The 55,895-nt window shown below is 63.4% G+C and carries 55 protein-coding genes (1 of these 55 only partly in view); 31 read left to right on the forward strand and 24 right to left on the reverse strand.

Annotated elements, in window-relative coordinates; genetic code table 11:
- Positions 1–278, reverse strand: the beginning of a protein-coding gene (locus AC2FLM_RS20250) for an SDR family oxidoreductase (protein WP_234138375.1). It extends 475 nt beyond the left edge of the window; 278 of the gene's 753 nt are visible here — the first part of the coding sequence; it begins with the start codon at positions 276–278; its stop codon lies off the left edge, out of view.
- A 131-nt stretch (positions 279–409) separates the two neighbouring features.
- Here AC2FLM_RS20250 and AC2FLM_RS20255 point away from each other — a divergent pair, with 131 nt between their 5' ends.
- The 5 genes from AC2FLM_RS20255 (at position 410) to lpxK (ending at position 6,584) form a co-directional block, all read left to right on the forward strand.
- Positions 410–1,936, forward strand: a complete 1,527-nt coding sequence (locus AC2FLM_RS20255; protein WP_496859693.1) for a DUF2125 domain-containing protein — start codon at positions 410–412, stop codon at positions 1,934–1,936.
- 129 nt (positions 1,937–2,065) lie between these two features.
- Entirely contained in the window at positions 2,066–3,412 is a 1,347-nt protein-coding gene (locus tag AC2FLM_RS20260) for a TldD/PmbA family protein (RefSeq protein WP_496859694.1), read from the forward strand.
- Entirely contained in the window at positions 3,399–4,202 is an 804-nt protein-coding gene (locus AC2FLM_RS20265) for a 3'(2'),5'-bisphosphate nucleotidase CysQ (protein ID WP_234144433.1), read from the forward strand. Before AC2FLM_RS20260 ends, AC2FLM_RS20265 begins: the two co-directional genes overlap by 14 nt.
- A gap of 164 nt (positions 4,203–4,366) precedes the next feature.
- On the forward strand, positions 4,367–5,596 hold the full coding sequence (locus AC2FLM_RS20270; RefSeq protein WP_496859695.1) for a 3-deoxy-D-manno-octulosonic acid transferase: 1,230 nt from the start codon (positions 4,367–4,369) through the stop codon (positions 5,594–5,596).
- Positions 5,583–6,584 (forward strand): tetraacyldisaccharide 4'-kinase, encoded by a 1,002-nt coding sequence (lpxK, locus tag AC2FLM_RS20275; RefSeq protein ID WP_496859696.1) that lies wholly within the window; start codon positions 5,583–5,585, stop codon positions 6,582–6,584. The genes AC2FLM_RS20270 and lpxK overlap by 14 nt, the downstream gene beginning before the upstream one ends.
- Positions 6,585–6,586: 2 nt before the next feature.
- On the opposite strand, the gene AC2FLM_RS20280 is transcribed toward lpxK, so the two are convergent.
- Positions 6,587–7,255, reverse strand: a complete 669-nt coding sequence (locus AC2FLM_RS20280; RefSeq protein ID WP_234138364.1) for a DsbA family protein — start codon at positions 7,253–7,255, stop codon at positions 6,587–6,589.
- Positions 7,256–7,269: 14 nt separating this feature from the next.
- Positions 7,270–7,776: a DciA family protein gene (locus AC2FLM_RS20285; RefSeq protein WP_234144436.1), complete on the reverse strand. Its 507-nt coding sequence runs from the start codon at positions 7,774–7,776 to the stop codon at positions 7,270–7,272.
- A gap of 81 nt (positions 7,777–7,857) precedes the next feature.
- Between AC2FLM_RS20285 and mutY the strand changes: the two genes are divergently transcribed.
- On the forward strand, positions 7,858–8,913 hold the full coding sequence (mutY, locus tag AC2FLM_RS20290) for an A/G-specific adenine glycosylase (protein WP_496859699.1): 1,056 nt from the start codon (positions 7,858–7,860) through the stop codon (positions 8,911–8,913).
- Positions 8,914–8,973: 60 nt separating this feature from the next.
- The gene (locus tag AC2FLM_RS20295; RefSeq protein ID WP_496859700.1) at positions 8,974–10,107 is read left to right on the forward strand and encodes an alkane 1-monooxygenase; all 1,134 of its coding nucleotides are present in this window, start codon (positions 8,974–8,976) and stop codon (positions 10,105–10,107) included.
- A gap of 6 nt (positions 10,108–10,113) precedes the next feature.
- Here the strand turns inward: AC2FLM_RS20295 and AC2FLM_RS20300 are convergent, their stop codons facing one another.
- The 4 genes from AC2FLM_RS20300 to AC2FLM_RS20315 all read right to left on the reverse strand — a co-directional run bounded on the left by AC2FLM_RS20300 (position 10,114) and on the right by AC2FLM_RS20315 (position 14,051).
- A complete protein-coding gene (locus AC2FLM_RS20300; RefSeq protein WP_496859701.1) occupies positions 10,114–11,490 on the reverse strand; it encodes an adenylate/guanylate cyclase domain-containing protein in 1,377 nt (458 codons plus the stop codon).
- A gap of 159 nt (positions 11,491–11,649) precedes the next feature.
- Complete coding sequence (locus AC2FLM_RS20305; RefSeq protein WP_496859703.1) at positions 11,650–12,753, reverse strand: site-specific DNA-methyltransferase; 1,104 nt, start codon at positions 12,751–12,753, stop codon at positions 11,650–11,652.
- A gap of 106 nt (positions 12,754–12,859) precedes the next feature.
- On the reverse strand, positions 12,860–13,477 hold the full coding sequence (gene rnhB, locus AC2FLM_RS20310) for a ribonuclease HII (RefSeq protein WP_234144440.1): 618 nt from the start codon (positions 13,475–13,477) through the stop codon (positions 12,860–12,862).
- A 97-nt stretch (positions 13,478–13,574) separates the two neighbouring features.
- Entirely contained in the window at positions 13,575–14,051 is a 477-nt protein-coding gene (locus tag AC2FLM_RS20315; protein WP_234138337.1) for a hypothetical protein, read from the reverse strand.
- A gap of 179 nt (positions 14,052–14,230) precedes the next feature.
- On the opposite strand from AC2FLM_RS20315, the gene AC2FLM_RS20320 reads away from it, so the two are divergent.
- The 3 genes from AC2FLM_RS20320 to AC2FLM_RS20330 all read left to right on the forward strand — a co-directional run bounded on the left by AC2FLM_RS20320 (position 14,231) and on the right by AC2FLM_RS20330 (position 17,145).
- Entirely contained in the window at positions 14,231–14,518 is a 288-nt protein-coding gene (locus AC2FLM_RS20320; protein WP_234138334.1) for a hypothetical protein, read from the forward strand.
- On the forward strand, positions 14,490–15,191 hold the full coding sequence (locus AC2FLM_RS20325) for a winged helix-turn-helix domain-containing protein (RefSeq protein WP_234138326.1): 702 nt from the start codon (positions 14,490–14,492) through the stop codon (positions 15,189–15,191). Before AC2FLM_RS20320 ends, AC2FLM_RS20325 begins: the two co-directional genes overlap by 29 nt.
- A gap of 376 nt (positions 15,192–15,567) precedes the next feature.
- Positions 15,568–17,145: a DUF427 domain-containing protein gene (locus AC2FLM_RS20330; protein ID WP_496859704.1), complete on the forward strand. Its 1,578-nt coding sequence runs from the start codon at positions 15,568–15,570 to the stop codon at positions 17,143–17,145.
- 12 nt (positions 17,146–17,157) lie between these two features.
- Here AC2FLM_RS20330 and AC2FLM_RS20335 read toward each other — a convergent pair whose 3' ends face one another.
- From AC2FLM_RS20335 to AC2FLM_RS20360, 6 genes are all read right to left on the reverse strand, one after another.
- Positions 17,158–17,955 carry a DUF1217 domain-containing protein gene (locus AC2FLM_RS20335; protein ID WP_496859705.1) on the reverse strand — a complete coding sequence of 266 codons (798 nt, stop codon included), beginning with the start codon at positions 17,953–17,955 and terminating at the stop codon, positions 17,158–17,160.
- Complete coding sequence (flbT, locus tag AC2FLM_RS20340) at positions 17,952–18,356, reverse strand: flagellar biosynthesis repressor FlbT (RefSeq protein ID WP_234138298.1); 405 nt, start codon at positions 18,354–18,356, stop codon at positions 17,952–17,954. Before flbT ends, AC2FLM_RS20335 begins: the two co-directional genes overlap by 4 nt.
- Positions 18,353–18,730: a flagellar biosynthesis regulator FlaF gene (gene flaF / locus AC2FLM_RS20345; RefSeq protein ID WP_234220265.1), complete on the reverse strand. Its 378-nt coding sequence runs from the start codon at positions 18,728–18,730 to the stop codon at positions 18,353–18,355. The genes flbT and flaF overlap by 4 nt, the downstream gene beginning before the upstream one ends.
- A 68-nt stretch (positions 18,731–18,798) precedes the next feature.
- The gene (locus AC2FLM_RS20350; protein WP_234144448.1) at positions 18,799–20,010 is read right to left on the reverse strand and encodes a flagellin; all 1,212 of its coding nucleotides are present in this window, start codon (positions 20,008–20,010) and stop codon (positions 18,799–18,801) included.
- Between the two features lie 210 nt (positions 20,011–20,220).
- Positions 20,221–20,580, reverse strand: a complete 360-nt coding sequence (flgN, locus tag AC2FLM_RS20355) for a flagellar export chaperone FlgN (protein ID WP_496859706.1) — start codon at positions 20,578–20,580, stop codon at positions 20,221–20,223.
- Positions 20,570–20,857, reverse strand: coding sequence for a rod-binding protein (locus AC2FLM_RS20360; protein ID WP_496859707.1), 288 nt, complete (start codon positions 20,855–20,857; stop codon positions 20,570–20,572). Before AC2FLM_RS20360 ends, flgN begins: the two co-directional genes overlap by 11 nt.
- 107 nt (positions 20,858–20,964) lie before the next feature.
- Between AC2FLM_RS20360 and AC2FLM_RS20365 the strand changes: the two genes are divergently transcribed.
- From AC2FLM_RS20365 to AC2FLM_RS20375, 3 genes are read left to right on the forward strand one after another with little or no spacing between them, the layout of a single operon-like run.
- Positions 20,965–23,247, forward strand: a complete 2,283-nt coding sequence (locus tag AC2FLM_RS20365) for a flagellar hook-length control protein FliK (protein ID WP_496859708.1) — start codon at positions 20,965–20,967, stop codon at positions 23,245–23,247.
- A 3-nt stretch (positions 23,248–23,250) separates the two neighbouring features.
- Positions 23,251–23,922, forward strand: a complete 672-nt coding sequence (locus AC2FLM_RS20370; protein WP_496859710.1) for a flagellar hook capping FlgD N-terminal domain-containing protein — start codon at positions 23,251–23,253, stop codon at positions 23,920–23,922.
- 35 nt (positions 23,923–23,957) lie between these two features.
- Positions 23,958–24,857, forward strand: coding sequence for a phosphotransferase family protein (locus tag AC2FLM_RS20375; protein WP_496859711.1), 900 nt, complete (start codon positions 23,958–23,960; stop codon positions 24,855–24,857).
- Positions 24,858–24,861: 4 nt separating this feature from the next.
- Here the strand turns inward: AC2FLM_RS20375 and AC2FLM_RS20380 are convergent, their stop codons facing one another.
- The 5 genes from AC2FLM_RS20380 to AC2FLM_RS20400 all read right to left on the reverse strand — a co-directional run bounded on the left by AC2FLM_RS20380 (position 24,862) and on the right by AC2FLM_RS20400 (position 30,152).
- On the reverse strand, positions 24,862–26,166 hold the full coding sequence (locus AC2FLM_RS20380) for an NAD(P)/FAD-dependent oxidoreductase (protein ID WP_496859713.1): 1,305 nt from the start codon (positions 26,164–26,166) through the stop codon (positions 24,862–24,864).
- On the reverse strand, positions 26,166–26,981 hold the full coding sequence (locus tag AC2FLM_RS20385) for an ABC transporter permease subunit (protein ID WP_496859714.1): 816 nt from the start codon (positions 26,979–26,981) through the stop codon (positions 26,166–26,168). Before AC2FLM_RS20385 ends, AC2FLM_RS20380 begins: the two co-directional genes overlap by 1 nt.
- Positions 26,978–27,859, reverse strand: a complete 882-nt coding sequence (locus AC2FLM_RS20390) for an ABC transporter permease subunit (protein ID WP_496859715.1) — start codon at positions 27,857–27,859, stop codon at positions 26,978–26,980. Before AC2FLM_RS20390 ends, AC2FLM_RS20385 begins: the two co-directional genes overlap by 4 nt.
- Positions 27,859–28,986: an ABC transporter ATP-binding protein gene (locus tag AC2FLM_RS20395; RefSeq protein WP_234138253.1), complete on the reverse strand. Its 1,128-nt coding sequence runs from the start codon at positions 28,984–28,986 to the stop codon at positions 27,859–27,861. The genes AC2FLM_RS20390 and AC2FLM_RS20395 overlap by 1 nt, the downstream gene beginning before the upstream one ends.
- A gap of 80 nt (positions 28,987–29,066) precedes the next feature.
- On the reverse strand, positions 29,067–30,152 hold the full coding sequence (locus AC2FLM_RS20400; RefSeq protein WP_234138252.1) for a polyamine ABC transporter substrate-binding protein: 1,086 nt from the start codon (positions 30,150–30,152) through the stop codon (positions 29,067–29,069).
- Positions 30,153–30,298: 146 nt separating this feature from the next.
- Between AC2FLM_RS20400 and AC2FLM_RS20405 the strand changes: the two genes are divergently transcribed.
- The 6 genes from AC2FLM_RS20405 (at position 30,299) to AC2FLM_RS20430 (ending at position 37,226) form a co-directional block, all read left to right on the forward strand.
- The gene (locus AC2FLM_RS20405) at positions 30,299–30,979 is read left to right on the forward strand and encodes a GntR family transcriptional regulator (RefSeq protein ID WP_234163178.1); all 681 of its coding nucleotides are present in this window, start codon (positions 30,299–30,301) and stop codon (positions 30,977–30,979) included.
- Positions 30,980–31,055: 76 nt separating this feature from the next.
- On the forward strand, positions 31,056–32,450 hold the full coding sequence (locus tag AC2FLM_RS20410) for an aspartate aminotransferase family protein (RefSeq protein WP_496859718.1): 1,395 nt from the start codon (positions 31,056–31,058) through the stop codon (positions 32,448–32,450).
- Positions 32,451–32,653: 203 nt separating this feature from the next.
- On the forward strand, positions 32,654–33,754 hold the full coding sequence (locus AC2FLM_RS20415) for an ABC transporter ATP-binding protein (protein ID WP_238904674.1): 1,101 nt from the start codon (positions 32,654–32,656) through the stop codon (positions 33,752–33,754).
- Positions 33,755–33,871: 117 nt separating this feature from the next.
- Entirely contained in the window at positions 33,872–34,945 is a 1,074-nt protein-coding gene (locus AC2FLM_RS20420; protein ID WP_496859720.1) for an ABC transporter substrate-binding protein, read from the forward strand.
- A 70-nt stretch (positions 34,946–35,015) separates the two neighbouring features.
- Positions 35,016–36,299: an ABC transporter permease gene (locus AC2FLM_RS20425; protein ID WP_234220349.1), complete on the forward strand. Its 1,284-nt coding sequence runs from the start codon at positions 35,016–35,018 to the stop codon at positions 36,297–36,299.
- 6 nt (positions 36,300–36,305) lie between these two features.
- Positions 36,306–37,226: an ABC transporter permease gene (locus AC2FLM_RS20430; protein ID WP_234138237.1), complete on the forward strand. Its 921-nt coding sequence runs from the start codon at positions 36,306–36,308 to the stop codon at positions 37,224–37,226.
- A 76-nt stretch (positions 37,227–37,302) separates the two neighbouring features.
- On the opposite strand, the gene AC2FLM_RS20435 is transcribed toward AC2FLM_RS20430, so the two are convergent.
- Positions 37,303–37,650 carry a hypothetical protein gene (locus AC2FLM_RS20435; RefSeq protein ID WP_496859722.1) on the reverse strand — a complete coding sequence of 116 codons (348 nt, stop codon included), beginning with the start codon at positions 37,648–37,650 and terminating at the stop codon, positions 37,303–37,305.
- Positions 37,651–37,685: 35 nt separating this feature from the next.
- On the reverse strand, positions 37,686–38,408 hold the full coding sequence (locus AC2FLM_RS20440) for a DUF599 domain-containing protein (RefSeq protein ID WP_496859724.1): 723 nt from the start codon (positions 38,406–38,408) through the stop codon (positions 37,686–37,688).
- Positions 38,409–38,489: 81 nt separating this feature from the next.
- On the opposite strand from AC2FLM_RS20440, the gene AC2FLM_RS20445 reads away from it, so the two are divergent.
- The 3 genes from AC2FLM_RS20445 to glcF all read left to right on the forward strand — a co-directional run bounded on the left by AC2FLM_RS20445 (position 38,490) and on the right by glcF (position 42,415).
- Positions 38,490–39,938, forward strand: coding sequence for an FAD-linked oxidase C-terminal domain-containing protein (locus AC2FLM_RS20445; RefSeq protein ID WP_496859726.1), 1,449 nt, complete (start codon positions 38,490–38,492; stop codon positions 39,936–39,938).
- A 65-nt stretch (positions 39,939–40,003) separates the two neighbouring features.
- Positions 40,004–41,089: an FAD-binding protein gene (locus AC2FLM_RS20450; RefSeq protein ID WP_496859728.1), complete on the forward strand. Its 1,086-nt coding sequence runs from the start codon at positions 40,004–40,006 to the stop codon at positions 41,087–41,089.
- Positions 41,090–41,092: 3 nt separating this feature from the next.
- A complete protein-coding gene (gene glcF, locus AC2FLM_RS20455; protein WP_496859730.1) occupies positions 41,093–42,415 on the forward strand; it encodes a glycolate oxidase subunit GlcF in 1,323 nt (440 codons plus the stop codon).
- A gap of 60 nt (positions 42,416–42,475) precedes the next feature.
- Here the strand turns inward: glcF and AC2FLM_RS20460 are convergent, their stop codons facing one another.
- A complete protein-coding gene (locus tag AC2FLM_RS20460; RefSeq protein ID WP_496859732.1) occupies positions 42,476–43,645 on the reverse strand; it encodes a YbfB/YjiJ family MFS transporter in 1,170 nt (389 codons plus the stop codon).
- 205 nt (positions 43,646–43,850) lie between these two features.
- Here AC2FLM_RS20460 and AC2FLM_RS20465 point away from each other — a divergent pair, with 205 nt between their 5' ends.
- The 3 genes from AC2FLM_RS20465 to AC2FLM_RS20475 all read left to right on the forward strand — a co-directional run bounded on the left by AC2FLM_RS20465 (position 43,851) and on the right by AC2FLM_RS20475 (position 46,074).
- Entirely contained in the window at positions 43,851–44,663 is an 813-nt protein-coding gene (locus AC2FLM_RS20465; RefSeq protein ID WP_496859734.1) for a trypsin-like serine peptidase, read from the forward strand.
- Positions 44,660–45,478, forward strand: a complete 819-nt coding sequence (locus tag AC2FLM_RS20470) for a trypsin-like serine peptidase (protein WP_496859736.1) — start codon at positions 44,660–44,662, stop codon at positions 45,476–45,478. The genes AC2FLM_RS20465 and AC2FLM_RS20470 overlap by 4 nt, the downstream gene beginning before the upstream one ends.
- A gap of 125 nt (positions 45,479–45,603) precedes the next feature.
- Positions 45,604–46,074, forward strand: coding sequence for an Hsp20 family protein (locus AC2FLM_RS20475; protein ID WP_234144465.1), 471 nt, complete (start codon positions 45,604–45,606; stop codon positions 46,072–46,074).
- A gap of 247 nt (positions 46,075–46,321) precedes the next feature.
- Here the strand turns inward: AC2FLM_RS20475 and AC2FLM_RS20480 are convergent, their stop codons facing one another.
- Positions 46,322–47,020 carry a glutathione S-transferase family protein gene (locus AC2FLM_RS20480; RefSeq protein ID WP_496859738.1) on the reverse strand — a complete coding sequence of 233 codons (699 nt, stop codon included), beginning with the start codon at positions 47,018–47,020 and terminating at the stop codon, positions 46,322–46,324.
- Positions 47,021–47,104: 84 nt separating this feature from the next.
- Between AC2FLM_RS20480 and AC2FLM_RS20485 the strand changes: the two genes are divergently transcribed.
- From AC2FLM_RS20485 to pheT, 3 genes are all read left to right on the forward strand, one after another.
- Positions 47,105–47,794: a helix-turn-helix transcriptional regulator gene (locus AC2FLM_RS20485; RefSeq protein ID WP_496859740.1), complete on the forward strand. Its 690-nt coding sequence runs from the start codon at positions 47,105–47,107 to the stop codon at positions 47,792–47,794.
- Positions 47,795–47,857: 63 nt separating this feature from the next.
- On the forward strand, positions 47,858–49,129 hold the full coding sequence (locus AC2FLM_RS20490; RefSeq protein ID WP_496859742.1) for a lytic murein transglycosylase: 1,272 nt from the start codon (positions 47,858–47,860) through the stop codon (positions 49,127–49,129).
- 134 nt (positions 49,130–49,263) lie between these two features.
- The gene (pheT, locus tag AC2FLM_RS20495) at positions 49,264–51,660 is read left to right on the forward strand and encodes a phenylalanine--tRNA ligase subunit beta (RefSeq protein WP_496859744.1); all 2,397 of its coding nucleotides are present in this window, start codon (positions 49,264–49,266) and stop codon (positions 51,658–51,660) included.
- A 55-nt stretch (positions 51,661–51,715) separates the two neighbouring features.
- On the opposite strand, the gene AC2FLM_RS20500 is transcribed toward pheT, so the two are convergent.
- Positions 51,716–52,600, reverse strand: coding sequence for a LysR family transcriptional regulator (locus AC2FLM_RS20500; protein WP_496859746.1), 885 nt, complete (start codon positions 52,598–52,600; stop codon positions 51,716–51,718).
- A gap of 84 nt (positions 52,601–52,684) precedes the next feature.
- Here AC2FLM_RS20500 and AC2FLM_RS20505 point away from each other — a divergent pair, with 84 nt between their 5' ends.
- The 3 genes from AC2FLM_RS20505 (at position 52,685) to AC2FLM_RS20515 (ending at position 55,065) form a co-directional block, all read left to right on the forward strand.
- A complete protein-coding gene (locus AC2FLM_RS20505; protein WP_496859748.1) occupies positions 52,685–53,317 on the forward strand; it encodes a class I SAM-dependent methyltransferase in 633 nt (210 codons plus the stop codon).
- Between the two features lie 67 nt (positions 53,318–53,384).
- The gene (locus AC2FLM_RS20510; RefSeq protein WP_496859750.1) at positions 53,385–53,834 is read left to right on the forward strand and encodes a YtoQ family protein; all 450 of its coding nucleotides are present in this window, start codon (positions 53,385–53,387) and stop codon (positions 53,832–53,834) included.
- A 73-nt stretch (positions 53,835–53,907) separates the two neighbouring features.
- The gene (locus AC2FLM_RS20515) at positions 53,908–55,065 is read left to right on the forward strand and encodes an MFS transporter (protein ID WP_496859752.1); all 1,158 of its coding nucleotides are present in this window, start codon (positions 53,908–53,910) and stop codon (positions 55,063–55,065) included.
- A gap of 6 nt (positions 55,066–55,071) precedes the next feature.
- On the opposite strand, the gene AC2FLM_RS20520 is transcribed toward AC2FLM_RS20515, so the two are convergent.
- Positions 55,072–55,773, reverse strand: a complete 702-nt coding sequence (locus AC2FLM_RS20520) for a glutathione S-transferase N-terminal domain-containing protein (RefSeq protein ID WP_496859754.1) — start codon at positions 55,771–55,773, stop codon at positions 55,072–55,074.
- Positions 55,774–55,895: the final 122 nt, after the last annotated feature.

Here is a 55,895-nt window from a genome sequence, read left to right on the forward strand (position 1 = left end):
GGCTCGATCACACCTGCGTTATTGATCAGCACGTCGAGCCCGCCGAACCGCGACACCGCCGCGTTCACCGCACCCGCCACCTGCGCCGCGTCGGCCACGTCGCAAGCCAGTGCCAGCGCGGTCTCGCCGATCTCGGATGCCTGCTCGGCCAGCGCCTCGGCGCTGCGTGCCAACAAGACGACATTGGCCCCGGCCGCGGCAAAGACGCGCCCGGCCTCGGCTCCGATCCCCCGGCTTGCGCCAGTGATCATAACGGTTTTTCCCTGCATTCCGGTCATCCACCTTCCTCCCGTGTCTGTTCTGCCAAGTCCTACGCCGTGACGCGGGAAGGGTCCAGTACCACCCCCCTTGACGCCCGTTGCCCACCGAAACACGATAGGGACGAAATTTATCCAGAGAGGTTCTTGTGATGCCCGTTTTCCTCCGCCGCACGTCCGGCGCCGTACTCGCCTATGCCATTGCAACCCAGGGCGCCTGGGCCGATCTGACCGCCGAACAGGTCTGGGCCGACTGGAGCGCCTATCTGGGCGGCATGGGCTATGACGTCGCAGGCACGGAAAGCCGATCGGGCGACACGCTGACGATCACCGATTTCAGCATGTCCATGGGCATTCCCGAGCAGGACAGCGCGATGTCGTTCTCGATGCCACAGATCACCATGACCGATCAGGGCGACGGATCGGTGCGGATCGGCCTGCCCGAAGAATTCCCGCTGACCTTCGTTTTCTCTGTCGAGGACGAGGCACCGGTAACCGGCACTCTCACCTATGCTAACCGCAACATGTCCATGGTCGCGACCGGCGACCCGGATGACATGACCTATGATTACAGCGCCGATCAGGTCAGCCTGCGACTCGCCTCGCTGGAGGCCGATGGCGAGACGATGCCCGCCGATGCGCTGAGTTTCCTGCTGGAGATGACCGCCATCGCCGGCACCTCGGAAATGAAACTGGGCGAGATGCGCGATCTGGTGCAAAGCTTCACCGCCTCCGGCCTGACATACGCGCTGTCTTTCGACGATCCCGACTCGGACGATGCGGGGAACTTCTCGGGCACGCTGTCGGATGTACGCTATTCCGGCACCGGCAGCCTGCCGACCAGTTTTGACGCGACCAACTTCTCGGACATGCTGAAATCGGGTTTCGCCTTTGACGCGCTGATGAGCTATGGCGCTGGCAGCGGCAATATGGCGGCCAAGGGTGATGGCGACGATTTTGCCATGACATCCTCGTCACAGGGTGGTGATTTCCGGATCGCCATGGATGCCAGCCATGTGGTCTACGATCTCAAGGGCCGCCAGTCGCAGATTTCGATGACAACGCAGGAACTCCCCTTTCCGATCGATCTGGCGATGGCGGAATCGGGGTTCAAGCTGGATATCCCCACCCAGGCAGGTGATGATCCGCAACCGTTTGGCTTTGGCATGAACCTGACCGGTTTCACCATGTCGGACATGATCTGGGGCATGTTCGACCCCGCCGGTGCACTGCCGCGCGATCCGGCAACCGTCGCACTTGATCTGTCGGGCATGGTGACAGTCCTGGTCGATTTTCTCGACCCGACCGTGGCCGAAACGCTCGAAGCGACCGGCGGTGCGCCGGGCGAGTTGAACGAGTTGACCATCAACCAGCTGCTGGTCTCGCTGGTGGGGGCCAAGCTGACCGGTACTGGTGCCTTCACCTTTGACAATTCCGACTACGAATCCTTCGACGGCATTCCGGCGCCTTCGGGCGTGGCCAACCTGACCCTGTCCGGGGCAAATGCGCTGCTCGACAAGCTGATCGCCATGGGTTTCGTGTCCGAGGATGACGCCATGGGCGCACGGATGATGATGGGCATGCTGGCCGTACCCGGCGATGCGCCCGACACTCTGAACTCGAAGATCGAGATCAACGAACAGGGCCATATCCTCGCAAACGGTCAGCGTATCAAGTAACGGCTCCAGCGGGGTGCGCGCATCAGTTGCGCGCCCCGCTGACACCTTGGTCACCCGAACCGCGCCCTGCGGGGCTTGCAGCGGGCGGCGGCGGGGGCTACCTCCCTGACAACAGCCAAAGGACAGCCCATGCCGCACATGGCCGAAGACCTCAGCCACGCCCTCTTGCACGCCGCCCGTCAGGCGGGCGCCGAAGCCGCCGATGCGCTGGTGGTCGAGGGAACCTCGGTCTCGGTCGAGGTGCGCGGCGGCGCGCTGGAACATGCCGAACGTTCCGAAGGGACCGATCTGGGCCTGCGGGTGTTTGTCGGCAAACGGCAGGCGATCGTGTCCAGTTCGGACAGCCGCCCCGAGGCGATGGCCGCGATGGCCGAACGCGCGGTGGCGATGGCGCGCGAAGCGCCCGAGGACCCTTACGCCGGGCTGGCCGACCCCGATCAGCTGGCGCGGAACTGGGACCTTGCCGCGCTTGATCTGCGCGACCCCGCCGCCGAACCGGAGCCCGAGACGCTTATGCAGGACGCGCTGGCCACCGAGGCCGCCGCCGCAGCGGTAACCGGTGTGACCCAGGTGTCGGACGCCGCCGCGTCTTATGGACAGCATCATGTGCATCTGGCCGCCAGCAACGGGTTTTCCGGCGGATATGGACGCAGCGTGCGCTCGCTTTCCTGTGTTGCCATATCGGGCAGCGGAACAGGGATGGAGCGTGACGCCGATGGCGACAGCCGCACATATCAATCCGACCTGCGCAGCCCCGAAGACATCGGCCGCAGCGCCGGCGAACGGGCGGTCGCCCTGCAAGGGGCGCGTAAACCGGCAACCGGCAGTTATCCGGTACTGTTCGATGAACGCATCTCCTCTTCGCTGATCGGACATCTTCTGGCAGCGGCAAATGGCGCTTCGGTCGCGCGCGGCTCATCCTGGCTCAAGGACCATCTGGGCGAACAGATCCTGCCTGCCACCTTGTCCCTGGTCGAGGATCCGCACCGCCCTCGCATCTCGGGCTCACGTCCCTTCGATGCCGAAGGACTGCCCACACGGGCCCGCGCCATTGTACAAGACGGAATACTGACCGGTTGGACGCTGGATCTGGCCAGCGCCCGCAAGCTGGGGTTGACTTCGACCGGCAATGCCACGCGCGGCGTATCGGGCCCGCCCTCGCCCAGCAACTGGAACCTGACGCTGACCCCCGGCACGGCGTCGCGTGACGATCTGATGCGCGATATGGGGACAGGGCTGCTGGTGACCTCGCTGATCGGGTCGACGATCAACCCAAACACGGGCGACTATTCGCGAGGGGCCTCTGGCTTCTGGATCGAAAACGGCCAGATCGCCTATCCGGTCAACGAATGCACCATCGCGGGCAATCTGCGCGACATGCTGCTGCGGATGATCCCGGCGAACGATGCCCGGCCCTGGCTTTCGCGGGTAGTACCGTCGATCCTGATCGAGGGGATGACGCTTGCCGGAAACTGACCTCGACCTGCTGATCCGCGCCGCACGTGAGGCCGGGCGCATCGCCACCCGCTACTCAGGCCGCGATGCCCAGCGCTGGGACAAGCCCGATGGCGCGGGCCCGGTGACAGAGGCCGATCTGGCGGTGAACGCGATGCTGGCCCAGATGCTGCCCGCGGCCCGCCCCGGCTATGGCTGGCTCAGCGAAGAGACCGAGGATACCGCCGCTCGGCTGGATCACGACCGTGTTTTCATCATCGACCCGATCGACGGCACCCGCAGCTTTGCCGAAGGGTCGCGCACCTGGGCGCATGCGCTGGCGGTCGCGGATCGGGGCGTGGTTACCGCCGCCGCCGTTTATCTGCCCCAGCGCGACCTGCTGTTCACCGCCGCGGCGGGCGGTGGTGCCTTTCTGAACGGCGAACCGATCCGGGTCTCGGCGCCCACCGACCTGGCGCAGGCGCATATTCTGGCCGCGCGACCAAATCTGCGCCCCGAACACTGGACCGGCGGTCAGGCACCCGCCTTCCATCGCGACTATCGCCCCTCGCTGGCCTATCGCCTTGCACTGGTGGCGCAGGGCCGGTTCGACGGGATGCTGACTCTGCGACCCAGCTGGGAATGGGATATCGCCGCTGGCGATCTGATCCTGCGCGAAGCGGGCGGGCGCTGTACCGACCGGACCGGCGCAGCGCTGAAGTTCAACAATCCCAGACCCCGGCTGGATGGGGTCATCGCAGGTGGCGACACCGTGCATCGCGGCCTGTTTGGTGCCCTTGATCCGGCAAGCGCGGGTATTCCGGCCCACTGACGAATGCGGGCCTCGCCCCCGATGCCTTGACCCGGCCTGCCAAACCCTTAGGGTGCCGCCGATTTCAACCCCTCCGTCAGGAGTGCCGCATGGCAGCCACTGTCCCCCTAGACCGGCGAACCGGCACCTCTGTTGGCATAGCGCTATCTGGGGTGGGCTGAGCCATGGTGCGGTCGCTCAGCCTTGCCGCGTACCGGGTCCTCAACTGGCGGGGGGTGAACCCGCCGGGCCGCGATATGCCGGACCGTCCAAAGGGCGAACTGATCTGGATACATGTCACCGATCGCGGCCGGTTTCCCGCGCTTTGCGATCTGTCGCAACGGCTGATCTCGCTGCGTCCCGAACTGAGTCTTCTGTTCACCATCCCGGCGGAAACCCGTGTCGATGACTGGATCGCGCCCTGTGGCCTGATCTCGGTGCTACCCGACGATCATCCCGCCCCGGCGCGCCGGTTTCTGGATCACTGGCGACCCGACCTGTGCCTTTGGTCTGGCGGTGCCCTGAAACCCAACCTGATCGACGAAACCGCTGGCAGCGGCATACCGATGCTGCTGATCGATATCACTGAACGTGAGTTGCAGGCCCGGCGCCACCGCTGGTTACCCGATCTTACCCGTACCATGCTGGATTGTTTTGACATGATCCTGACCGACGGCGAGGCGACCGCGCGCTATGTGCGCAGGGCCGGTGTCGCGCCAACCAAGGTGCGCGCATCGAGCCCGCTTCAGGTCAGCGCCAATCCCGCACCCTGGTCCGAAGAGGAACTGGTCGAAACCAATACTACCTTGGGCGGCAGGCCGGTCTGGTTGTCGGCCTGGACCCAGCCCAAGGAATTCATCTCGGTGCTGACCGCTCATCGCCATGCGCTGCGGCTGTTGCACCGGCTGTTGCTGATTGTGCATGTGGCCGATCCTGATGAGGCCGGTCCGCTGCGGACCCGGCTCGAGGCGATGGATCTGCGCTGTGCCGATTGGGATGCGGGCGACCGGATCGAGGATTCGACCCAGGTCGTGATCAGCGCCCTTGCCGAAGATCTGGGTCTGTGGTACCGGATCTCGCCACTGACCTTCATGGGCAGCTCTCTGGAATTCGGCACGGGCGGACGCGACCCGCTGACAGCGGTGGCACTGGGCTCGGCGCTGCTCTACGGTCCCAATGTGCGCAGTTTCATGGATACATATGTGCGGCTGGCCTCGGCCGGTGCCGCGCGCTCGGTGCGCGATGCCGAGGCGCTGGGGCGCGAGGTCGTCGACCTGCTGGCCCCGGACGCGGCGGCCCGCATGGCCCTTGCGGGCTGGCAGGTTGCCACGGAAACCGCCCATCTGACCGACGAATTGATCGATATGGTGCAGGACCGGCTGGACCGGCGAAAGGCGGTTCATGCGAGCACCTGAGTTCTGGCAGAACGATCCCGCGCATCCGGGCTGGCAGTCGCGGCTGCTGGCGCCGCTGGGCGCGCTCTATGCCCGGGCCACCGCACGGCGACTGGCGGGCGGTGATCCGATCAAGGTGCCTGTACCGGTGATCTGCATCGGCAACCTGAACGCGGGCGGCACCGGCAAGACCCCCAGCGCGATCTGGGTGGCCGAGCGGCTGCGCGATGCCGGGCACGAACCGCATGTGGTCACGCGTGGTTATGGCGGCACGCTCGAAGGCCCGGTGCAGGTCGATCCACGACGCCACCGCGCCGAGCAGGTGGGCGACGAGCCATTGCTGCTGGCTGCCTTTGCCGAGGTCTGGGTGGCCAAGGACCGCGCCGCAGGCGCCCGCTCGGCGGCGGCGGCGGGAGCCAGCGTGATCATCCTGGATGACGGGTTCCAGAATCCCGCCGTGGCCAAGGATCTCTCGCTCGTCGTTGTTGATGCGGCCCAGGGTTTTGGCAACGGGCGCTGCATTCCCGCCGGCCCATTGCGGGAACCGGTGGCAACAGGTCTTGCCCGTGCCGACCTTGTTCTGGCCCTGGGTGATGCGCCGGCACAGGACCAGTTTCGTCAAACCTGGGGCGCCGCGCTGACCGTGCCGCTGATCACTGCCGAGCTGAAGCCGCTGCGCACCGGGATGGACTGGACCGCGACCCCGGTGCTGGCCTTTGCCGGGATCGGCAACCCGGCCAAGTTCTTTCGCACGCTTCGGGCCGAGGGTGCCGATCTGCGCAGGGCCGAGGCGCTGGACGATCACCAGCTGCTGACACCGGCCCTGATGACCCGGCTGGAGAATGAAGCGCGGCTTTTGGGCGCCCAGATGGTGACAACCGAGAAGGATGCGGTGCGGCTACCACCCGCGTTCCGCTCCAAGGTCATCACCCTGCCAGTGCGGCTGGAGGTAGCGGACGAGGACAGATTGCGCGCCATCCTGCTGGCCGCCGCGCCGCCCCCGCCCTAAGGTCAGCTACCCAGTTCGGCCTCGATCAGGGCCTTGAACCCTTCATAAGCCTGGTTCTCGACCTTCTTGCCATTGATCATGAAGCTGGGGGTCGAGTTGATCTCGTCCCGGGTCGCGTGCTCCTGATACCAGGCCACCAGCGTCTGTGCCATGGTGGCATCGCCCAGACACGCCTCCAGCTTGTCATTCTCGATCCCGGCCAGGCGGCCGATCTTGCGAAGCTCCTCGGCGATCTCGGCCGGGCCACCGGCGCGCGACCATTCGGCTTGCCCCTTGTAGATCAGGTCGGAAATGCCAAAGAACTTCTCAGGGCCCGCACAGCGTGCCACCATCGAGGCCCAGAGACCGTAACGGTCGAAATACACCTCGCGATAGACAAAGCGCACCTTGCCGGTGTCGATGAAATCGGCCTTGAGTTGCTTGTAGGGGCCCTGGTGAAACGCCGCGCAATGCGGGCAGGTATACGAGGCATATTCGATGATTTCGACGGGCGCGTCCTCGGCCCCTTGCACCATCTCGACAATGGTCGAGGTATCGATTTCGGCCTGCTGCGCCTCGGCGCCGCCGATAAACGGGTTGGCGGGCAGGTTGCCCTGTGACGGCAGGGTCAGCCAGTAGGCCCCCGCCACGACAGCCACACCGGCAAACACCAAGGTTCCCAAACGGTTCATCTTTCTGCCCTTCCTCAAGATTTCTGTCTCGATAAAACGTTCTGCGCCAGCCTTTCAAGGGCCGCGCGCAAATCTTCATCTTTGGCGCCATCGGCCACCCGCGCCGCTTCGGCAACGATCTCGGGGCGCGGGACGCTGGTGGCGGTCTTGGGGCGGTGCTCGAATGTGGCCTGACCTTCGGCAAAGCCCACGGGCGCGGTCTGGGTGATGCGGACCCGGCTGATGGCGTTATAGCCATAGGCGGCGTTCACCCGTTCGCGCAGCTGTTCCTTCTGCATTTCCAGCATCGGCGCCTGGGCCCCGGTGGTCAGCACCGTCAGCGTCGCGCCAAAGCCACCCTTGCCATAGCCGATGTTGACCGGGCGGGCGATGGCGGCCAGATCCTGTCCGACGATCTCGGCCCAGTGGGTCAGCACCCGGCCCACGGCAAAGCCGCGTGTTTCGCCAGCGCGGCGAATCTGGTCACCCAGCACGCTGGCGGTGCGCTTGAAACCACGGGTCGAGGAACGTCTGCTTGCCATCTGGAATCCGACTCTGTTGCCGCTATTCTAAGGCCCACGCACTGCGGCACCAGTGAAACCGATAGAAGCAAGGGAATTTTCGTGCGCGACCTCCAACACTTTGACGTGAGCGGTGCGCTGCTCGACTGGTACGACCGCCACGCGCGCGAAATGCCGTGGCGGGTGGGGCCAGCTGCGCGCGCGGCAGGCACGCGCCCCGACCCCTATCGCGTCTGGCTGTCAGAAGTGATGCTGCAACAGACCACCGTGGCGGCAGTGCGCGACTATTTCCACCGCTTCACCACCCGCTGGCCAACGATTGCGGCACTGGCTGCCGCACCGGACGAGGCGGTGATGGGAGAATGGGCGGGCCTTGGCTATTACGCCCGCGCCCGCAATCTGCTGAAATGTGCGCGCGCGGTAAGTGAGGAGCACGGCGGCCAGTTCCCCGACAGCTACGAGGGGTTGATCGCCCTGCCCGGCATCGGCCCCTATACCGCCGCTGCCATCGCCGCCATCGCCTTTGACCGGTCCGAGACGGTGCTGGACGGTAATGTGGAACGGGTGATGGCGCGGCTACACGACGTGCAAGAGCCGCTTCCGGGCGTGAAGCCGGTGCTGAAGGAGCACGCCGCCGCGATAACCCCGGCCAAGCGGCCCGGCGATCACGCCCAGGCGGTGATGGATCTGGGCGCGACGATCTGCACCCCGCGCTCGCCCGCCTGCGGAATCTGTCCGCTGCGCCCCCCCTGCCTAGCCCGCCAGCGCGGCACCGCCGCCGACCTGCCCCGCAAAAGCCCCAAAAAGCCCAAGCCGATCCGCCATGGGCATGTCTATCTGGCGCAGCATTCCGACGGTGGCTGGCTGATGGAGCGTCGCCCGGACAAGGGTCTGTTGGGCGGCATGTTGGGTTGGCCCGGTTCGGACTGGTCCGAGGCCCCCGAACCCTCTCCCCCCTTCGAGGCCCAATGGCGCGAACTGCCCGCAGAGGTGCGCCACACCTTTACCCATTTCCACCTGATCCTGCGCATTCATACGGCACCGCTAGAGGTCGACACCGCGCCCGAGGGGCTGGTCATCATCGACAAACACGCCTTTCGCCCATCAGACCTGCCCACGGTGATGCGCAAGGCCTTCGACCTCTGGCGCGGCCAATAGCGTCATGGGCAGACCCCGAAAAAACAGTTATGTTTCAGGCATTCGGATGTGGAGCCTGCAATGATCCCCACGGAAACCCTGGCCCGTTGGCAAAGTGCCTTGCCGTTCTGGCTGTCCTTCCTTCTGATCCCGCTGGTCTGGATCGTGGCCAGCCAGGGCGGATGGTGGCTGTTGGCGGTGCCGCTTTCGACCTGGTGGGCGTTTGCGGTTTACGATCAGGTAACGGGCCTCAACGAGGAAAACGCCGACCCCCAGACCGGTGACGAGGCGTTGGGCTGGTACATCCTGCTGCCCAAGCTCTGGGTGCCGCTGCAATTCGTCACGCTTTACGGGCTGATCTGGTACGCCACGCGCGCCGAACACCTGTCGACCGGTGAAAAGATCGCGCTGTTCTTTGGGGTCGGGGTGATTACCGGGACCATCGGCATCAACTATTCCCACGAATTGATGCATCAGAAGAACCGGTTTGAGCGCTGGCTGGGCGATATCCTGCTGGCCATGGTGCTTTACTCGCATTTCCGGTCCGAGCACCTTCTGGTGCACCACCGCCATGTGGGCACCCCGCGCGACCCTGTCACCGCGCGTTACAACGAGGGGTTCCACAGGTTCTATCCGCGCGTCCTGGTGCAATGCCTACGCTCGGCCTTTCGCGCAGAACGCGAGATGCTGGCCCGCAAGGACCGGCGCTGGACCGATCCGGCCAATCCGTTCTGGCGCTATTGGGCCTTGCAGGGGTTGATGCTGGCGCTGGCCGGGCTGCTGGGCGGTTGGGCCGGGATCGGCCTGTTCCTGGTGCAGGCAGGCACCGCGATCTGGCAGTTGGAACTGGTGAACTATGTCGAGCATTACGGCCTGACCCGCAAATACCTGGGCGACGGCAAATACGAACATGTGATGCCGCGCCATTCCTGGAACGCGGCGCAAAAGGCCTCGAACTGGCTGCTGATCAACCTGCAACGCCATTCGGACCATCACTACAAGCCCGACCGGCGGTTTCCCCTGTTGCAAAACCATACCGAGGCGGATGCGCCGCAGTTGCCCTATGGCTATCCGGTGATGACGGTGGCGGCGATGATCCCACCGCTCTGGCGGCGAGTGATGAACCCGCGTGTGCGGGCTTGGCGGCACCGGTATTACCCCGAAATCACCGACTGGAAGCCCTATAACAAGGCGCTGAACCCGACCCCGCGTTGAGTACTGTTACAGAACCCAGACCGCCATCGGATCCGTCATGCCCGGGATCATCTCGTCCCGGCGTTCGTCGAACCCATCCATCAGGATCGCCCCACCCTCTACCTCCACCTGGCGGCGCAGATCGTCGCTGATCACAATGCCGGCGTCATAGACCCGCGACTGGGCTTCCAGCTTGGCGGCAACGTTCACCGTGTTTCCGATCACAGCGAATTCCAGCCGATTGGCACCGATATCACCCAGAACCGCAGGGCCGTAATGCACACCGATCCCGGCCCGGATCTCGGGCTCGCCCTGGCGGCGGCGCTCGCGGTTCCAATCACCGATCACCTTGGCCATGGCGCGGGCACAGGCCAGCGCGTTGCTGCCATCGGTCTCGCCGGCCACCGGGGTGCCGAATGTCGCCATCAGCCCGTCCCCCAGGTATTTGTCGAGTGTGCCGTTATGGCGGAACACTTCACCCTCCATCCGGGCGTGAAAACCACGCAGCACCTCGATCACCTCATAGGGGTCGCGCCCTGCGGCAAAACGGGTAAAGCCGATGATGTCGATGAACAAAACGGCGATATCCTGTTGCCGCACCTGTTTCAGCGGCTCGTCATTCTGGCTGAGCGCATCGACCACATTGGGCGAGAAATAGCGCGACAGGTTGGCGCGTTCGCGTTCCAGCCCGGCATTGGTGGTCAAGAGCCGGTTGAAACGCCGTACAGTCACCCCGAGCGTGACCGCAACGATCAGGAACACCACCACCTCTTGCACGCGGAGTTGAACCATGAAGCTGTTGGGCTCCATCACTTCGGCCACGTCGGGGAAATCCGCAAATGCCGCCTGCGCGCGGGCGCTTAGCTCGGCAATTGGCTCGGACTGCCACCGTGCAACAACCCAGCCAAGCGTCCACAGGATCGCGGTCCATGTGCCGATTGTAATCACCGTACGCCAGGAATAGGCCAGCGTCCCCGCCGCCAGGATGACAAAGAAGTACTGGAAATTGTCGAACCGGTACTGCATCGCCAGCGGTCGCACGTCGTCGGACAGCGGGTTGGGTATCACCATGCCCAACGTCATGATCAGCAGATCGGCAAGGATCAGCAAGAGCTCCAGCCGCGATTGCCCGACACGCCCCGCCCGCCGGATGAACCAGCCATTGACAGCGAGCAGCGCCAGAATGCCGTGGTAATAGATCACGTCCCAATGCGGGTTCACAAAGATGAGCAGCACCGAGATCACTGCCATCGCGACCCAGCGCGCGCGCACCGCCAGTTCCAGCCCTTCGCGCTTGTGCTTGCTCAGCGCCGCCTGAGTAAACCGGTTGTCGAAATCGAACTCGTCGGGCTGGGTGAAAAAGAACCGCTCACGGCGCGGAGGCGCGGCTGTGCTGTCGGTCATGAGTGCTTTCCTTCGTTCCTGCCCTTACAGATAGGCATAATAGGCCGGCGCGGGTACCGGGTGCGACAAAGAAAAAACCCCGCCGACATGCGGCGGGGCAAGGTGTAGTGCCATGTGTCAGGCCACAGGCACCGGCGGTATTCTTGGGATCTTACGAGGTCAGTTTTCCAGTTCCGCCCGGATTTGCTGGCGCAGAACATCGATCGGCACCGTCTTGCCGTCACGCTTGAAGCACCAGTAGGTCCAGCCATTGCACGACGGCGCATTTTCCAGATGCGCGCCCACCTGGTGGATGGAACCCTTGATATTCTGGCCGATCAGCGTGCCATCGGCGCGCACCTTGGCCTTGTGCCGCTGGTTCATGCTGTAAAGCTCTTCGCCCGGACGCAGCATGCCGCGCTCAACCAACTGACCAAAGGGAATGCGGGGCTCGGCCCGTTTGCTGGCGCTGACTTCCAGCGCCTCGCGGTCGAACTTGCGCACCTTGGCGATACGTTTTTCGGCGACCTTGCGATAGGCTTCCTCACGCTCGATGCCGATGAACTCGCGGCCCAGCATCTTGGCGACCGCACCGGTGGTGCCGGTGCCAAAGAACGGGTCGAGCACCACATCACCCGGATTGGTCGAGCTGACCAGAACCCGGTGCAGCAGCGCCTCGGGCTTTTGCGTGGGATGCGCCTTGTCGCCGTTTTCATCCTTGAGCCGCTCATGCCCGGTGCAGATCGGCATGACCCAGTCGCTGCGCATCTGCACACCTTCGTTCAGCGCCTTGAGCGCCTCATAGTTGAACGTGTACTTGGCGCCTTCGGCCTTGGACGCCCAGATCATCGTCTCATGGGCATTGGTGAACCGCTTGCCGCGGAAATTCGGCATCGGGTTCGATTTGCGCCATACCACGTCGTTGAGGATCCAGTACCCCGCATCCTGAAGCGCCGAGCCGACCCGGAAGATGTTGTGATAGGAGCCGATCACCCAGATCGCGCCATTGGGTTTCAACAGTCTCCGGGCGGCCTTCAGCCAGTCGCGCGTGAACTGGTCATAGGCGGCAAAGCTGGAAAACTGGTCCCAGTGGTCATCGACCGCGTCCACCTGGCTGTTGTCGGGGCGATGCAGCTGGCCCTTGAGTTGCAGGTTATATGGCGGATCGGCAAAGATCAGATCCACCGACGCCTCTGGCATCGCGTTCATCACGTCGATGCAGTCGCCGGCTAAAATCGTGTTTAAAGGGAGCGCTGTTGCGCCCTTTGTCTTGGTCGTCGTCATAGTCTGCCTCAAGTTCCACGGCGCTTTTTGCGCTCATTTGGTTGATGACAGGATGAGTCAAACCGGATTCGCGGTCAATTTCTTTTTTGAATCAGCGAGTTACGATTTACTCTTGATACAATATCTTGTGCACTGTCTTGAAAGAACGCCTATGGTGTGGGGTTGCGCCAAGATCTTGCAAAGCCGCACGATGCTCTTTTGTCGGGTATCCGGCGTTGCGTTCCCAACCATAGCCGGGATGCTGTTGCGCCAAATCCACCATCAGCCGATCGCGCCATGTTTTTGCCACAATCGAGGCCGCCGCAATCGACACCGACCGCCCGTCGCCTTTGATCACCGCCTGCGACGGGATGCTGAGCCCGGCGGGAATCAGGTTTCCGTCGATCAGCAGGAAATCGGGTGCCGGGTCCAGAGCGGCCACCGCACGCTCCATAGCCAGATGCGAGGCGCGCAGGATGTTGAGGGCGTCGATCTCCTCGACGCTGGCCTCGGCGATGCTCACCTGAGCACTGGCATGCAGGATATCGTACAACCGCTCGCGCCGGGCGGCCGTCAGTTTCTTGGAATCGTTCAGCCCCGCAGGAATGGCCGCAGGGTCCAGCACCACCGCCGCTGCAACCACCGGGCCGGCCAATGGGCCGCGCCCAACCTCGTCAACGCCGGCGATACGAATGCGGCCTTGCTCTGTCAGGGCCGCTTCGAGCTGGTAATCAGGCTGTGTCATGCCCCTTGGTTGACCTGAATTCACGTCTCGGGACAAGCAAAAAGGCAGGGAGCCATGCCCCCTGCCCCACGGCCCCTTACGGGCCTCCTGCTCGACCTCAGTTGGAATAGGCGACGCGATAGCCGAACTGGCGCAGGCAGTTGGGCTCGTAAGCGTTCCGGGTCCGCTCGCCATTCCAATAGGACACCTTGCACTGCTGCGGCAGACTGTTGGCATGGCCATAATGCCGCGTCAGGCAACGTGCACCCAGCACCGGACCATGACCGCGATAGCCATCCGCCTCGCGCAAGCAGCGCGACGGCAGATTATAGCGTGCCACATCGGTCGGCAGCGGCTTGGCGCGGCGATGCGGGTCATGCGTCGGATACGGGTTGTGTTGGTTGCGGGTGGCGTGCTCTTGCTGGCGGCGGCGATCCTTCTTCTTGTCATAGTGATGAACGGCGGCACCCAGGATGGCGATGGCCGCCAGACCACCCAGAATGTCATGCGCATCGGCGGCACGAGCCTGGCTGACAGAGACACCAGTGACGGCGATGGCGGTGGACAGGACAAGAGCGATGAACTTGCGGTGCATGAGAGGGATCCTTTCGGTTGTCTGTTCTCTGGCCCGCATCGTCACGGGCGGTGGTGATGTGCCAAACCTGCGCCCGCCCCGTCCGGACAAGCAATATCGCCCCTCTGTTATCCGATATCAGCCCCGCTATCGCCCTGCGGTTATTGAATATCCTCGCCTCAGGGCGCAGGATAATGGCCATGAAACAGTTCTCCCAAATCCTGGCCCTTCTGGCCCTGATCGCGGCCCCCGCCAGCGCCGGCGCCGCGGAATGCTATGCCGATTACAAGGCCAAGCAGGAACAGCCGTTGCGGCTGCATTACGGTGTCATGCAGGTCTCCGGCTGTTCCGCCGGACAGGCCACACCCGAGGTCGCCGCCCGCCTGCAAGCTGCCGGCTGGACCCTGCTCAACGTGCTTTCGGTCTTTGGACCCGAGGGACTGGACCAGAGGAAGGCCGATGCCGGACCCTATTTTCTCCGTTTCTGAGGCACGCCGGTCAGGTACCCGGCTGATCGGGTTCGGCATCGCCGCCATCGTCGTCATCCTGGCGACGGCGGCCACCTTTCTGCTGCTGACCCTGCCCGACGCCAACGCGTTCAACGCGCGGGTCGAGCGGGTGTTCATCGAAAACGATCTGACCACCCAGGCCGAGATCCGGCTGCTGGAGATCCTGGCCCAATCCGGCACCGCCTTTGCCGACACCCTGTCGAGCTATCGCATGGTAATTTTCGTGCTGCTGGTCTTTGCCAGTGCCATGATGATCGCGGCACTGGCCTTTCTGGCGATGCTGGTGCTGCTCAACCGTCGCATGGCCCAGATCGAGCGCACCGGCATTCAGGTGACCTCGCTGCTGATCAGCCGCGAGGAGAACACCGTCTACCTCAACAACATGGAGTTCCAGCTGACCCCCGCCGCCATCGAGACCCTCGCCGTGCTGGCCGAGGCGCGGATGGATGACGAGGTGCTATCGGGGTCGCAGATCGAATCCGTGATCTCGGGCCGGGCTGCCGCCGATTGTGACGAGGCCGCTGGGGCCACCCGGATCAAGCGGCTGCGCGACACGCTGGGCAACCAGATGATCAGCGCCCTGCTGGTCAAGAACATCGCCAAACGCGGTTATATGCTGGCGATCGAGAAAAGCGTGATCCAGATGGTCTGATGCATCAGTGATTGGGCGACTCGCGTCCCGGCGCGGGTCGCGACTGCGATTGCGCGGGCGGCCAGGCCGGGCAGGCGCAGGTGGCGCGATTGTCGAGGATCAACTCATCCCGGATATGCGGGCATGTTGGCGGCGGCCCCGAGACCCAGGCAGGACGGTTGGTCGCCTGGCAGACCGCGATACAGATACATTGATCCCGCGTCGGCTGGGGTATCCGGCTGTGCTGCGCCTCGAGCGGTGCAATTGGGGCAATGACAAGAGCTGTCATCAGAAGAGATCGCATCAGCTGCCTCACCGATAATTTCAGTTTCGTGCCCTTGGCATTCACCCCCCCTGCCCCCATCCTATGACCTGACGGGCAAAAAGGAGGATGTCGATGAACGTCCATGCCACCCCACGGGCCCAGAGCTATGACATCAGTATCGAACCGCTTGACGGAAAGGTCGAGGTGTATCGCAACGATGTGCTGCTGGCGGCAACGACCCGCGCATTGGTGATGTACGAGACCCGCCTGGCGCCGGCAATCTACATCCCGCGCGACGACGTGCTGGTGCCGCTGGGAGATTCGACCGAGCTTCAGACCTTTTGCCCGTTCAAGGGCACCGCCAGTTACCGCGACATGTATGTCGGCGCGGAGAAGGTGGCCAATGCGGTCTGGTCCTACGATACGCCTTTACCCGAGAGCGCCGGCATACGCGGTTATGTCGGGTTCATGCCGCAGGCCCATACGCGGATCGAACTGGGCGACAACAGCCTGAACGAGGGGGCGGATGGCCATGTCAGCGGCCCGCTTGTCGACTGGCTGTTGCGCGGTGCGGCTTCGTTCCGTACGGCCGAGGAATTCACCCGCGCGCTGGCCGAAAAGATGCTGGATCACGGGATCGCGGTTTCGCGGCTGAGCGTTCTGGCCTGGTCGCTGCATCCGCTGATCGCAGGCAAGCATTACATCTGGGAAAAGGGGAAGGCCGAGATCTCGACCTATGCGCCGACCTATGAAATCCACGATCATCCGGCCTTCAACAACAGCCCGCTGCGGCATGTGTCAAACGGCCTGGGCGGCATCCGTCAGCGGTTGACAGACGGACCGACCGATACAGAATTCCCGATCATGCAGGAGTTGCGCGCGCAGGGCGCCACCGACTATGTCGCCATGCCGATGCCGTTTTCCGACGGGCGCATCAACGTCTTGACCATGAGCTGCGATCACCCGGACGGGTTCACCACCGCCAATCTGGGCCTCATCTTTGAATGCTCCGCCGTAATCGGCCGCTATTACGAGGTGTTCATGCAGCGCGAGAATGCGCAGTCACTGCTGGAGACCTATGTCGGCAAGCGCAGCGGTGCGCGGGTTCTGGGTGGCGAAATCCGCCGTGGAGACGGCGACGAGATCGACGCCGCGATCATGTTCTGCGATCTGCGCGGATCGACCCGGCTGGAAGAGGAGTTGGGGCGCGCCAGCTATATCGGCGCGTTGAACCGGTTCTTCGAGACGGTGTCCGAAATCGTGCATGCCCATGAGGGCGAGGTCCTGAAGTTCATCGGCGACGCGGTGCTTGCCGTATTTCCTGCCGGCGCAGATGCCCAGACCGCCCATCGTCAGGCCATGACCTCGGCAACCGGGATCGTTACGAAGCTAACCGAAACGCCCGAAGGGGACGTGGCGCTGGATTGTGCCATCGGGCTGGCCTATGGCCGGGTCACCTATGGCAATGTCGGATCGAAGGAACGTCTCGATTTCACCGTGATCGGTCAGGCTGCGAATATCGCGGCGCGGCTGGGCGACTATGGCAAGGCCACCGGGCACAGAATTGTCGTCTCGGAAGAGGTCGAAAGCGCCTGCGGCAATTGCCTGCCGCTGGGTGAAGTCGCGTTGCACAATGTCTCACACCCCGTGACCTGCTATGCGGTCGAGATCGACCGGACAATGTTTCGGGCGCAACAGCCCGAGAGCTGACCGCCCCACCGATCACCGCAGATTGCCCAACAGCGTCAACGCATTCTGGGCCGCTGACGCTGCCAGCGATTGGCTGTTGATCTGTGATCGCGCCAGATAGGCAATGGTCACCTTGTCCAGCATCTCCGGATCGGTGAACTGAGACACTTTGGACGAGCCGGTCAGCGCCTGCAATTTGTCTTCGAATATCTCCAGTTGTTGGTCGATGTCGATACGCCCAAGGCCCGACGGCAGGCCCAGCGCGGTTTCCATCATCTTGCGCAGCGGCGGAACTCCCATCAGGCTGAACCATTTGGCATTGTCGCTTGAGCGGTCTTCGGCAAGGGCCTTCAACTCGTGCTGCGCATAGAGAGCGATCCGCATGGTTTCGTCCTGTTTGCCGATCGCCTGTTCGAACCCTGCCGCCTCGTTCTTGGCAACGATATCCTCCATGAAGGTGACCAGACCGGTTGTCCGCACCTCACCCGGCCCCAGTCCGAACGCCTTGGAGAACTCGCGATAGCGTTTGTCCGAAAGCTTGTTGGCCAGAGCATCGGACGAGGTTGTCCCGTCTTCGAGGATTTTGCGTACAAAGTAAGTATTGTTCAGATCATCCTCGAGGCCGAACGCCCCCAAAGCCACCTGCAAAAGCCGCCGGTCCGACACCAGGTACTCGGCGGTTTTCACCTGACCGATCTTCTCCATGAAGTAGGAGCTTTCGCGATTGCGAGCTGCGGAACTGGAGAAACTCTGCGCCTGGGCATCATAGGTCCGTTGCAGAAACCGCCAGCCGGCAATGCCGCCCGATATCAGAACCGGCTGGTAACTCATTGCGGTCGCAGCGCCAGAATGCGCTCCTCGCGAGGAAGAAGAGTACGCAGGGCCTTGAGGCATTTGTAGGGATGATCCGCGACCAGTGCCTCGGTCGCTTGCGCCAGCGCCTTGCGGCTGTCGGGATCGGTGAAAACCTGGCTGAGTTCCTCGATCCGGCGCAACAGCGACATTCTGGCCTGCTCGGGGTCGCTGTCGCCGGACAAAACCAGTTGTGCGGCATAGCAGACCCGACGCACCGGAGTCGTTGCTTCTTCGGGATGGATCGCATCGCGCAGACGCAGGATATTGGCATCAGGGGTCATGATCGACAATCTGCCGCGGCGGTCACCATTCTCGATCACCGCGCCATTGATCAGAACCCGCTCCTTGGGTGCCAGTTTCAGGACCAAACCGCTCATTCCCTCGCGCCCCCTTGACGCAGGCCGCGCAGGACGGCCGTGTTGATTTCAAGCAAGGGGCGCGGCGAAGCCTCGCGTCGCAACACCTTGCTTGTATGCACCTGAGTGAACTCGGCCAGATAGAAAAGCCGGGCCCGCAGATCGGGCGGCAGGGCGTTTTCGCCCTCTGCCACATTGGCAGCCAGAACCCCCCAGAGTCGGTTGTTCTCGTGCAGCGCCTCGACCAATGTGCCGAACCCCGCGCGCCCCTGCTTGGCGGCGCTGTGCATACGGTGGGTGATCCGGGACAGGACTTCGTATTCCATGTTCCGTGGCGTCCGGGTCGGAGCCGAAGCGGCCGAATAGGCCTGTCGTGCCTGAAGAAGCGCGTTCACGTGATGTCCTTACAGTTGGGAGAGGTCGGCGGTGAGGGGCCGGGGCGCGAACGCCCCGGCAGGATCGCTTAGCGGAACAGCGACAGGATCGACTGCGGCGCCTGGTTGGCGATGGACAGCGACTGAACCGCCAGTTGCTGCTGGACCTGAAGCGCCTGCAAGCGCGCCGAGGTCTCTTCCATATCCGCATCCACCATCGAACCGATGCCCGACTTCAGCGAGTCGGTCAGGTTCGAGATGAAGGTCTTTTGCGTCTCGATCCGCCCCTGAACCGAACCAAAGGCTGCGGCGGCGTCGATCGAGGTGTCGATCAGGGTCTCGACCGTGGCAAGCGCGGCCGTCGCACCAACACCGGTCGATACGTCGATCGTGCTCAGCGCGCCCAATCCACCAGATCCGGCATTGGTGAACTGGCCGCTCACCGTCAGGTCGTTCGCGCCACCATTGGTAAAGTCGAGCGTGCCCGGCGTACCGCTGTCGTAATCGACGACAAGTCCGGCGACACCCAGATCGTCGATCTTGGCCTTCAGGGCCACAGCGACGATGTCTGCCGTGGTGGTCGCTGCCGCATCGTCGGCGGTCACCGTATAGGACACGGTCTCGTCACCAACGGTGATGCTGACCTTGTCACCGGCCACGAAAGCCGCGCCATTCTCGGCAATCTCGATCTGCTCGTTGCCGCCACCATTGTCGAGCGCGATGGCCACGGTGTCGCCATTTGTCGATGCACCCGCCGAGCTGCCCGAGAAGATGTCGTTGGCAGTGTAACCGCCAGTAGACAGATCCTGCCCCGTCACCGTGATCGAGGACGCGGTCACGTTGCCGGCATTGTCACGGTCAAGCGATGCCAGGATCGAAGCGGAACCCGCGGAGCCATTGACCAGGTTCAGCCCGTTGAACTGGGCCGCGCCCACAACGGCCGCGATCTGGTCTTTCAGCGCGGTGACGTCGGCGTTGATCTTGGTGCGGTCAACGTTGTCCTCTTGTGCGGCAACGATCTTGCCCTTCATCTGGGTCAGCAGATCGGTCACGGTTTCAGCCGCGTTGCGGGCAACGGCGACCGTCGATTCACCCAGGCTCAGGCTGTCCTTGATCGCCTTGAACCCCTTGACGTCGGATTCCATCACTTTCGAAATGGCCCAGACGGCCGAGTTGTCCTTGGCGGTGGACACGTTCTTGCCGGTCGAGATGGCGTTCTGGGTCTGCCCCAGATTCATGTTGACCGACTTGAGAGTTTGCAGCGCCACCATTGCGCCATTGTTCGTCAGAATGCTGGACATAGCATCATCCTTTGATCTTGTGGGCCTTTGGCCCGGGTTTGCATCCGCCCCTTCAGGCGTTCGGAAACGTCTTTCTGACGAGTGCGAAAGTCCGGGAGCCGGTCTCGCGCCACGCTCATTCCGAGGTGCGACGCCAGATTTGCCCCCGATCTCCTAATGGTTTGCTAAAGAGGGTATGCTGGTTTCGGCGAATTTGACTCAATTGCCCGCTCACGCCCGTTTCTCCAGCCGGGCGTTACCCGACGTTGCATAGCGTTGCTTGTGGCCTGAGCTGTCATAGGTCTCGAGCCCCTGCCTGACCTTGCGCAGCTCCGACATGCGATGGGCCACTGCCCGGATCCCTTCCAGCGCACTGCTGAGCAGTGCCTGGTTGCGGGTCACCTTGAGGTGAAGCGAACCCAGCTGGTCGCGGCGCAGGTCCGGCGCCGCATTGATCCTGTCGACCAGCCTTTCCTTTTCCTCTGTCATGCGCCCAAGCTGTTCCAGCTCTCCGCGAACCAGCGCGCCGCGCTCCAGTTCAAGCAGCTCGTCAAGCGAGGCGATCAGGTCGTCGAGGTCTTCAGTGCCCATCGCGGGACTCCTTCAATGCGTTGAAGAGTGATTCGGCCAACCCGATGCCGCCGGATTGAGCCAGTTGATCGGCTTGCTGGCGCACCAGGAACGAAGAGAACTGCTCTTCGCCCGCGCCGCCGCCAAATGCGTCGCGTGACTTGCCAAGGCCTGAAGCCTTGAGCATCTCGGCCAGAAACGTCGCCTCAAGCTCGACCGCGACCGCACGCAAGGCGGCATCGGGCGACTGGGATCTGCCGGGCCGGGGGGCGGTTGGGGGTGTGAGTGGTATCTCCATCGGGCGCCTCGAAATTGTTTCGAACTTTCCCGATCAGACAGATAAGCGGTTAAAATAAACGTAACCGGTTTGCGGCAATGGTCAGTCTCGCAACGAAAGAAATTCGCATGACCGGACCGACCAGCTTCCATGTCCCGCCGCTTGCCGGCCAACCCGCAAAGGCGGGAATCGTATCGTCACGCCAGCAGACGGTGACTAGTATCCCGAACGCGGATTTCGCTGCCGTGTTCGACGGCGAAAACGAGATCAAACAAATCCAGGAAACGGTCGAAGCAGTCGTTTCCGAAGACCCCGAAACTTCGGGACAGCCAGATGATTTGGAGCAGTCTGGGCGCAACGAGGGCAAGACCGGCCAACACGCTTCTGATCATGAAACGCGAGACAAAGGACAAAGGGCAATCAGCGACAAGGCCGGTTTGGAAGAGGCCCAAGCAGACAAGGGGTATACCGCTGGGCCGATTGTCTCTGAGCCAGCCGAAAGCGAGCAGATCAGCCATGGGCAGATTGCGCACAATAAGGACCAACAGTCGCGTCCACACGCTTCCGCACCCGGCTCTGGGGCATCCCCGCCGCGCCTGTTCTCACCCTATCGACCGGGTATGTCGCAGTGGTGGCAACCGGGTCCCACAACCTCCGCTGTGTCCGTCGAGACGATCGACGGCGACACATCGGACAAGGTTTCGATGACATCAGGCAATGCCGACACGCCGCCGCTTACTTCGAACCGCTCGTCCTGGTCAGGATCAGCGCCCGAGCGAGCGCCCGTGGCCGAGGACCTGGCACCCACCCCGACACGCACCCTCGAGACAGGAGCATTTGAAGCCCGCATTCAGACGGAGGTCTTGCCGAAAGAACCGGCGCCTCGCCCAAGCTCAATCGAAGAACCTCGACGACCGCGCGGTGCGGCAATCACCGAATCCCAGGCGCAAAACTTTGAACCTGGCACGAGCCTTTCCGGTCAAACGACCGGCGGGCACCCGGTATTGGAAGGACGAAACTCGTCCGTTTCATCCGCAACGAATGCTGACGGGGTGCGCACCACCACCACCGCCGACCTCAACCGGGCGATGCCCACGAAAACCGATACCGGGTCCCATTCTCCCCCGGTTCGGCAGGCCAAGGCACTGGTAGTGTCGACGGGTCAAACCGAACCGCGCGACGTCGTAGACGCGGTCACGTCGCGGGAAATCGACACGCCTCGTCTCCGACATGCCCCCCGTGTCACGGCAGCGGACAAACCGGCTGTGGCCATGACTGCTCCCGCCAGAGGTTTCACCGAGGAAACCGCCGCCCAGCCCAGATCTGCTGCACCAAATCCCGATCCATCTTCAGGGCAACCATCCTCAGCGGGTGAAACCGCCCGTATCGACAAATCTCAGCAAGCGCCAAGAGAGCAAGCCAGCAGCGCACCCCGCTATCTCGCCGGCCCGGCCAGCGTGCACATGGCGTCAAGTTCAGACTCGTCAGCATTGCCACGCTCCACTCCATCGGTTCGGCCCGACTTGGCTGCTACACCGGCATCTCCGGACCGGTATCAAACACCCCACCTACCAGGCATGACAAGCGACGGGATCCCGGAACATGCGGCGGTAAAAAGCGCCAGCTCGGAGTATCAACCGCGGGCCATGGTGGAGGAACCTGGAAGGGCCCCCGCCATTCCAGCGGAAGCGACCGCCAGCAGATTGCGCTCCGTCTCCCATCTTTCGCTGCCACAAGCAGAAGCCACCACCCCACCGGACGCGATGTCACGGCGGTGGACGGAACCCGTTACGCAAGCCGCGTCGGGCGCAGCTTCAGCGACACCCGGTACACAGTCCCGGACCTGGAACACCGCAAGGCCGTTCCCTGCCAGCAACTTGGTCAAGGAAGGCTTCGTCGCCGAACTGGGGATACGGCCCGAAGCCGGAATCGAATTGCCGCCGGATATGCCGTTTGGGTCGACGGGTCATGGCAGCATATCCATGGCGCCATCGGCACCGGGCAACCAGGCCGACTCGGCCCGCCATATCGGCGGGCAGTTGGCAACCGCGGTTGCAAGTCAGACCGGTGCTGACAGTGTCGAGATCGCCCTGGACCCTGAAGAGTTGGGTCGCGTCCAGATGAACCTAAAAACCCGTGGTGATACCCTGACCCTGACAATCGTCGCCGAGCGACCGGAAACCGTTGAACTGATGAGACGCAATATCGATCAGCTTTCATCGGAGTTCCGCCAGATGGGATATGCCGACGTTTCCTTCAGCTTCGGGGGAACCCATAGCGGTGCGCACGGTGACCCGCATCAGCGCTCCGGTGGGAGGGGCGAGATTTCCGAAACAGCAGAAACAGACCGTCCGGACACAGCCAAAGACCGGCCGCGCATCGCCGCCAGCGGACTGGACATGAGGCTTTGAAACATGGTCACAAACGTGAATTCGACACCTGCATCGGCGCAGCAGCAGGCCGGGCAAACCAGCGGCACACAGGAAAAACGCAGCCTAAGTTCCGATTTCGACACGTTCATCCGCATGCTGACGACCCAGGCAAAATATCAGGACCCCCTGGAACCGCTTGATTCCTCGGAATATGCCGCGCAGTTGGCGCAGTTCTCGATGGTCGAGCAGCAGACCAAGACCAACGATATGCTCGCCGCTTTGGTCGAAAAGCTTGGCGCCACAGATATGGCCAAGTTGTCGGGCTGGATCGACAAGCAGGCCCGCGCTGTGGCCCCTGCCAATTTCAACGGTGCGCCGGTCACAGTATCACCCGCCCCGCTTGCGGCCGCCGACAAGGCCTATCTGGTGGTGCGCGACGCACAGGGCGAGATCGTTGACCGCTACCAAGTGCCGGTCTCTGCGGAGCCGGTTGTCTGGACTGGCAAGGAAAGCGACGGGAGTGAGCGCGAGCATGGGCTCTACAGCTTCACCATCCAGAGCTACAAGGCGGACGAGTTGCTGCTGGACAAGGCTGCGGCCGTCTATCACACGGTGCGCGAAGCACAGGTCGAGAATGGCGAAGTGATCTTGATCCTTGACGGCGGACAGGCGATTTTGGCCAGCATGGTAACCGCTGTGCGGGCGAACAGCTGATCTTGCGGCCCGCGGGGCCATGGGCACAGTCCAGTTTGACCTGCGCCCAAAAGCCCGAGGTCGAGCTGATCGAGAACCCGGATATCCCGCCTCAGGAGCTGGTCGCGCAGCTGCGCAAACGTGGTCTGGTGCAGGCCGGCGACCGGTTCGAGACGCTCTATGGCGGGCGGACCAATCGTGTCTGGCGGCTGCACGGCCCGGCCGACGATCTGGTTCTGAAACTCTATCGCAGGGACTTCGACAATCCTCTGTTCGGAAATGACGCCCGGCTTGAGGCGCTCTGCCTCGAACGGCTCTCAGGAACCGGCCTTGCCCCACAATTGCGCGCCTCTGGCACCAATGGGCAAGAGGCATGGGTTGTCTACGATCATGCGCCCGGCGCCCCATGGCGAGCGGATTGCGCCATCGCGGCCCGTGTTCTGGCCGACCTGCATGCGCAATCACCCGATGTCACCGCACCGCCCGGTTGTAACGGCAGCGCCGCCATCAGCCAGCATGCCCTGGCCATTCTGACGCGCTGCGCTGAACCAGAGCGCGGCAAACTCATTCGAATGCGCCCGTACACTGCGCCGGTCGAAGCAGGGCCGACCTGCCTGATCCATGGCGACCCGGTTGCGGGCAATCTACTGGTATCGGACACGCGGGCTGTCCTGATCGACTGGCAATGCCCCGCCATCGGCGACCCGGCCGAGGATTTGGCTATGTTCCTGTCACCGGCCATGCAGCAGGTCTATCGAGGCGCTCCCCTGACCGCGACCGAAGAGAGCCAGTTTCTAGCTACCTATGAGAACCGGGAAACGGTAGTTCGTTACCTGGCGCTGAAGCCGTGGTTTCACTGGCGCATGGCGGCCTATTGCCTTTGGCGGGCTCAGAACGGGGCACCCGATTATGCCCCGGCCTTTGAGCTTGAGAGCGCGGCACTGGCGGCCTGCTGACCGTTCAGAGATCACCCAAACCCAGCACCAGATAGACCGGCGGCATGATCGCACGGCGGAACCGGCCAAGGGGAAAACGCGCCAAGGGTGTCTTCATCGCGTGTGGCAAACCGGGGTCCGAGCCCAGCGCCAGCCGCGCCAATGCGCGCCCAGAATAGGTTCCCATCGCCACCCCGTTGCCGTGATAGGCAAGCCCGGCAAACAGGCCCGGCGTCCCCGGCACCGAGCCGACATAGGGCATCAACCCCCGGGTCAGACAGACCATCCCGGACCACAAGTTGGTTGCCTCGACCCCCGTCCATGCCGGGAACATCGCATTGAAATGCCGACGCAACCGGGCGTGGATACTGGCCTCGGCACGGGGAGAGGACAGCAGCCCACCGCGCATACCGAACAGAAACCTCCGGTCAGGCATCAGGCGAAAATAGTGGAGCAGGTTGCGCGTGTCATAGGCCATCTGGTCCGAGGTCCAGCCCTGCGCCCGCAGTTCCGTATCGGACAGGGGGCGGGTGACCATGACGCTCGACTGCGCGGGCATGTAACGGCCAGCAAGCCAGGGAGGCATGTCCTCGCTGGAATAGCCGTTGGTGCAGATCAGTACGGTCTCTGCCTCGATCCGGGCCTTTGGCGTATGCAGGATATGGCCCCGCGCGCCCTGCTCGATCCGGTTGACAGGGCTGTTTTGGAACAGGCGCGCACCCGACGTCGCAGCAGCAGCAGCCAGGCCGAACAGGTATTTGCGCGGGTTCAAGGCAAAACCGACATCGCTGGTCAGCCCGCCCAGGAACTCTCCGTTCAGACCTTCGGTCGCCAGCTCGTGTTTCTCGTGAAGACGACCATGCCCCGCGTCTGCCTGACGGCGCAGCGCGTCCATGGCGCGGGCGTTATGCGCCAATTGTGTTTCGCCATGCGAGTGGGTGTCAGCACTGATCAGGTGCCGTTCAATCAGGCTGGCGACAAGAGCAACCGCCTCTCTCTCGGCGTCATCGAACGCGCGCGCGCCCTCGGCGCCATAACGTCTGCGTTTCTGGGCATCGCTCAGCTTGGAACCGCCCAGACAGCAGAACCCGCCATTGCGGCCCGAAGCGCCCCAACCGGGGGCCTTGGCCTCGAACACCGCAACCGATACCCCGCTTTCGGCAAGGTGCAACGCGGCCGACATGCCGGTGAAACCACCGCCGATAATCGCGACGTCCGCTCGAATGTCGCCCGCCGCAACGGGCCAGTCCGGCGCGGCGATGGTCTCGTCCCACCAGCAGCCCGCGCGCGGCCCGTCACCATAGGCATACTCGGAAAAGATCCGACGCATCAGCCGCGGGCCGCCGCCTGTTCATCCCGTTTCTGGCGCACCAACGCCTGTTTCGAGATCAACGAGGCGCTGATCACGCCAACGGTGACGATGCCAATCATGATCGTGCTAAGCGCGTTGATCTCGGGGCTGACCCCAAGACGCACCGCCGAGAAGATCTTGATCGGCAGGGTGGTCGCCGCAGGACCCGAGGTAAAGGAGGCGATCACCAGATCGTCCAGCGACAGGGTAAAGGCCAAAAGCCAGCCCGAGATCACCGCAGGCGCGATGATGGGCAGGGTAACCAACCGAAAGGCCTCGGCCGGGGAACAGCCCAAATCCAGCGCCGCCTCTTCCAGCGAGCGGTCGAAAGTAACCAGCCGCGAGGACACCACCACCGAGACATAACACATGGCAAAGGTCGTATGCGCCAATACGATGGTCATCACGCCGCGATCCAGACCGATCCCGATGAAGAGCAGCAAGAGCGACAGGCCGGTGATCACCTCGGGCATCACCAGCGGCGCATAGATCATGCCCGAGAACAGGGTACGGCCCATGAACCGTCCTGCCCGCACCAGCACCAGCGCCGCCATCGTGCCCAGGATGGTGGCCAGGGTCGAGGACATCACGGCAACCTTGAGTGTGACCCAGGCCGCGTTCAGGAACGCATCATTCTGGAACAGCTCGCCATACCATTTGGTCGAGAACCCGGCCCAGACCGTCACCAGCTTGCTCTCGTTGAAGCTGTAGACGATCAGGATCAGCATCGGGATGTAGAGAAACGCAAACCCCAATGTCAGCGACACGGTGTTGAACCAGCTCATCCTGTTCATTTCTCGGCCTCCGCCTGTTTCTGCTGGTTGCGCTGGAACAGCACGATGGGCACCACGAGGATCAAGAGCAGCACCACGGCCACCGCCGAGGCAACCGGCCAGTCGCGGTTCGAGAAGAACTCTTCCCACAGGACCTTGCCGATCATCAGCGTGCCGGACCCGCCCAACAGCGAGGGGATCACAAACTCACCCAAAACCGGAATGAAGACCAGGAAACAGCCCGCGATGATACCAGGCCGGGACAGCGGGATGGTGACCAGCCAAAAGGCCTGCGCCCGCGAACAGCCCAGATCCTCGGCGGCCTCGATCAGCGACCCGTCCAGCCGGTCAAGCGCCGAATAGATTGGCAGGATCATGAAGGGCAGATAGGTATAGACGATACCGATATAGACCGCCGTATTGGTGTTCAGAATGGTCAGCGGCTCTGAGATGATCCCGGTCCAGAGCAGGATCTGGTTCAGGTAGCCTTCGTTCGACAGGATACCCATCCACGCATAGACGCGGATCAGGAACGACGTCCAGAACGGCAGGATCACCAACATCATCAGGGTCGGGCGCCATTCCTCGGGCGCGCGCGCCATGGCATAGGCAATGGGATAGCCCGCCACCAATGTCAGTACCGTCGCTGTCAGCGCGATCTTGAGACTGCTCAGATAGGCTTTCCAATACAGGTCATCTTCGGTCAGAAAGATGAAATTCTCGAAATCCAGTTCCCGGACAAAGGCCATGATGCCTTCGGCCCAGTCGAATTGCGGGAAATAGGGCGGCCGGGCGATGGCCGCATCCGACAGCGAGATTTTGAACACGATGGCGAAGGGCACCAGGAACAGCACCAGAAGCCAGGCATAGGGAATGGCGATCAGCAGGAACCGGCGCATCAGTTTGCCAGCAGCACACCCGCCGTGGCTGTCCATGACAGCCAGACGGTGTCTTCCCAGGTAAAGCTGCGGCGCGAGATGCGGCGCGTGTTCGAGGTCTGCGCCTTGATGATCGAACCGTCCGCGAGTTCGACGTAATAGGTGGACAGGTTGCCGAGATAGGCGATGTCATGCACCCGTCCCTGTACCGCATTGGCGGCGTCGGCGGGGCGTTCGGCGCTGATTGCCACTTTTTCGGGTCGGATGGCCAGATGGCATTTCTGCCCCTTGTCGAACTTGGCAGAGGATTTCGCGGTCAGCGCCGGCTGCCCCTCGGCCCAGTCGATGTGATAGCCGTCTTCGCCCTCGGGCGTGGCGCGGCCCTCGATGATGTTCACGTCGCCGATGAAGTCGGCCACATAGACGGAATTGGGGGTTTCATAGATGCGGTCAGGCGTGGCGACCTGCATCAGCTGGCCCTGATCCATGACCGCGACACGGCTGGCCACGGTCATTGCCTCTTCCTGATCGTGGGTCACGATCACGAATGTGGTGCCCGTCTTCTCCTGGATATCCATCAGTTCGAACTGGGTATCCTGGCGCAGTTTCTTGTCCAGCGCGCCCAGCGGCTCGTCCAGCAGCAACAGTTTCGGTGCCTTGGCCAGCGATCGGGCCAGTGCCACTCGCTGCCGTTGACCGCCCGATATCTGGTGCGGTTTGCGATGGGCGAATTTCTCCAGCCGGACCAGGCGTAGCATCTCTTCGACGCGGGCCTTGATCTCGTCCTTGGACTTGCTGTCGCGACGCAGGCCAAAGGCTATGTTGTCCCAGACGCTGAGATGCGGGAACAAGGCATAGGACTGAAACATCATGTTCACCGCGCGCTTGTTCGGCGGAACCGGCGCAATGTCCTGACCGGCCAGTTCGATAACGCCCTCGGTGGCGGTTTCAAATCCGGCCAGCATGCGCATCATCGTGGTCTTGCCACAGCCGGACGGGCCAAGCAGGGCAAAGAACTCGCGCTCGAAAATATCCAGCGTCAGGTTGTCGATGGCGGTGAATTCGCCAAACCGCTTGGTCACGTTCTTGAAACGGATCAGCGGTTTCGCATCGGGGTCTTCCCAAGGCGCGAAGGTCGATGATTGCAAGGCTGGCCCCCGTATTCGGCTAAATGGGGTTGAGATTGGGGCAGGTCGTCAGGCCCGCCCCTGATAAGGTCCGGACCGGATCAGGTGCCCGATTTGACCTTGGTCCACAGACGGGTGACCGTCCGCTGGATTTTCGCCGGATAAGGCGTGGTGGTATAGAGGTTGTCCATGGTTTCCGCGTCGGGATAGATCGCGGTGTCGCCGATCACGTCCTCGACCAGGAACTCCTGGCTCGCCTTGTTGCCATTGGCGTAATAGACATAGTTCGACGCAGCGGCCATGTTCTGGGCGTCCATGATGAAGTTCAGGAACACATGCGCCGCATCCGGGTTCGGTGCGTCGACCGGAATGGCCATCTGGTCGAACCACATCAGCGAGCCCTGCTTGAAGGCGTGATACTCGATCTCGACGCCATTGTCGGCCTCGGCCGCGCGGTCACGCGCCTGAAGGATATCGCCCGACCAGCCGATCGCGACGCAGATGTCGCCATTGGCCAGCGCGTTGATATATTCCGAGCTGTGGAACTTCTGGATGTAGGGGCGCACCGCCATCAGCACCGGTTCGGTCTTGGCGATCACATCGGCGTCGTGGCTGTCGGGGTTCTCACCCAGATATTTCAGTGTCGCCGGGATGATCTCGGTCGGTGCATCCAGGAAATGCACGCCGCAGGCGGCCAGCTTTTCCATGTTCTCGGGCTTGAACACCAGATCCATGCTGTTCATCGGCGCGTCTTCGCCCAGCACTTCCTTGACCTTGCCGACGTTCACACCCAGGCCGGTGGTGCCCCACATGTAGTTGATCGAATACTCGTTGCCCGGATCGTATTGCGCGGTACGGGATTCGATCTGGTCCCACATGTTTGCGTGGTTGGGCAGCTTGGACATGTCCAGCTTCTGGAAGGCGCCTGCCTGAATCTGACGTTGCAGGAAAGTTCCGGTCGGCACCACCACGTCATAGCCGGACCCGCCGGCGAGCATTTTGGTCTCCAGCACCTCGTTGCTGTCGAACACGTCATAGATCAGCGTGATGCCGGTCTCGGCCTCGAACTTGGCCAGCAACTCCTCGTCGATATAGTCCGACCAGTTGTAGACGCGCACTTCGTCCGCAAAGGCCGTCGAGCTTGCCAGCGCAACCACCGCCGTGAGTGTCAGCGATTTGAATGTCATTGAGTGTCTCCCTGCAAGGTGGCGGGTATTTTCCCACCTCGGTAGATTTGATCAAGTTTTGCCTTCTGCGGCAACAGTGTTTATGTTTTCACCTAGTCGCAGGTCTGACAAGTCGTCATGACGAAATAGGGGCAACTCCTTTGAATATGATCAAAAAAGCTGCATCCGGGCCCACTCCGAGTGAAGGAAAACAGCCTGTTCACGAACAGGTTTATCAGATGTTGCGGGCCCGAATCCTGTTCGGAGAGCTGGCTCCGGGGCAGGCCGTGACCATCCAGGGGCTGACTGATTCGCTAGGTGTCGGGATGACTCCGGTACGCGAGGCGATCCGCCGCCTGATGTCCGAAGGCGCACTGTCATTTCAGGGCAACCGGCGGGTTAGCGTACCGGTGCTGACCCAGAACGATTTGCAGCAGGTTATTTTCGTAAGAAAATCAATCGAGGCCGAACTCGCCCGCCGCGCGGCCGAGAGGATGACACCCGAAGCCGTTGCTCGGCTGGTGGAGTTGGATTCTGCACTGGATCAGGCGATCGAGAGTGGCGATGTGGGCGGATATCTGCGCTCGAACTATGATTTTCACGCTCTGCTCTATCAGGTGGCGGACGCGCCGATCCTCACCGAAATGGCAGAACGGCTATGGCTGCGATTCGGCCCGTCGCTCAGGGTGGTCTGCGGTCGGTTCGGCACCCAGAACCTTCCGGACCGGCACAAGGAAATGCTCGATGCCTTGCGCGCAGGCGATGTCGACGGGGTCGCTCTTGCCATGGAACAGGACGTCGAACAGGGCATGGAACAGATGGCCGGAGTACTGGCGGAAAACGTCTGAGATCACGATTCGATTTGACACGATCAAATTTGATCATATTCTGCCATCAAGACCGTTTTTGCAGGAGACTCACCCGATGGCGACCATCACAAATCACATGCCCACCGCCGAGTTGCAGGCGCTGGATGCGGCCCATCACCTGCATCCGTTCTCGGCAAACAACGCGCTGGGCGAAGAAGGCACCCGTGTCATCACCCGCGCCCGCGGCGTCTGGCTGAACGACAGCGAGGGCGAAGAGATCCTCGATGCCATGGCGGGGCTGTGGTGCGTCAATATCGGCTATGGCCGTGACGAACTGGCCGAGGTCGCGGCCCGCCAGATGCGCGAGCTGCCCTATTACAACACCTTCTTCAAGACCACTCATGTGCCGGCCATCGCGCTGGCGCAGAAACTGGCCGAGCTGGCACCCGGCGACCTGAACCATGTGTTCTTTGCCGGTGGCGGGTCCGAGGCCAACGACACCAATATTCGCATGGTCCGCACTTATTGGCAGAACAAGGGCAAGCCCGAAAAGAACGTCATCATCAGCCGCAAGAATGCCTATCACGGCTCGACCGTGGGGTCGTCGGCACTGGGCGGCATGGCTGGCATGCATGCGCAAAGCGGCATGATCCCAGGTGTTCACCATATCAATCAGCCCAACTGGTGGGCCGAAGGCGGCGACATGGACCCCGAGGAATTCGGCCTGGCCCGCGCCCGCGAGTTGGAAGAAGCCATTCAGGAACTGGGTGAGGACCGCGTCGCGGCCTTTATCGCCGAGCCGGTTCAAGGGGCTGGCGGCGTTATTGTCGCCCCCGACAGCTACTGGCCCGAAATTCAGCGGATCTGCGACAAATACGATATCCTGCTGATCGCGGACGAGGTGATCTGCGGCTTTGGCCGGACCGGCAACTGGTTCGGGATCCAGACCCTGGGTATCCGCCCCCATATCATGACCATCGCCAAGGGGCTCAGCTCGGGCTATGCACCCATCGGAGGCTCGATCGTCTGTGACGAGGTCGCCCATGTGATCGGTATGGACGAGTTCAATCACGGTTACACCTATTCCGGTCACCCGGTCGCCGCCGCCGTCGCGCTTGAGAACCTGCGCATCCTTGAAGAAGAGAACATCATCGACCACGTCCGCAACGTGGCCGCGCCCTATCTCAAGGAAAAATGGGAAGCGCTGACCGACCATCCGCTGGTGGGCGAAGCTAAGATCGTCGGCATGATGGCCTCGATCGCGCTGACCCCGGACAAGGCCAGCCGCGCCAAGTTCGCGTCCGAACCCGGCACCATCGGCTATATCTGCCGCGAACGGTGCTTCCGCAACAACCTGATCATGCGCCACGTGGGCGACCGGATGATCATCTCGCCGCCGCTGGTGATCACGCCGGCCGAGATCGACGAGATGTTCGTGCGCATCCGTAAATCGCTCGACGAGGCGCAGGCTGAAATCGAGAAAGAGGGCCTGATGAAATCAGCCTCCTGATCGGCGGACAATCGGTACAGAATCTCAAGCCGGTCCCGATGGGGCCGGCTTTGCTTATTCCGACAGCATTAGCGGTCACAGCTTAGCAATGCGTCGCATCCGTCGCTAAACTGTCGCAAATCGGTTGCAACTCCCCCCAGTGCGCGCTTAACCTCAGGGCAATAGCGGCCAAGATCGCAGTGTAAGTGTACGGGGAGCTGGCATTGACCACACGCACCAGCAACGATGCGTTCGTTGAATTCGAACGCGTCCAGAAGAGCTATGACGGCGAAACGCTTGTCGTAAAAGATCTCAATCTGACCATGCCCAAGGGAGAGTTTCTGACGATGCTCGGCCCGTCGGGTTCCGGCAAGACAACCTGCCTGATGATGTTGGCCGGGTTCGAAACCGCCACACATGGCGAAATCAAGCTGGATGGGCGTCCGATCAACAATATCCCACCGCACAAGCGCGGCATCGGCATGGTGTTCCAGAACTATGCCCTGTTCCCGCATATGACGATTGCCGAAAACCTGTCGTTTCCGCTGGAAGTGCGCAATATCGGCAAATCCGACCGCGAGGCCAAGATCAAGCGCGCGCTCGACATGGTCGAGATGGGCGCCTTTGGCGGCCGTCGTCCGGCACAGCTTTCGGGCGGCCAGCAGCAGCGCGTCGCCTTGGCCCGTGCACTGGTCTTCGAACCTGAGCTGGTGTTGATGGACGAACCGCTGGGCGCGCTGGACAAGCAGTTGCGCGAAAAGATGCAGTTCGAAATCACCCGCCTTGCCCATGATCTGGGAATCACCGTGGTCTATGTGACCCACGATCAGACCGAGGCGCTGACCATGTCCGACCGCGTCGCGGTGTTCAACGACGGTGTAATCCAGCAGTTGGCGCCGCCCGACGAGCTTTATGAGCAGCCCGCCAACAGCTTCGTCGCCCAGTTCATCGGTGAGAACAACACTCTGGAAGGCGAGGTGCAGGAGATCCGCAACGGTATCGCGGTGGTCCGTCTCGACGACGGCGAGTTGATCGACTGCAAACCGGTCAATGTCAGCCGCCCGGGCGAGCGTACCCGTGTGTCGATCCGCCCCGAGCGTGTCGAATTCAACAAGAGCCGTCTGAAAGCGGGTGCGCACACGCTCAAGGCCGAGGTGATGGAATTCATCTACATGGGTGACATCTTCCGCACCCGTGTCCGCGTTGCCGGCAACGATGAATTCATCATCAAGACACGGAACGCGCCCGATCAGGTGCGACTGGAACCCGGCGCCCAGATCGAAATCGGCTGGCTGCCCGAAGATTGCCGCGCGCTGGACGCCTGATCCAGCGCCGGAAACGCTCGCCTCGTGAACCGGGGCGGATGCAACCGGATCTGGCCGCAGCGCCCGTCGCGGCCGGTCCCGTGAAAAAAACCAAACGGGTCAACAAGGGAGCAATCCATGAAACTTAAGACAGCTTTGCTGGCAACCGCGCTGACCTCGGCAGCCTTTGCCGTCTCCGCGCAGGAAGTCACCGTGATGTCCTGGGGCGGCGCCTATACCAAGAGCCAGGTAGAAGCCTATCACAAGCCCTTCACTGCCGCGACCGGCATCAAGGTGAATTCGGTCGACGCCGACAACCCGGCAACCCCGATCAAGGCCCAGGTCGAGGCCGGCAACGTGTCGGTTGACGTCGCTGACGTCGAATTCTCGGACGCCGTGCGCCTGTGCGACGAGGGCCTGCTGGAAGAGATCGACCCGTCGATCCTGTCCGCGGCCCCCGATGGCACCGCCGCGACCGACGACTTCATCGATGGCGCGCTGCAGGATTGTGCCGTCGCGAACATCGTCTGGTCGACCTCGGTTGCCTACAACACCGCAAACGTGTCGATGGCGCCCAGCTCGATCGCCGATTTCTTTAACACCGACAAGATCCCCGGCAAGCGCGGCCTGCGCAAATCCGCCAAGGCCACGCTGGAAATGGCGCTGATGGGTGACGGCGTTCCCGCTGGCGACGTCTATGAGATGCTGGAAACCGATGAAGGCGTTGATCGCGCATTCGCGGTTCTGGATCGGATCAAGGACGACATCGTCTGGTGGGAAGCTGGTGCACAGCCGCCGCAGCTGCTGGCAGACGGCGAAGTCGTGATGTCGACCGCCTATAACGGCCGTATCTTCAACGCCGCCGTGGCCGAAGGCCAGCCCTTCGAGATCATGTGGGACGGCCAGATCCTCGACTTCGACCTGTTCGTGGTCCCGAAAGGCGCACCGAACAAGGACGCCGCCATGCAGTTCATCGCCTTCTCGACCAGCACCCAGGCGCTGGCGGATCAGGCCAAGTGGATCAGCTATGGCCCGGCACGTAAGTCCTCGGGCGCGCTGGTCGGCCTCTACCAGGACGGCAAGACCGAGATGGCACCGCACATGCCGACCTCGGAAGCAGCCCTGAAGAACGCGCTGGTCAACAACTTCGAGTTCTGGGTCGACAAGGACGCCGAGCTGAACGAGCGCTTCAACGCCTGGCTGGCGAACTGATCTGACACTACCGGGCCGCCCCTTTCCGGGGCGGCTCTTTCCCACACAAGTTTCCCAGGACGAAGCCCCGATGACCGATATCGCTCAGCCGCTGACCACTGCGGACGGCAAACCGCTCAAGGGCGCGCTGCTCAGGGCGCAGGCCCGTGCGCGGCGCCGCGCCTTTCTTCTTGTTCTGCCGCTTCTGGCCTTCATCCTGATCACCTTCGTGTTCCCGATCGGACAGATGCTCTATCGCTCGGTCTATAACGAAGGGTTCACCTGGCACGAGGACGTGACTTCGGGCGACCGCACCCCGATCATGACCAACCTTGCCACCTGGTTCGAGGCCAACCCGCCGGGCACCGAGCCCGACGAGGCCGCCTTTGCCGCGCTGGCCGCCGATCTGGTGACGCTGCGCGATCTGAAAGCACCCGGTCAGGCCGGAACCCGGATCAATTATGAACTGTCGGGCTCGCGTTCGATGTTCACCAAGGCCGCCCGTAGCGCCAAAAAGCTGGAACCGCCCTACAAGGAGGCGATTCTTGAGTTGGACAAGGATTGGGGTAATCCCGAACTTTGGCAGGCGATGCGCGGGGCCTCGTCCTCGTACACGACGAACTTCTACCTTGCCGCCATCGACCGCGAACGCGATGCAAGTGGCTCAGTGACGATGGTGCCGGAAAACCGGCAGGTCTATGTCAAGCTGTTCACCCGGACCTTGACCTTGTCGCTGTTGATCACCTTCCTCACCTTCATCCTGGCCTATCCGATCGCGCATCTGCTGGCGACGCTGCCACTGCGCCATTCCAACCTGCTGATGATCCTGGTCCTGCTGCCCTTCTGGACCTCGCTGCTGGTGCGGACCACCAGTTGGATGGTGCTGCTGCAAAGTCAGGGTGTGCTGAACGACACGCTGGTCGGCCTGGGTATTCTTGGCGACGATGGCCGCTTGCAGCTGATGTATAACCGGGCAGGCACCGTGATCTCGATGACGCATATCCTGCTGCCCTTCATGGTTCTGCCGCTTTATTCGGTGATGCGGATGATCAACCCGTCCTATGTGCGCGCCGCGCGCTCGCTGGGCGCCACCAGCTGGACCGCGTTCCGCCGCATCTACTTTCCGCAGACCGTACCGGGGATCGGCGCCGGGGCGCTGCTCGTCTTCATCCTGGCGGTCGGGTATTACATCACGCCCGCACTGGTCGGTGGTGCGGATGGTCAGCTGATCTCGAACCTGATCGCATTCCACATGCAGAAATCGCTGAACTGGTCGCTCGCCGCCGCCTTGGCCGCGCTGCTGCTGGCTGGCGTTCTGCTTCTCTACTGGCTGTACGATCGCCTGATCGGCATCGACAATCTGAAACTGGGGTAATCGGACATGGCACTTCCCAAACACGCATCGCCCCTGGAACGGGTCTGGCACTATGCCTATCTCGTGATCTGCGCACTGATCTTTCTGTTCCTGATCGCGCCGATCCTGGTGATCATTCCGCTCAGCTTCAACGCCGAGCCCTATTTCACCTTTACCGACAAGATGCTGTCCTTTGACGCCGAGGGGTTTTCGACCCGCTGGTATGATCTGCTGCTGACCTTTGGCATGCTGGAGCCCGAGGCACCGCGCGACAGTTCATGGTGGGCTGACGCATGGGCGAACGCACAGTGGATCCAGGCCACCAAGAACTCGATCATCATCGGTTTCTTCTCGACCATCCTGGCCACTACGCTGGGCACCATCGCGGCGCTGGGTCTGTCCCGGCCCGAGATGCCGGGACGGCGCGCGGTCATGGCGATCCTGATCTCGCCGATGATCGTGCCGATCATCATCACCGCGACGGGTCTGTTCTTCTTCTACTCGTCGATCGGCATTCAGGACTGGGGCATACCCTATCTGGGTATCATCCTCGCCCATGCGACGCTTGGTATCCCCTTCGTGATCATCACCGTGACGGCAACGCTGGTGGGGTTCGACCATTCGCTGACACGGGCGGCGGCGAATATGGGGGCCGATCCCGTCACCACCTTCTTCAAGGTGCAAATGCCGCTGATCCTGCCCGGTGTGATCTCGGGCGCGCTCTTTGCCTTTGTCACCTCGTTTGACGAGGTTGTGGTGGTGCTCTTTGTCGGCGGTCTGGACGAACAGACCATCCCGCGCCAGATGTGGAACGGTATCCGCGAACAGATCAGCCCGGCAATCCTGTCGGTGGCCACGATCCTCGTCGTGATCTCGATTGCGCTGTTGACCGTGGTGGAACTGCTGCGTCGCCGCTCCGAAAAGCTGCGCGGCATGTCTCCGGGCTGAGACGACACTCGATTCTCAAAGCAACACGAGGGGCCGGGCAACCGGCCCCTTTGCATTTCCGCGGCGGCAATTCAGTTCAAGGCAGGTCGATCACTAGCCGCTGCGACGCCCAGCCATCCACGTTGCAACGCGCCTCGATCTGTACCTGCGTCGTGCCCTCTGGGATGACGACTCCACCCAGCGAGCGGGTAAAGGGCTGTTCTGTCTCATGCGGATGGAACAAGGTACGCATCCCCAGTTCCCGTCCTTCCATATCCAACACCCGCCAGCCATCAGCGTAATGGTCCCAGCCTGTATCCGGGTGACGCAAGGTGACATCGAATCGCCAACCGATGCCGTCTAGCTGTGCTGTGACGTTCTCGATAGCGGGCGGGTCAGCAAGGATCGGCGTCGCCGAGAAAAGAAACGGAATCAGGTATCGCATGCGATCAGCCTAGCCCGGCCCAACAGTCGATGGGCTCACGATGCCGTGTCCAGCCCGCCTTCGGCGGGTAGGGACAGCAGAACCGTCCGCGAGTGGGACGCGAATTCGCGTCGGTAGAGCACCGCAACCGTCAGCACACCGGCCCCGATCAACGCCAGCGGCCCGATCAGCCAGGCCACCGAGGCCAGCGCGAAATAGGTTGCCCGCAGCCCCTTGTTGAAGCTGCGCGCAGCGGTGATGCAGATCTCGGCAGCCTGTGCCGCGCGTGGCAGACAGCGCGTGTCCTCTGGCTCGTTCGGAACAGCGGCCATCAGCACCGCGCAGTACCCAAACAGCCGATTGGCCCAGACGAATTTCAGGAAGGCATTGGACAGGAACAGCAGCACGATCAGGATCTTGACCTCCCACACCAGCGCGGGCGCGCTGGTTATCGCAAGGTCTTGTGCGATGTCCGACAACCGGTCGGTATTGCCGATCAGCGCCAAACCACCGCCCACCGCGATCACCGCCGTCGAGGCAAAAAAGGATGTGCCCTGCCGCATGATCGAGATCAGCTGCGCATCGAAGACGCGCGGTTGACGGGTCACCATCTGGCGCATCCAGTCGCGCCGGAAATCTGCCATCAAGGCCGAGACCGAAGGCTTGCCCGGTGCCGGGTTCTCGATACGCCAGCCGATCCATAACCACCCCGCCAGCAAGACGGCAACGGCAAGGTAATCCATCGGGGCAAAAGCAAGGGCACGGTCGATCCAGGTCATGGGCGCGACAGTACGTCTTACCGCTTTGCCTTGCCAGATCGCAAAATTGGTAATATTAATTTACCAGATGGAGGTTCCCCGATGGATATGCCCGCCCCGAATCCTACCGTTCTGGCCAAGAAGCCGCGCCTTGTGCAGCGACTACGGCAGGTCTTGCCCGCCGACGCGGTGATCGACGACCTGTCCGAGACCCGCGCCTATGAATGCGACGCGCTGACCGCCTATCGCTGCCCGCCGCTGCTGGCCGTGCTGCCCGCCTCGACACAGGAAGTCTCGGACGTCCTGCGCATCTGCCATGAAGAGGGCGTGCCGGTGGTGCCGCGCGGCTCGGGCACGTCGCTGGCCGGGGGCGCTTTACCCACCGCCGACAGCGTGATCCTGGGCGTCGCTCGGATGAACGAGGTGCTGGAGACCGACTATGACAACCGTATCATCCGGGTGCAATCGGGCCGTACCAACCTGAGCGTCACCGGCGCGGTCGAGGCAGAGGATTTCTTTTACGCCCCCGACCCCTCGTCGCAGCTGGCCTGCGCCATCGCGGGCAATATCGCGATGAACTCGGGCGGGGCTCATTGCCTGAAATACGGGGTGACCACAAACAACCTGCTGGGTGTCACCATAGTGCTGATGGACGGCACCGTGGTCGAGATTGGCGGTGCGCATCTGGATGCGGCTGGGCTGGACCTGCTCGGCGTGATCTGCGGCAGCGAGGGGCAATTGGGCGTGGTGACCGAAGCCACACTACGCATCCTGCGCAAACCCGAGGGCGCGCGTCCGGTGCTGATGGCGTTCGACAGCAACGAGGTCGCGGGCGCCTGCGTCAGCGACATCATCAAGGCGGGCGTTCTGCCAGTGGCGATCGAGTTCATGGACCGGCTCTGTATCGAGGCCTGCGAAGCCTTTGCGAAGGCAGGCTATCCGCAATGCGAGGCGCTGCTGATTGTCGAGGTCGAGGGGTCCGAGGCCGAAATCGACGACCAATTGGCCCGCATCCTGGAAATCGCCCACAGGCACAACCCGCTGGAACTGCGCGAAAGCCAGTCAGCCGAAGAGAGTGCCAAGATCTGGCTGGGCCGTAAATCGGCCTTTGGCGCCATGGGGCAGATCAACGACTACATGTGCCTCGACGGCACCATCCCCGTCTCCGCCCTGCCGATGGTTCTGCGCCGGATTGACGAGCTCAGCCAAGAGTATGGGTTGAAGGTGGGCAACGTGTTCCACGCCGGCGATGGCAACATGCACCCGCTGATCCTGTTCGATGCCAACAAGCCGGGTGACCTGGAAAAATGCGAGGCCTTTGGCGCCGACATCCTGAAACTCTGCGTCGATGCGGGCGGCTGCCTGACCGGCGAGCACGGGGTAGGGATCGAGAAGCGCGACCTGATGCTGCACCAATACGCAGCAGAGGATCTTGAGGCGCAGATGGCGGTCAAGGACGTGTTCGACCCGCAGTGGTTGTTGAACCCGGCCAAGGTGTTTCCGCTGTCGGTCTCGGAAAGCCGACGCGCGGTACAGGTGGCGGCAGAGTAGCCGGGGGCGCTGCCCCCTTGGCCTGCGGCCAATTCCCCCCGGAGTATTTGGAGCAAAGTGAAGAGATGAGACCCCAGACAGAGGCCGAACTGGCCCAGATCGTGGCCGGGCTGACTGCACCGGTTCGGATACGGGGCGGCGGGACGCGGGGCGTGCCGGGGCCGGAGGCCGAGTTGGATATTTCGGGGCTCAGCGGCATCACGCTCTATGAGCCCGGCGCGCTGACGCTGGTCGCCAAAGCCGGAACGCCGGTGGCCGAGATTGAGGCTGCACTGGCGGCTGAGGGGCAACGGCTGGCCTTTGAGCCGATGGATCATCGCGGGTTGATGGGGACCGAGGGCACGCCCACCATCGGCGGCGTGGTGGCAGGCAATATCTCGGGGCCTCGCCGGATACAGGCGGGGGCGGCGCGCGATTTCCTGCTGGGCGTGCGCTATGTCGACGGCATGGGCCAGGTGATCAGCAATGGCGGGCGGGTGATGAAGAATGTCACCGGCTATGACCTGGTCAAACTTATGGCCGGGTCCTGGGGCACTTTGGGGGTGCTGAGCGAGGTCTCTCTGAAGGTGCTGCCAAAGGCCGAGACGCAAACCACGCTGGCGATTTCCGTTCCCGATGCGGGAAGCGCGGTGCGCGCGCTGTCGGTCGGGCTGGGCTCGCCCTATGAGGTGACCGGCGCGGCCTATGATCCGGCCTCAGGCCAGGCGCTGGTTCGGATCGAGGGGTTCGAGGCCTCCGTCGACTATCGGGCAGAGGCGCTGAACCGGTTGTTTGCGCAATTTGGAACAGTGGCGCGGCTGGAGGACGATCCCTGGCCGGGCATTCGCGATGTGGCGCCGTTTCACGGACGCACGGGGGATGTCTGGCGGGTCTCGGTGAAACCGGGCGATGCACCAGATATGGCCGTGCGATGCAAGGCCGAGGCGCTGCTGTTCGACTGGGGTGGCGGGTTGATCTGGGCGCTGATGCCCACAGGCACCGACCTGCACGCGCGGCTGGGCGAATTTGCGGGCCATGCGACCCTGATCCGGGGGGATCGGACGCAGCACGCCATGTTCCAGCCTGAACCGGCACCGCTCGCCGCCCTGTCGCGCGGGTTGCGGCAGCGGTTCGACCCGAAAGGGCTCTTTAACCCGGGACTGATGGGGTAAGCGATGCAGACGAATTTCACCGCCGAACAGCTGACCGATCCCGGCATCCAGCGCGCCAACGAGATCCTGCGTTCCTGCGTGCATTGCGGGTTCTGTACCGCCACCTGCCCGACCTATCAGGTGCTGGGCGACGAGCTCGACAGCCCGCGCGGGCGCATCTACCTGATCAAGGACATGCTGGAAAACAGCCGGGTGCCCGATGCAAAGACGGTCAAACACATCGACCGTTGCCTCAGCTGTCTGGCCTGCATGACCACCTGCCCCTCGGGCGTGCATTACATGCATCTGGTCGATCAGGCGCGCGAATATATCGAGCAGAAATATCGCCGCCCGTTCAGCGACCGGGCGCTGCGCTGGATTCTGGCGCGCATCCTGCCCTATCCCACGCGGTTCCGGCTGGCACTGCTGGGGGCCAAGATCGGCCGTCCGTTCCGGGGGCTGATGCCCGATGCGCGGCTGCGCGCGATGCTCGACATGGCGCCAAAGCACATTCCGCCGGTCAGCCGCAACGACGATCCGCAGAGCTTTGCCCCGGCTGGCGCGCGCAAGAAGCGGGTCGCCCTGATGACCGGCTGCGCGCAAAAGGCGCTGAACACCGATATCAACGACGCCACCATCCGCCTGCTGACCCGGCTGGGTTGCGAGGTCGTGGTGGCCGAGGGCGCGGGCTGCTGCGGCGCGCTGACCCATCACATGGGGCGCACGGGCGAGAGCCATGCGACGGCGGCCAAGAACATCCGTGCCTGGGTGCGCGAAATGGATGGCGACGGGCTGGATGCCATCGTGATCAACACCAGCGGCTGCGGCACCACGGTCAAGGATTACGGCCACATGTTCCGCAACGAGCCGCTGGCGGCCGAAGCCGCCCGCGTGTCGGCCATCGCCATGGACATAAGCGAGCTGTTGATGCAGCTCGACCTGCCCGAAGGCACCGACAAGGGGCTGACCGTGGCCTATCACGCCGCCTGTTCGCTGCAACACGGGCAAAGGATCAAGACTTATCCCAAGGACCTGCTGAAACGCGCGGGCTTCAAGGTGGTCGAACCCGCCGACAGTCATCTCTGCTGCGGCTCCGCCGGAACCTATAACCTGATGCAACCCGAGATCTCGGGCAAGCTCAAGGCCCGCAAGATCCGCACGCTTGAGGCAAGGAAACCCGACCTGATCGCGGCGGGCAATATCGGCTGCATGATGCAGATCGGGTCGGGGACCGAACTGCCCATCATGCATACGGTCGAACTCTTGGATTGGGCCACGGGCGGGCCGCAGCCATCGGCAATGACGGCACCGGGCAAGCGCGCACCCGAGGTGCCGATCCTGCGCTGAAGCACTTTCAAGGAAAAGCGGGTATCGGTTTTCCGTCCGAAAATGCGCGGTGTCAAACAGTCAGAGCGGTTTCTGCCGCGATGCAATCGCCGCCCCGGCCAGCAAGAGGCCGGCGGCGACCAGAAGGCTGACGCCGATATCGCCGACCAGATCGCCGACCAACCCGGCCCCATAGGGGCCGAGCGTCTGGGCAACGGCAAACACCACCGTGAACAGGCTGATCGCCCGGCCCCAGCTTTCCGGCGGCAGGTTCTGGCGCGCGAAATTGGTCACCGCCCCCGGCGCCATGAACACCGACAGACCAAAGACCACGGCCGAGACCAGCAGGGCCGGGCCATTGGGCAACACCACCGGCAGCGCCGATCCAACGGCGATACCGGTCAGGATCATCGCCAGCGGCAAGCCCGAGGCATGGCGTGCCAGCACCGGCCGCCACACCAGCGGCGAGACCGAGATGCACAGCCCCAGGATCACCCAGACCAGCGCGACAAAGGGCGCGCTGGCCGCCTGTTCGGTCATCCAGGCGGACAGAAAGGTCAGGTAGACGATGTAGCCCAGACCAAACCCGGCATAACCCGCCAGTTCCGGCAGCATCCGGCGCAGCGGCAAGGGGGCATGCCCGGCCTGCGACTGGACAGGCGCGCGCTGCTGCACCGCCGCCCACAGGGCCAGCGGCAGGAAGGTCAGGCTGGCGCCCCCGATCAGGTACCAGGCGATAGGCCAGGCCGCCGGGCCATAGGCCTCCAGAAACAGCGGCAGCGCGGCGCCGGCCAGCACGATGCCCAAGCCCCCGCCCGACCCGAACAGGATCGCGATGGCCAGCGCGTTGCGCCGGGGGTCGTCGCGAAACAGGCCAGCGGTCAGCGTTCCGGCGGTAGAAAAGGACATCGCGCCAAAGAACCCGGCCAGAAAGCGCCATGAGGTCTGCCACCACAGCTCGGCATTCGCTCCGGTAGCCAGCAGCGCCAGCGTTGTGGCAATCAGCCCGGTGATGAACAGGCGCACCGGGCCGATGCTCCGGATCGTCGCCATGGTCAGCACCGCACCCGCGATATAGCCCAGCGCATTGGCCGTATTCAGCCAGCCCGCCTGCGCATAGTTCCACTGCATTTCCGATTTCATCGCCGGCAGCAACAGACCATAGGCAAAACGGGCAAACCCGTTGGTCACCGTCACGCCCAGCGCGAGCCCTGCCAGCACCAGCCACGACCGTGTAGCAGATAATGTCATTGCTCGACCGATAGATGCAGAGACAATTCGGAACCCTCGTTATGTCGGTGCGTCAGCCGCGCGACAACTGACGCGACCCTGCCAAGCCTACCGCTTTGGCGCAAGCCGCAGGTTGGCATAGGTTCGCCAAGAAGCCCCGACCACGCCCCATTTTCGCCCAATGCGCCCCCTACCTCTGTCCCCGACAACAGGTGCGGAGGACCGCGTGCGCAAATCCATACTGGCATTCGTTCTTGCCACCGCGGCGACCATCGCGGGCGCGCAGGACAGCGGGCTGACCAGCCTTGAGACCACCGATGCCGGGCGCAGCTGGCTTGCAGTCGGGCGGCTGGATATCGACGGGACCGGGTTTTGCACCGGCGCCCTGATCGCGCCCGACCTGGTACTGACCGCCGCCCATTGTCTTTACGACAAAACCACCGGACAGCGGATCGACCCGGCCCGGATCGAGTTCCTGGCAGGTTGGCGGCGCGGGCGCGCCTCGGCCTATCGCCGGGTTGCGCGGGCGGTTCATCACCCCGACTATCTCTACGAAGGTAAGGTCACCGCCGACCGGGTACGCAACGACCTGGCGCTCTTGAAGCTGAGCCAACCGATCCGCAACACCACCGTCATCCCGTTTGAGACCGGTAGCCACCCGATGCGGGGTGATGCGGTTCAGGTGGTCTCCTATGCCCATGACCGGGCCGAGGCGCCCTCGCTGCAAAGGGCCTGCGCCGTCATGGCCCGGCAGCAGGGCGTGCTGGTCATGACCTGCGATGTGGACTTCGGCGCCTCGGGGTCTCCGGTCTTCAGCCTGTCGGACAGCACCCCGCGCATCGTCTCGGTGGTTTCGGCCAAGGCCGAGGTCGATGGCGCGCGGGTGGCGCTTGGCACCTCGCTCGATGACACCCTGACCTATCTGATGGGAGAACTTGACAGTCGCAAGCGGGCTGCCAATCCGACGGTACCGCGCGTCAACCGCCTGTCCGTCAGCAATCGGGGCAGCGCATCGGGCGCCAAGTTTGTCAAGCCATGAAGGCACTGTGCGCCCTTGCACTCTCGGCGCTGCTGGCCCTGCCTGCCCTGGCACAGAATTCCGGGCTGCGCCGCCTGACCGATCGCGACGACCTGTTCGGGTGGGAGGCGGTCGGACGCCTTGATATCGCTGAACAGGGCTTTTGCACCGGTACCCTGATCGCCCCCGATCTGGTTTTGACCGCTGCCCATTGCGCCTTTGACGGGCGCACCGGCGCGCATTATCGCGCGGGCGAGATCACTTTTCGCGCCGGGTTTCGCGATGGCACTTCGGTGGCCGACCGCCGCGTCGTGCAGATCGTGACACCTTCCGAATTCCAGCCTGCGGGCGCCGTCTCGGCCGAGCGTATCCGGGTCGATGTGGCGCTGATGCGGCTCGATGATCCGGTACCGACCGCGCTGGCTGACCCCTTCGCCCTCCATTCGGGCGACGTGACCGGCAGCGAAATCAGCGTCTCGTCCTACGGGCGGGGCCGGGCCGAGGCGATATCGCGCCAGCGCGCGTGCCAGATGCTCTGGCGACAACAGGGGCTGATCGCCTTTGACTGCGACGTGACCTTTGGCTCGTCCGGCGCCGCCATCCTTGCGCGCGAAGGCAGCCGGGGTCGGGTGTTGTCGCTGGTTTCCGCCGGTGCCGTGATCGAAGGGCGCTCCATCGGTTATGGCATGGAGCTGGCCGATACCGTCGCCGCCCTGAAACAGAAGCTGCGCGCCAATGTCCCGGCGCCAACAGCGAACATCCGCCGTCTGCAAGTGGGCGGCGGCCTGTCGTCGGGTGCCTCGGGGGCCAAGTTCCTGCGCCCCGGCGGCTCTTGAAAACACTTCTGCGCTTTCCCATGTCAGTTTGACCGGGCCGCCGCAATGCGGGGTCCGGGCATTCAACCGCCCGTCCGTGACGGAGGGCTTTGACATCAATCGCTCGAAAAAGAGGATTACGACATATGCGCAGTTTCGATTTCGCCCCGCTGCACCGCGCCAGCATCGGTTTCGACCAGATTGCCGATCTGATGGACAGGGTCATGTCCAGCGACGTGGGGCAGCCCAGCTATCCGCCCTATAACATCGAGAAAACCGCCGCAGACGCCTATCGCATCTCGATCGCCGTGGCCGGTTTTGCCGATAGTGACCTGTCGGTCGAGGTCAAGGAAAATGCCCTGGTGGTTTCCGCCCGCAAGGCTGCAGACGAGGCCGAACGGACCTATCTGCATCGCGGCATCGCCACCCGCGCGTTCGAGCGCCGCTTTACGCTGGCCGATCACGTGCGCGTCACTGGCGCCAGCCACGAAAACGGCATGCTGCATATCGACCTGAAACGCGAGATTCCCGAGGCGCTGAAACCGCGCCGGATCGAGATCGCGTCAGCGCAACCTGCCGACATGCCCGAACGGATCGAGGCAAAGTCGGTCAACTAACCTCAGATCCGCGCGCCCCTGCGGTTTGATGGGCGCGTGGGTCATTCGCGATAAACCGGACCTCCCTCGGTTGTCGCACCCAGTGCGCGCCTCATGTTCCTCCAGGCATGGGGCGCGCCGTTCGTTTCGAGCAGTGATCCGGGGTCGGCGCAACAGATGGCCAGCCAGCGCGCGCAGGTTGACCAGACCCGCGCTGTGCGGTCAGACAGGCCGCAAACCGAAACAACCGTTGAATCCATTGGGTCGGTCATGTCAGGGGCAGGGTCGCATCCATCCTGTCGATATAGTCCGACAAAACCCTGTCGCCGGCAATGCGACGCTGCAAAGGCGTGGCAACGGGTGTTGCCCGCATCGCGGCCAGCATCGGCGCCACCGACAGGTCTGCGGTGGTCGGATACTCGCCAAACAGAAAGGGCTTCTGCCACAAGAGCGCGGTCAGCGCCTCCAAGCTCCGCTCGAGCCGATCCCGCCTTTCGACATCAGAGAACCGGGCGGCGCCCTGAAAGTCGAGCCCGCGCAGCACCTGCGCCCGGATCCGATTGGTGACCGGCTTGCGCAACAGGCGCGGGATATCGGCAAAGAATGTTTCGCGTATGACGGGCCAGACTGCATCATTCTCCCAACGGTCCAGAACCAGAAAGGGATAGAGGTGATCTTCGGCCATGTGGACCAGCGCGCAGGCATGGGCGCGTTGCGCATCTGAGAGGCCCCGGTCGAAATCCGCGCCCTGCGCCTCGAGCCAGGCTCGGATACCTTCACTGTCGGGCACAAGCCGTTCCGGGGACCGCAGCACCGGCAGTTTGCGATGGGGCATCTGGCGCGGATCGTTCAGGTCCTGCCGCCGCCAAGGCTGTCCGGCCAACTGCATCAGATAGGCCGCTTTCACGCAAAACGGGCTGGCAGAATAAAGCCCGAAGGCCTTGGGAAACATCATCAGGGTCAACATCTGTCCGGTCCTTGGTTTCAACTGCCGACGGGATAGGGCAGCATGATGCCAGTTTCTGTCATCAGTCGCGGGTTACCCTGCGCCATGTCCAAAACCGCAAGATTGTTCCAGCTGATGCAGGCCCTGCGCTCGGGCCCGGCGCCGCATACCTCGACGGCGCTGGCGCAGGATCTGGGTGTCTCGCCGCGCACCATTCATCGCGACATCGACGCGCTGCGCGGTCTTGGCGCCGTGATCGACGGCGAGGCAGGGTTTGGCTTTACCCTGATCGAAGACGCCACCCTGCCCCCGCTCGGCTTTACCGATGACGAGTTGGAGGCGCTGGTTCTGGGTCTGCGCGAGGCGGAACTGATCGGCGATCCGGCCCTCAGCCAGGCCGCCAGCGCCGCCTTGCGCAAGCTTCAGGGCCGTCTGCCGCCGCGCCTGTCGCACCGCCTGTCCCATGCGGTGCTGACCGCGACCCGGTTTGACCGCCCCCAGCCGCCGACCATCCCGGTGGCCCAACTGCGCGCCGCTGCATGGGACGAAATGGCGGTCAGTTTCGACTATACCGACATGCATGGCGCGGCCACCTCGCGGACTGTCTATCCGCTGTCCATCGTCTATATGGATCGCTCAAGCGTGCTGATCGCATGGTGCCTGTTGCGGATGGATGTCCGGGTGTTCCGGCTGGACCGGATGCGCGATCTGGTGATCACCGGGCAGAGCTTTCGCCCGCGCCGGGTGCCGATGCTGCGCGATGCGCTGGCACAGATCCGCGCGCAACAGGCGTGAGTGCTTTGTCCACCGCCGCTTTCGCGGTAGTCTGGGGCCGAGCAGCAAAACAGGGCGCGACCCATGATCCGGTATCTGACATGTCTGGCGATTTGCCTGGGCGGCAGCGTTGCGGCAGAGGCCCCCGCCACGCTGATACCAGCGGTGGCGCAATCGCTGCGTCCGGTATTGCGGCCGCTTACACTCACGCCTGCCTCTCAGGATCTCGAAGCGCAGTTTCAAACCTGGTTGGCCGGGTTTCGCGCGCGTGCGCTGACCCTCGGCATCACCCCGGCCACGCTGGATGCCGCCCTGCCCGGCCTCAGCTATGACGCCGAAGTGGTCCGGCGTGACCGCAACCAGGCGGAATTCACCAAGACGATCTGGGACTATCTCGACACCGCCGTGTCCGAGGCCCGCATCGCCAATGGCCGCAAGGCCGTCGCGCGCCACGCCGACCTGCTGATCCGGGTCGAGGCGCAATGGGGCGTCGACCGCCATGTGGTCGCCGCCATCTGGGGGCTGGAAAGTGCCTATGGCGCGGTGCGCGGGGGCGACAGCACCCTGCGTTCGCTGGCTTCGCTGGCCTTTGACACCCGACGCGCCGCGTTCTTCGAAGACCAGCTGATCGCCGCCCTGCGCATCCTTGACAGCGGCGACGCACGGCTGCGCGACCTGCGCGGCAGCTGGGCGGGTGCCATGGGCCATACCCAGTTCATGCCGACCTCGTATCAGGAGCACGCGGTGGATTTCACCGGCGACGGGCGCCGCGACATCTGGTCCGACGACCCCAGCGACGCGCTGGCCTCGACCGCCGCCTATCTCAAGGCCAATGGCTGGCTGACCGGCCAGCCCTGGGGGGTCGAGGTGCAGCTGCCCAAGGGGTTCGACCTGACCAGCGCCCGGCGCGAGTTGACGCGGATGCCATCGGAGTGGGCCGCTCTGGGCGTGCACGGCGTTCAGGGCCACGCAGTGCCCGACCATGGCCCCGCCAGCATATTGCTGCCCGCCGGACACAGCGGCGCGGCCTTCATGATCTTTGACAATTTCGCGGTGATCGAGACCTATAACACCGCCGATGCCTATGTGATCGGGGTCGGCCATCTGGCCGACCGCATCGCGGGGGGAGGGCCGATCCGGGGCAACTGGCCGCGCGCTGACCGGGCGCTGACCCTGGACGAGCGGATCGAGCTGCAAGAGCGCCTGACCGCCGCCGGCTTCGACACCCAAAAGATCGACGGCAAGATCGGACCGTTGACCATCAACGCGGTGCGCGACTATCAGCTGGATCAGGGCCTGGCGCCTGACGGCTATGCCTCGTTGCGGGTGCTGGAACGGCTGCGCAACGCAAGCTGACAGCCCGCACATATGCGGTCCACTCTTTTCCATCCTGACCTAATCCGCTAAAGCCGGTCTGACCAAAACGAACCTTGGCAGCAGCGTACCGGAACCGGCGACGGGCTGACCCGCATCAAGGACAGGACGACGACATGAAATTCACCCTCTCCTGGCTGAAGGACCACCTCGACACCACCGCCAGCGTGGACGAGATCGCCGAGGCGCTGACCGATCTGGGGCTCGAAGTCGAAGGCATCGAGAATCCCGCCGCGCGGCTGGCCGGGTTCACTCTGGCCCATGTCAAATCGGCCAGCCAACACCCCGATGCCGACCGCCTGCGCGTCTGTGTGGTGGAAACCAACGAGGGCGACAAGCAGATCGTCTGTGGCGCCCCCAATGCGCGCGAAGGCATCACCGTGGTTTTGGCAAAACCGGGCGATTATGTGCCGGGTATCGACGTGACCCTGTCGGTCGGCAACATCCGGGGCGTCGAAAGCCACGGCATGATGTGTTCCGAGCGCGAGCTGGAACTGTCCGAAGAACATGACGGCATCATCGAACTGCCCTCGGGCGAGGTGGGCGAGCTGTTCATCGACTGGCTGGCCGAGAACGACCCGGCCAAGGTCGATCCGGTGATCGAGATCGCGATCACCCCCAACCGTCCCGACGCGCTGGGCGTGGCGGGCATCGCCCGCGACCTGGCCGCCCGCGGTATCGGCACGCTGAAGACCCGCGCCTATGCGCCGGTGCCGGGCGATTTTGACTGCCCGATCAAGGTGACGATCGACGAGGATACCCGTGATGGCTGCCCGCTGTTCACCGGCCGCCTGATCCGCGACGTGCGCAACGGCCCCAGCCCGCAATGGTTGCAGGACCAGCTGCGCGCCATCGGCCTGCGCCCGATCTCGGCGTTGGTCGATATCACCAACTACATGACCTATGACCACAACCGCCCGCTGCACGTCTTTGACGCCGACAAGGTCACGGGCAACCTGCGCGTCCACCGCGCGGCAGGGGGCGAAACGCTCAAGGCGCTGGACGAGAAGGAATACACCTTCCAGCCCGGCATGATGGTGATCTCGGACGACGAAGGCCCCGAGAGCATCGCCGGTATCATGGGCGGTGACGCCACCGGCTGTACCGAAGAGACGGTGAATGTCTTCCTCGAAAGCGCCTATTGGGACAATGTGCAGATCGCACTTGCGGGCCGCGCGCTGAAAATCAACTCGGACGCGCGCTATCGTTTCGAGCGCGGGGTCGATCCCGAATACACGCTCGAAGGGCTGGAACACGCGACCCAGATGATCCTCGATATCTGCGGCGGCGAGGCCTCTAACGTGGTGATCGCGGGCGCGGTCCCCGACCATTCCCGCGCCTATAAGCTGGACGCCGAACGCGTGCGGTCGCTGGTCGGCATGGACATCCCCGAAAGCGAACAGCGCCAGACGCTGACGCGCCTCGGCTTCCGGCTCGAAGGCAACATGGCGCATGTGCCCAGCTGGCGCCCTGATGTGCAGGGCGAGGCCGATCTGGTCGAGGAAGTGGCCCGCATCGCCTCGCTGACCAAGCTGGTGGGCAAGCCGCTGCCGCGCCTGACCTCTGGCGTGCCGAAACCGGTGATGACCCCGCAACAGCGCCGCCTGTCGATGGCCCGCCGCACGGCGGCCTCGCTGGGGTACAACGAATGCGTCAGCTACACCTTCATCGACCAGGCCGCCGCGGCCCTGTTCGGCGGTGGCACCGACGCCACCATGCTGGAAAACCCGATCTCGTCGGAAATGAGCCACATGCGCCCCGACCTGCTGCCGGGCCTCTTGGCCGCCGCTGCCCGCAACCAGGCACGCGGATATGCCGACCTCGCCCTGTTTGAGGCGGGGCCTGTGTTCCACGGCGGCGAACCGGGCGAGCAGCGGGCGCAGATCGCGGGCCTGTTGGTCGGCCGCACCGGACCCAAGGACGTGCATGGCGCCGCGCGCGCTGTCGACCTCTACGATGCCAAGGCCGATGCCGAGGCGGTGCTGGCCGCCATGGGCGCTCCCGCCAAGGTGCAGATCCTGCGTGGGGCCGACGGCTGGTGGCATCCAGGCCGCCATGGCCGCATCTGTCTGGGCCCGAAAAAAGTGCTGGGTATCTTTGGCGAGTTGCACCCCCGCGTGCTCCAGGCGATGGACGTCAAGGGACCGGCGGTCGCCTTCGTACTCTGGCCCGAAGAAGTGCCGCTGCCCCGTAAATCGGGCACCACGCGCGAGGCGCTGGCGCTGCGCGACCTGCAAGCGGTCGAACGCGATTTCGCCTTTGTGGTCGATGCGGGGGTCGAGGCGCTGACACTGGTCAATGCCGCCGCCGGGGCCGACAAGGCGCTGATCGAGGATGTGCGCGTCTTTGACGAGTTCATCGGCGGTTCGCTGGGCGAGGGCAAGAAATCGCTGGCCATCACCGTGCGCCTGCAACCAACCGAGACCACGCTCAAGGAAAAGGATATCGAGGCCGTCAGCGCCAAGATCGTCGAGAAGGTCGCCAAGGCCACCGGCGGCACCCTGCGCGGCTGATCCGGCTCTCGTATCACGGTTCAAGGGCGCGCCTCTCGGCGTGCCCTTTTGCATCTCAAGCGGCCAGGAAATCGGCCAATATGTCGAACACCAGACGGATGCGCCGGCTGGTATGCACCTCGCGATGCGCGGTCAGCCAGACCGGGAACAGCAGCGGCTCCATCTGCGGCAGCACTCGCTCGATCCCCGGCGTGGCGGCGGCCACGCCATCGTCCATCGGTGCGATGCCAAACCCCTGCCGCACGTAATCCCAGGCTACCACACCGCTTTGCGAGCCAAGGCGGAAGTTGGCGCGCGTCAGCGGCAGGCCCAGCGGCGTCAAATGGCTCAGCATCTCGGTGACATCGCCAAAGGCGATGAAATCATGCGTGGCCAGGTCACCCTTGGCGGCCGGACGCCCACGCCGGTCGAGATAGTCGGAGGCAGCGTAGAAATGCGCCGTTGCCTCGCCCATCAGTCGGGCGATCAGGTCGGGCTGTTCGGGGCGCACATGGCGAATGGCGATATCCGCCTCGCGCCGCATCAGGTCGCGGATATCGTTGGCGGCGATGACCTCGATCTCCAGCCGGGGCGCCTTCGCGCGGATGCGGCGCAGCGCCTCGGGCAGGACATAGGACGACATCACGTCGCTGGCGGTGATCCGGACGCGGCCTTCGATGGATTGAACCTGGCCCGAAGCTGCCAGCGCCACCCGCTCCGCCGCCGCCCCCATGGCGCGCGTATGTTCCAGCAGGTCGGCCCCCGCCTCGGTCAGCACCAGCGCCCGCCCGATCCGCTCGAACAGCAAGACGCCCAGATCCTGCTCCAGCGCCGCGACCTGGCGGCTGAGCGTCGGCTGTGTCAGGTTCAATCGCCGCGCTGCCGCCGACAGCGATCCCGCCTCGGCGGTTTTCAGAAAGGCGCGGATGTGGTTCCAGTCCAGCCTGGTCAGATCGTTCATGCATTTCTGTATAAGTAAACTGCGAATTTCGGCAATTACTAATGGCTCTGCGCATAACTATTCTGCCGCCAAAAGGAGACACCCATGGTTGACAGCGTCACATTCTGGAACCGGATCGCCGAGAAATACGCCCGCACCCCGATCGCGGACATGGCATCCTATGACTATACACTCGAACGCACCGCCGCCCACCTGAAGCCCGGCGACCGGGTTCTGGAACTGGGCTGCGGCACCGGCACCACCGCCTTGCGGTTGGCGCCCGATGTTGCCGCTATCGTTGCCACCGACATTGCCCCGGCGATGCTGGCCGTGGGGCGACGCAAGGCCCGCGAGCAAGGCGTGGAAAACGTCGACTTTGTCGAGGCACCTGCCAAGACCCCGCCCAAAGGCCCGTTTGATGCCGTGCTTGCCTTCAACCTGCTGCATCTGGTCGATGACCTTGATGCCCACCTGGCCGCCATTCATGACCGGCTGAAACCCGGCGGGCTGTTCATTTCGAAAACCTTCTGCGTCGGAACGGGACGAAACAGCTTTAAACTCTACGCGATCCGTCTGGCCCTGCCGGTGATGCAGCTGCTGGGCAAGGCGCCCCCGGTCACCTTCCTGACCGAGGCCGAGCTGGACAATGCCATCACCCGCGCGGGCTTTGACCTGGTCGAGCAAGAGAGCTTTCCCGCCAAGGACCCACGGCGCTTTCTGGTCGCGCGCCGCCGCTGAGGGGCCGGGGTTGCCCCCGGCGGCACCGCACCCTAGGCTCGCCCCAAAGCGGATGAAGGAGAGTGGCATGACCCTGAACGTCTATCTGTCGGGCGAGATTCACACCGACTGGCGCGAGCAGATCGTGACCGGAGCACAGGGTCTGGATGTCAGCTTCTCGGGCCCGGTCACCGACCATGCCGCCAGCGACGATTGTGGCGTGGCGATCCTGGGCGCCGAACCTGACAAGTACTGGCACGACCACAAGGGCGCCATGGTGAACGCGATCCGCACCCGCAAGGGCATATCCGATGCGGATGTTGTCGTGGTCCGCTTTGGCGACAAGTACAAACAGTGGAACGCCGCCTTTGACGCGGGCTATGCCGCGGCACTGGGCAAGTCGATCATCGTCCTCAGCCCACCCGAACACCAGCACGCGCTGAAAGAGGTGCATGCTGCGGCTCTGGCCGTTGCAGAGGAACCAGCGCAGGTGGTCTCTCTCCTGCGCTATGTTCTGACCAGGGCCTTGCCCGCCTGACCGGTACACGATTTGCGTTGACGGATAACGGATTATCCTGAAGCTGGTCGCATTTGCTGTCGGAGGGGGAACGATGGCGTTGCACTGGCGTATTCTTGTCCTGCTGTTTCTGGTGCGCTGCACCATGGCCTTTCAATTCGCGACCATCGGCGGCATCGGACCGGTGCTGTCTGACACCTATACCTTGGATATCGCCGGGCTCGGCTGGGTCGTGGGGCTCTATTTCCTGCCGGGGGTGGTGGTTGCCCTGCCGGGCGGCGGCATCGCTCGCCGGTTCGGCGATGAAAGGGTGATCCTCTTCGGACTGGCGCTGATGACGGCGGGATCGTTGATCATGGCGCTGCAACCGCCGTTGAGCGTGTTCAGCGCTGCCCGGCTGATGGCCGGTATCGGCGGCATCCTGATGAACGTCCTGATGAGCAAGCTGGTACTCGACTGGTTCGCCAATCGCCAGATCGCAACCGCCATGGTGATCTTCATCAACTCCTGGCCTGCCGGTATCGGCCTGTCGCTTGTGGTACAGCCGTGGCTGGCGGCCCGGTGTGGCGTCGCCCTGCCGTTCGCGGTCGAAACCGGCCTGATCGCGACCGCCCTGGTGGCCTTTTTCCTGTTCTATCGCCGCCCCGAAACAGCACCCGTCACCACAGGCACACCTGCCCGGGCCGTGCCGCAGGGTGCTATTCTTGGCGCCGTGCTTGTTGCCGGGTTCTCGTGGGGCGCGTTCAACGCCAGCCTCGCCGCCTTGCTGTCCTTTGGTCCCACATCGCTTGTCGACCGGGGGATGCCACTGGAGCTGGCGGGCCTGTCGGTCAGCGTCGTGTCCTGGACCGTCGTCGCTACCGGCACATTTGGCGGCTGGCTGACGGATCGCACCGGACGGCCCGCGACGGTGCTGTTGACCGGCCTCGGTCTCTTTGGCCTCGCCCTGTTCCTGTTTCCCCGAGTCCCGCCGATGCTGATCACCATGGCCTTGATCGGTCTTTTGTCGGGCGTCCCGGTCGCGGGATTGATCAGCCTGCCCGCCCGCGTTCTGAAATCCGAGCAACGGGCCATCGGCATGGGCCTGTTCTACACCGTCTATTACGCCTGTTTCGCAATCCTGCCCGGCCTGGGCGGTATATGGGCCGAAAGCGCCGGAACAGTGTCCGCCGCTTTCGAATTTGCCGCCTTTGTCATCGTGCTGGCGATGCTGGGCGTCTTTGTCTTTCTACCCCTGTCGCGCCGGGTCTGAGGGGGATCAACCCTCGCGCGCCGGGATCGTCAGCCCGCGCTGCACCGCAGGCCGGGCCAGGAACCGGTCAAGATAGGCGACAACATTCGGGAACCCGTCCCAGCCCAGAACCTCGCGCGCGCCGTAATAATCGAGCCCACGCAGCCAGGGTGCAATGGCGATATCGGCGATCGAGTAGTCGCCCGCGATCCAGTCCCGGGTCGCCAGCTGCCCGTCAAGCACCGCCAGAATCCGCCGCGCCTCGGCGATATAACGGTCGCGCGGACGCGGGTCCGCGATCTCGACCCCGGCGAATTTGTAGAAAAACCCAAGCTGCCCGAACATCGGCCCGACCCCGCCCATCTGGAACATCAGCCATTGCACAACGCGCGCCTTGTCAGCGGCGGTCTCCCCGATGAAGCGCCCGGACTTCTCCGCCAGATACAGCAGGATCGCCCCGCTTTCGAACAGCGCCAGCGGCTGCTCATCCGGCCCGTCCGGGTCGATGATCGCCGGGATCTTGTTGTTGGGGTTCAGAGACAGGAACTCGGGGCTTTTTACATCCGCGTCCGACAGCGTCACGGTATGTGCCTCATAAGGCAGGCCCAGCTCCTCGAGCAGGATCGAAACCTTGACCCCATTTGGTGTGGGAAAGGAATAGAGTTGCAGGATATCGGGGTTTGCGGCGGGCCAGCGGCGGCTGATCGGGAATTCGGCAAGATCGAACATGGCGTGTCTCCGGTTGCGGTGTCGGACACAACCTATGCTGCCCGCCGGGCGAAAGAAGAGGTCGCATTGTGCGCCCCTGTCCAACTGGCTGTGTAGCAGCGAACAGGCCTAAACCGGCGTCT

The sequence above is a fragment of the Ruegeria sp. SAZD011 genome (assembly GCF_059612545.1).

Bases quoted from the DNA above. Each gene is read 5' to 3' on its own strand.
- AC2FLM_RS20255 (WP_496859693.1), top strand. From the start codon at position 410: ATGCCCGTTTTCCTCCGCCGCACGTCCGGCGCCGTACTCGCCTATGCC.
- AC2FLM_RS20260 (WP_496859694.1), top strand. From the start codon at position 2,066: ATGCCGCACATGGCCGAAGACCTCAGCCACGCCCTCTTGCACGCCGCC.
- AC2FLM_RS20270 (WP_496859695.1), top strand. From the start codon at position 4,367: ATGGTGCGGTCGCTCAGCCTTGCCGCGTACCGGGTCCTCAACTGGCGG.
- lpxK (WP_496859696.1), top strand. From the start codon at position 5,583: ATGCGAGCACCTGAGTTCTGGCAGAACGATCCCGCGCATCCGGGCTGG.
- AC2FLM_RS20280 (WP_234138364.1), bottom strand. From the start codon at position 7,255: ATGAACCGTTTGGGAACCTTGGTGTTTGCCGGTGTGGCTGTCGTGGCG.
- AC2FLM_RS20285 (WP_234144436.1), bottom strand. From the start codon at position 7,776: ATGGCAAGCAGACGTTCCTCGACCCGTGGTTTCAAGCGCACCGCCAGC.
- AC2FLM_RS20295 (WP_496859700.1), top strand. From the start codon at position 8,974: ATGATCCCCACGGAAACCCTGGCCCGTTGGCAAAGTGCCTTGCCGTTC.
- AC2FLM_RS20300 (WP_496859701.1), bottom strand. From the start codon at position 11,490: ATGACCGACAGCACAGCCGCGCCTCCGCGCCGTGAGCGGTTCTTTTTC.
- AC2FLM_RS20305 (WP_496859703.1), bottom strand. From the start codon at position 12,753: ATGACGACGACCAAGACAAAGGGCGCAACAGCGCTCCCTTTAAACACG.
- rnhB (WP_234144440.1), bottom strand. From the start codon at position 13,477: ATGACACAGCCTGATTACCAGCTCGAAGCGGCCCTGACAGAGCAAGGC.
- AC2FLM_RS20315 (WP_234138337.1), bottom strand. From the start codon at position 14,051: ATGCACCGCAAGTTCATCGCTCTTGTCCTGTCCACCGCCATCGCCGTC.
- AC2FLM_RS20320 (WP_234138334.1), top strand. From the start codon at position 14,231: ATGAAACAGTTCTCCCAAATCCTGGCCCTTCTGGCCCTGATCGCGGCC.
- AC2FLM_RS20325 (WP_234138326.1), top strand. From the start codon at position 14,490: ATGCCGGACCCTATTTTCTCCGTTTCTGAGGCACGCCGGTCAGGTACC.
- AC2FLM_RS20330 (WP_496859704.1), top strand. From the start codon at position 15,568: ATGAACGTCCATGCCACCCCACGGGCCCAGAGCTATGACATCAGTATC.
- AC2FLM_RS20335 (WP_496859705.1), bottom strand. From the start codon at position 17,955: ATGAGTTACCAGCCGGTTCTGATATCGGGCGGCATTGCCGGCTGGCGG.
- flbT (WP_234138298.1), bottom strand. From the start codon at position 18,356: ATGAGCGGTTTGGTCCTGAAACTGGCACCCAAGGAGCGGGTTCTGATC.
- AC2FLM_RS20350 (WP_234144448.1), bottom strand. From the start codon at position 20,010: ATGTCCAGCATTCTGACGAACAATGGCGCAATGGTGGCGCTGCAAACT.
- flgN (WP_496859706.1), bottom strand. From the start codon at position 20,580: ATGGGCACTGAAGACCTCGACGACCTGATCGCCTCGCTTGACGAGCTG.
- AC2FLM_RS20360 (WP_496859707.1), bottom strand. From the start codon at position 20,857: ATGGAGATACCACTCACACCCCCAACCGCCCCCCGGCCCGGCAGATCC.
- AC2FLM_RS20365 (WP_496859708.1), top strand. From the start codon at position 20,965: ATGACCGGACCGACCAGCTTCCATGTCCCGCCGCTTGCCGGCCAACCC.
- AC2FLM_RS20370 (WP_496859710.1), top strand. From the start codon at position 23,251: ATGGTCACAAACGTGAATTCGACACCTGCATCGGCGCAGCAGCAGGCC.
- AC2FLM_RS20380 (WP_496859713.1), bottom strand. From the start codon at position 26,166: ATGCGTCGGATCTTTTCCGAGTATGCCTATGGTGACGGGCCGCGCGCG.
- AC2FLM_RS20385 (WP_496859714.1), bottom strand. From the start codon at position 26,981: ATGAACAGGATGAGCTGGTTCAACACCGTGTCGCTGACATTGGGGTTT.
- AC2FLM_RS20390 (WP_496859715.1), bottom strand. From the start codon at position 27,859: ATGCGCCGGTTCCTGCTGATCGCCATTCCCTATGCCTGGCTTCTGGTG.
- AC2FLM_RS20400 (WP_234138252.1), bottom strand. From the start codon at position 30,152: ATGACATTCAAATCGCTGACACTCACGGCGGTGGTTGCGCTGGCAAGC.
- AC2FLM_RS20405 (WP_234163178.1), top strand. From the start codon at position 30,299: ATGATCAAAAAAGCTGCATCCGGGCCCACTCCGAGTGAAGGAAAACAG.
- AC2FLM_RS20410 (WP_496859718.1), top strand. From the start codon at position 31,056: ATGGCGACCATCACAAATCACATGCCCACCGCCGAGTTGCAGGCGCTG.
- AC2FLM_RS20420 (WP_496859720.1), top strand. From the start codon at position 33,872: ATGAAACTTAAGACAGCTTTGCTGGCAACCGCGCTGACCTCGGCAGCC.
- AC2FLM_RS20425 (WP_234220349.1), top strand. From the start codon at position 35,016: ATGACCGATATCGCTCAGCCGCTGACCACTGCGGACGGCAAACCGCTC.
- AC2FLM_RS20430 (WP_234138237.1), top strand. From the start codon at position 36,306: ATGGCACTTCCCAAACACGCATCGCCCCTGGAACGGGTCTGGCACTAT.
- AC2FLM_RS20435 (WP_496859722.1), bottom strand. From the start codon at position 37,650: ATGCGATACCTGATTCCGTTTCTTTTCTCGGCGACGCCGATCCTTGCT.
- AC2FLM_RS20440 (WP_496859724.1), bottom strand. From the start codon at position 38,408: ATGACCTGGATCGACCGTGCCCTTGCTTTTGCCCCGATGGATTACCTT.
- AC2FLM_RS20445 (WP_496859726.1), top strand. From the start codon at position 38,490: ATGGATATGCCCGCCCCGAATCCTACCGTTCTGGCCAAGAAGCCGCGC.
- AC2FLM_RS20450 (WP_496859728.1), top strand. From the start codon at position 40,004: ATGAGACCCCAGACAGAGGCCGAACTGGCCCAGATCGTGGCCGGGCTG.
- glcF (WP_496859730.1), top strand. From the start codon at position 41,093: ATGCAGACGAATTTCACCGCCGAACAGCTGACCGATCCCGGCATCCAG.
- AC2FLM_RS20460 (WP_496859732.1), bottom strand. From the start codon at position 43,645: ATGACATTATCTGCTACACGGTCGTGGCTGGTGCTGGCAGGGCTCGCG.
- AC2FLM_RS20470 (WP_496859736.1), top strand. From the start codon at position 44,660: ATGAAGGCACTGTGCGCCCTTGCACTCTCGGCGCTGCTGGCCCTGCCT.
- AC2FLM_RS20475 (WP_234144465.1), top strand. From the start codon at position 45,604: ATGCGCAGTTTCGATTTCGCCCCGCTGCACCGCGCCAGCATCGGTTTC.
- AC2FLM_RS20480 (WP_496859738.1), bottom strand. From the start codon at position 47,020: ATGTTGACCCTGATGATGTTTCCCAAGGCCTTCGGGCTTTATTCTGCC.
- AC2FLM_RS20485 (WP_496859740.1), top strand. From the start codon at position 47,105: ATGTCCAAAACCGCAAGATTGTTCCAGCTGATGCAGGCCCTGCGCTCG.
- AC2FLM_RS20490 (WP_496859742.1), top strand. From the start codon at position 47,858: ATGATCCGGTATCTGACATGTCTGGCGATTTGCCTGGGCGGCAGCGTT.
- pheT (WP_496859744.1), top strand. From the start codon at position 49,264: ATGAAATTCACCCTCTCCTGGCTGAAGGACCACCTCGACACCACCGCC.
- AC2FLM_RS20500 (WP_496859746.1), bottom strand. From the start codon at position 52,600: ATGAACGATCTGACCAGGCTGGACTGGAACCACATCCGCGCCTTTCTG.
- AC2FLM_RS20505 (WP_496859748.1), top strand. From the start codon at position 52,685: ATGGTTGACAGCGTCACATTCTGGAACCGGATCGCCGAGAAATACGCC.
- AC2FLM_RS20510 (WP_496859750.1), top strand. From the start codon at position 53,385: ATGACCCTGAACGTCTATCTGTCGGGCGAGATTCACACCGACTGGCGC.
- AC2FLM_RS20515 (WP_496859752.1), top strand. From the start codon at position 53,908: ATGGCGTTGCACTGGCGTATTCTTGTCCTGCTGTTTCTGGTGCGCTGC.
- AC2FLM_RS20520 (WP_496859754.1), bottom strand. From the start codon at position 55,773: ATGTTCGATCTTGCCGAATTCCCGATCAGCCGCCGCTGGCCCGCCGCA.